The organism is Lawsonibacter sp. LCP25S3_E2, assembly GCF_052117285.1.
Classification (GTDB): Bacteria; Bacillota; Clostridia; order Oscillospirales; family Oscillospiraceae; genus Lawsonibacter.
Window position 1 is genome coordinate 1 of sequence record NZ_JBQKJL010000020.1, and the last position, 47,409, is coordinate 47,409.

46 protein-coding genes are annotated in these 47,409 nt (G+C 53.0%); 14 read left to right on the forward strand and 32 right to left on the reverse strand.

The window, feature by feature from the left end; all coding sequences use genetic code 11:
- Positions 1-350: 350 nt before the first annotated feature.
- The 4 genes from ACTQ3R_RS13825 (at position 351) to ACTQ3R_RS13840 (ending at position 2,538) form a co-directional block, all read left to right on the forward strand.
- Positions 351-635, forward strand: coding sequence for an ArsR/SmtB family transcription factor (locus ACTQ3R_RS13825; protein ID WP_441779883.1), 285 nt, complete (start codon positions 351-353; stop codon positions 633-635).
- A 121-nt stretch (positions 636-756) separates the two neighbouring features.
- A complete protein-coding gene (locus tag ACTQ3R_RS13830; RefSeq protein WP_441779882.1) occupies positions 757-1,758 on the forward strand; it encodes a permease in 1,002 nt (333 codons plus the stop codon).
- Between the two features lie 18 nt (positions 1,759-1,776).
- Positions 1,777-2,121 carry a thioredoxin family protein gene (locus ACTQ3R_RS13835; RefSeq protein ID WP_441779881.1) on the forward strand — a complete coding sequence of 115 codons (345 nt, stop codon included), beginning with the start codon at positions 1,777-1,779 and terminating at the stop codon, positions 2,119-2,121.
- Between the two features lie 3 nt (positions 2,122-2,124).
- On the forward strand, positions 2,125-2,538 hold the full coding sequence (locus ACTQ3R_RS13840; RefSeq protein WP_441779880.1) for an arsenate reductase ArsC: 414 nt from the start codon (positions 2,125-2,127) through the stop codon (positions 2,536-2,538).
- Positions 2,539-2,712: 174 nt separating this feature from the next.
- Here ACTQ3R_RS13840 and ACTQ3R_RS13845 read toward each other — a convergent pair whose 3' ends face one another.
- On the reverse strand, positions 2,713-3,747 hold the full coding sequence (locus ACTQ3R_RS13845; protein ID WP_441779879.1) for an NAD-dependent epimerase/dehydratase family protein: 1,035 nt from the start codon (positions 3,745-3,747) through the stop codon (positions 2,713-2,715).
- A 215-nt stretch (positions 3,748-3,962) separates the two neighbouring features.
- On the opposite strand from ACTQ3R_RS13845, the gene ACTQ3R_RS13850 reads away from it, so the two are divergent.
- Positions 3,963-4,787, forward strand: coding sequence for a sugar phosphate isomerase/epimerase family protein (locus tag ACTQ3R_RS13850; RefSeq protein WP_441779878.1), 825 nt, complete (start codon positions 3,963-3,965; stop codon positions 4,785-4,787).
- Positions 4,788-4,963: 176 nt separating this feature from the next.
- On the opposite strand, the gene ACTQ3R_RS13855 is transcribed toward ACTQ3R_RS13850, so the two are convergent.
- The 20 genes from ACTQ3R_RS13855 to ACTQ3R_RS13950 all read right to left on the reverse strand — a co-directional run bounded on the left by ACTQ3R_RS13855 (position 4,964) and on the right by ACTQ3R_RS13950 (position 24,302).
- Positions 4,964-6,544: an acyl CoA:acetate/3-ketoacid CoA transferase gene (locus tag ACTQ3R_RS13855; RefSeq protein ID WP_441779877.1), complete on the reverse strand. Its 1,581-nt coding sequence runs from the start codon at positions 6,542-6,544 to the stop codon at positions 4,964-4,966.
- Between the two features lie 84 nt (positions 6,545-6,628).
- Positions 6,629-7,012: a cupin domain-containing protein gene (locus ACTQ3R_RS13860; RefSeq protein ID WP_441779876.1), complete on the reverse strand. Its 384-nt coding sequence runs from the start codon at positions 7,010-7,012 to the stop codon at positions 6,629-6,631.
- A 26-nt stretch (positions 7,013-7,038) separates the two neighbouring features.
- Positions 7,039-7,479 carry a MaoC/PaaZ C-terminal domain-containing protein gene (locus ACTQ3R_RS13865; RefSeq protein WP_441779875.1) on the reverse strand — a complete coding sequence of 147 codons (441 nt, stop codon included), beginning with the start codon at positions 7,477-7,479 and terminating at the stop codon, positions 7,039-7,041.
- 6 nt (positions 7,480-7,485) lie between these two features.
- A complete protein-coding gene (locus ACTQ3R_RS13870) occupies positions 7,486-7,917 on the reverse strand; it encodes a MaoC family dehydratase (RefSeq protein ID WP_441779874.1) in 432 nt (143 codons plus the stop codon).
- Between the two features lie 13 nt (positions 7,918-7,930).
- A complete protein-coding gene (locus ACTQ3R_RS13875) occupies positions 7,931-8,371 on the reverse strand; it encodes a MaoC/PaaZ C-terminal domain-containing protein (protein ID WP_441779873.1) in 441 nt (146 codons plus the stop codon).
- 34 nt (positions 8,372-8,405) lie between these two features.
- The gene (locus tag ACTQ3R_RS13880; RefSeq protein WP_441779872.1) at positions 8,406-9,422 is read right to left on the reverse strand and encodes a ketopantoate reductase family protein; all 1,017 of its coding nucleotides are present in this window, start codon (positions 9,420-9,422) and stop codon (positions 8,406-8,408) included.
- 4 nt (positions 9,423-9,426) lie between these two features.
- Positions 9,427-10,194, reverse strand: coding sequence for a 3-ketoacyl-ACP reductase (locus tag ACTQ3R_RS13885; RefSeq protein WP_441779871.1), 768 nt, complete (start codon positions 10,192-10,194; stop codon positions 9,427-9,429).
- Between the two features lie 12 nt (positions 10,195-10,206).
- On the reverse strand, positions 10,207-11,271 hold the full coding sequence (locus ACTQ3R_RS13890; protein WP_441779870.1) for a LacI family DNA-binding transcriptional regulator: 1,065 nt from the start codon (positions 11,269-11,271) through the stop codon (positions 10,207-10,209).
- A gap of 135 nt (positions 11,272-11,406) precedes the next feature.
- Positions 11,407-13,383: an FAD-binding protein gene (locus tag ACTQ3R_RS13895; protein ID WP_441779869.1), complete on the reverse strand. Its 1,977-nt coding sequence runs from the start codon at positions 13,381-13,383 to the stop codon at positions 11,407-11,409.
- A gap of 100 nt (positions 13,384-13,483) precedes the next feature.
- Positions 13,484-14,365, reverse strand: coding sequence for a DMT family transporter (locus ACTQ3R_RS13900; protein WP_441779868.1), 882 nt, complete (start codon positions 14,363-14,365; stop codon positions 13,484-13,486).
- Positions 14,366-14,368: 3 nt separating this feature from the next.
- A complete protein-coding gene (locus ACTQ3R_RS13905; protein WP_441779867.1) occupies positions 14,369-15,148 on the reverse strand; it encodes a 3-ketoacyl-ACP reductase in 780 nt (259 codons plus the stop codon).
- A gap of 4 nt (positions 15,149-15,152) precedes the next feature.
- Positions 15,153-15,839 carry a ribulose-phosphate 3-epimerase gene (locus tag ACTQ3R_RS13910; protein WP_441779866.1) on the reverse strand — a complete coding sequence of 229 codons (687 nt, stop codon included), beginning with the start codon at positions 15,837-15,839 and terminating at the stop codon, positions 15,153-15,155.
- A gap of 226 nt (positions 15,840-16,065) precedes the next feature.
- The gene (locus tag ACTQ3R_RS13915) at positions 16,066-16,821 is read right to left on the reverse strand and encodes a 5-deoxy-glucuronate isomerase (protein WP_441779865.1); all 756 of its coding nucleotides are present in this window, start codon (positions 16,819-16,821) and stop codon (positions 16,066-16,068) included.
- A 16-nt stretch (positions 16,822-16,837) separates the two neighbouring features.
- Positions 16,838-17,911 (reverse strand): M24 family metallopeptidase, encoded by a 1,074-nt coding sequence (locus ACTQ3R_RS13920; protein WP_441779864.1) that lies wholly within the window; start codon positions 17,909-17,911, stop codon positions 16,838-16,840.
- A gap of 7 nt (positions 17,912-17,918) precedes the next feature.
- Positions 17,919-19,214 carry a TRAP transporter large permease gene (locus ACTQ3R_RS13925; RefSeq protein WP_441779863.1) on the reverse strand — a complete coding sequence of 432 codons (1,296 nt, stop codon included), beginning with the start codon at positions 19,212-19,214 and terminating at the stop codon, positions 17,919-17,921.
- 54 nt (positions 19,215-19,268) lie between these two features.
- Positions 19,269-19,814: a TRAP transporter small permease gene (locus ACTQ3R_RS13930; RefSeq protein WP_441779862.1), complete on the reverse strand. Its 546-nt coding sequence runs from the start codon at positions 19,812-19,814 to the stop codon at positions 19,269-19,271.
- Positions 19,811-20,680: a shikimate dehydrogenase family protein gene (locus tag ACTQ3R_RS13935; RefSeq protein ID WP_441779861.1), complete on the reverse strand. Its 870-nt coding sequence runs from the start codon at positions 20,678-20,680 to the stop codon at positions 19,811-19,813. Before ACTQ3R_RS13935 ends, ACTQ3R_RS13930 begins: the two co-directional genes overlap by 4 nt.
- A 142-nt stretch (positions 20,681-20,822) precedes the next feature.
- Positions 20,823-21,890, reverse strand: coding sequence for a TRAP transporter substrate-binding protein (locus ACTQ3R_RS13940; RefSeq protein ID WP_441779860.1), 1,068 nt, complete (start codon positions 21,888-21,890; stop codon positions 20,823-20,825).
- A gap of 67 nt (positions 21,891-21,957) precedes the next feature.
- The gene (locus ACTQ3R_RS13945; RefSeq protein ID WP_441779859.1) at positions 21,958-22,737 is read right to left on the reverse strand and encodes an enoyl-CoA hydratase/isomerase family protein; all 780 of its coding nucleotides are present in this window, start codon (positions 22,735-22,737) and stop codon (positions 21,958-21,960) included.
- A 32-nt stretch (positions 22,738-22,769) separates the two neighbouring features.
- Positions 22,770-24,302, reverse strand: a complete 1,533-nt coding sequence (locus ACTQ3R_RS13950; protein WP_441779858.1) for an acyl CoA:acetate/3-ketoacid CoA transferase — start codon at positions 24,300-24,302, stop codon at positions 22,770-22,772.
- Between the two features lie 815 nt (positions 24,303-25,117).
- On the opposite strand from ACTQ3R_RS13950, the gene uxaC reads away from it, so the two are divergent.
- Positions 25,118-26,560 (forward strand): glucuronate isomerase, encoded by a 1,443-nt coding sequence (gene uxaC, locus ACTQ3R_RS13955; protein ID WP_441779857.1) that lies wholly within the window; start codon positions 25,118-25,120, stop codon positions 26,558-26,560.
- Positions 26,561-26,703: 143 nt separating this feature from the next.
- Here uxaC and ACTQ3R_RS13960 read toward each other — a convergent pair whose 3' ends face one another.
- The 7 genes from ACTQ3R_RS13960 to ACTQ3R_RS13990 form a co-directional block, all read right to left on the reverse strand.
- Positions 26,704-28,185 (reverse strand): UxaA family hydrolase, encoded by a 1,482-nt coding sequence (locus tag ACTQ3R_RS13960; protein WP_441779856.1) that lies wholly within the window; start codon positions 28,183-28,185, stop codon positions 26,704-26,706.
- A 12-nt stretch (positions 28,186-28,197) separates the two neighbouring features.
- Positions 28,198-29,661: a tagaturonate reductase gene (locus tag ACTQ3R_RS13965; protein ID WP_441779855.1), complete on the reverse strand. Its 1,464-nt coding sequence runs from the start codon at positions 29,659-29,661 to the stop codon at positions 28,198-28,200.
- Between the two features lie 70 nt (positions 29,662-29,731).
- The gene (locus tag ACTQ3R_RS13970) at positions 29,732-30,439 is read right to left on the reverse strand and encodes a GntR family transcriptional regulator (RefSeq protein WP_441779854.1); all 708 of its coding nucleotides are present in this window, start codon (positions 30,437-30,439) and stop codon (positions 29,732-29,734) included.
- A gap of 120 nt (positions 30,440-30,559) precedes the next feature.
- Positions 30,560-31,198, reverse strand: coding sequence for a bifunctional 4-hydroxy-2-oxoglutarate aldolase/2-dehydro-3-deoxy-phosphogluconate aldolase (locus ACTQ3R_RS13975; protein WP_441779853.1), 639 nt, complete (start codon positions 31,196-31,198; stop codon positions 30,560-30,562).
- A 41-nt stretch (positions 31,199-31,239) separates the two neighbouring features.
- Complete coding sequence (locus tag ACTQ3R_RS13980; protein ID WP_441779852.1) at positions 31,240-32,337, reverse strand: sugar kinase; 1,098 nt, start codon at positions 32,335-32,337, stop codon at positions 31,240-31,242.
- A 72-nt stretch (positions 32,338-32,409) separates the two neighbouring features.
- A complete protein-coding gene (locus ACTQ3R_RS13985; protein ID WP_441779851.1) occupies positions 32,410-34,023 on the reverse strand; it encodes a mannitol dehydrogenase family protein in 1,614 nt (537 codons plus the stop codon).
- Positions 34,024-34,055: 32 nt separating this feature from the next.
- Positions 34,056-35,141, reverse strand: coding sequence for a mannonate dehydratase (locus ACTQ3R_RS13990; RefSeq protein ID WP_441779850.1), 1,086 nt, complete (start codon positions 35,139-35,141; stop codon positions 34,056-34,058).
- 406 nt (positions 35,142-35,547) lie between these two features.
- Between ACTQ3R_RS13990 and ACTQ3R_RS13995 the strand changes: the two genes are divergently transcribed.
- Positions 35,548-36,024 carry an RpiB/LacA/LacB family sugar-phosphate isomerase gene (locus tag ACTQ3R_RS13995; protein ID WP_441779849.1) on the forward strand — a complete coding sequence of 159 codons (477 nt, stop codon included), beginning with the start codon at positions 35,548-35,550 and terminating at the stop codon, positions 36,022-36,024.
- Positions 36,025-36,199: 175 nt separating this feature from the next.
- Here the strand turns inward: ACTQ3R_RS13995 and ACTQ3R_RS14000 are convergent, their stop codons facing one another.
- The 4 genes from ACTQ3R_RS14000 to asnA form a co-directional block, all read right to left on the reverse strand.
- On the reverse strand, positions 36,200-37,069 hold the full coding sequence (locus ACTQ3R_RS14000; RefSeq protein WP_441779848.1) for a glycoside hydrolase family 25 protein: 870 nt from the start codon (positions 37,067-37,069) through the stop codon (positions 36,200-36,202).
- Between the two features lie 134 nt (positions 37,070-37,203).
- Positions 37,204-39,594, reverse strand: a complete 2,391-nt coding sequence (locus ACTQ3R_RS14005; RefSeq protein ID WP_441779847.1) for a homocysteine S-methyltransferase family protein — start codon at positions 39,592-39,594, stop codon at positions 37,204-37,206.
- On the reverse strand, positions 39,584-40,264 hold the full coding sequence (locus ACTQ3R_RS14010) for a vitamin B12 dependent-methionine synthase activation domain-containing protein (protein WP_441779846.1): 681 nt from the start codon (positions 40,262-40,264) through the stop codon (positions 39,584-39,586). The genes ACTQ3R_RS14005 and ACTQ3R_RS14010 overlap by 11 nt, the downstream gene beginning before the upstream one ends.
- Positions 40,264-41,277: an aspartate--ammonia ligase gene (gene asnA / locus ACTQ3R_RS14015; protein ID WP_441779845.1), complete on the reverse strand. Its 1,014-nt coding sequence runs from the start codon at positions 41,275-41,277 to the stop codon at positions 40,264-40,266. Before asnA ends, ACTQ3R_RS14010 begins: the two co-directional genes overlap by 1 nt.
- A gap of 240 nt (positions 41,278-41,517) precedes the next feature.
- On the opposite strand from asnA, the gene ACTQ3R_RS14020 reads away from it, so the two are divergent.
- From ACTQ3R_RS14020 to ACTQ3R_RS14050, 7 genes are all read left to right on the forward strand, one after another.
- Entirely contained in the window at positions 41,518-42,276 is a 759-nt protein-coding gene (locus ACTQ3R_RS14020; protein WP_441779844.1) for an exodeoxyribonuclease III, read from the forward strand.
- 45 nt (positions 42,277-42,321) lie between these two features.
- Complete coding sequence (gene metF, locus ACTQ3R_RS14025) at positions 42,322-43,188, forward strand: methylenetetrahydrofolate reductase [NAD(P)H] (RefSeq protein WP_441779843.1); 867 nt, start codon at positions 42,322-42,324, stop codon at positions 43,186-43,188.
- 108 nt (positions 43,189-43,296) lie between these two features.
- Positions 43,297-43,983 carry a TVP38/TMEM64 family protein gene (locus tag ACTQ3R_RS14030; RefSeq protein ID WP_441779842.1) on the forward strand — a complete coding sequence of 229 codons (687 nt, stop codon included), beginning with the start codon at positions 43,297-43,299 and terminating at the stop codon, positions 43,981-43,983.
- A 135-nt stretch (positions 43,984-44,118) separates the two neighbouring features.
- Positions 44,119-44,535 (forward strand): Fur family transcriptional regulator, encoded by a 417-nt coding sequence (locus ACTQ3R_RS14035; RefSeq protein WP_441779841.1) that lies wholly within the window; start codon positions 44,119-44,121, stop codon positions 44,533-44,535.
- 14 nt (positions 44,536-44,549) lie between these two features.
- Positions 44,550-45,092, forward strand: coding sequence for an NADH peroxidase (locus ACTQ3R_RS14040; RefSeq protein WP_441779840.1), 543 nt, complete (start codon positions 44,550-44,552; stop codon positions 45,090-45,092).
- A 124-nt stretch (positions 45,093-45,216) separates the two neighbouring features.
- Positions 45,217-46,314 (forward strand): metallophosphoesterase, encoded by a 1,098-nt coding sequence (locus ACTQ3R_RS14045; protein WP_441779839.1) that lies wholly within the window; start codon positions 45,217-45,219, stop codon positions 46,312-46,314.
- A gap of 56 nt (positions 46,315-46,370) precedes the next feature.
- Positions 46,371-47,273 (forward strand): DUF2156 domain-containing protein, encoded by a 903-nt coding sequence (locus tag ACTQ3R_RS14050; RefSeq protein ID WP_441779838.1) that lies wholly within the window; start codon positions 46,371-46,373, stop codon positions 47,271-47,273.
- The last annotated feature ends 136 nt before the right edge of the window (positions 47,274-47,409 follow it).

Genomic DNA, 47,409 nt, shown 5'->3' on the forward strand with positions numbered 1-47,409 from the left:
GATACTAATAAACTTTACAGCCGAAAATAGCAGGTGGAATATTAACATATTTGCGAAAGTTTTTCCTGCGAAATCACCTCAAATACACCCTACTATATCTGAATTTGCCGAATGGGAATGACGTAAGAAAAACACCTGCCAGGCTCTCTATTGCAGAGTTTGGTGGGTGTTTTTTACCGTCCATAAACATATTGGAGCGCTATCGGAAGACCAGGCACAGTTTCGGAACTTGCCCAAAGGTACAGTGCAAATTATGTACTGATTCGTGACAAGCACCAGATAGATATTGACAAACAAATCTCTGTTGCATATACTAATCATATCAAAAGTTTTTGATGTGAGGTGAACCGATGGGTAACCACCAGGAAGACGCCAAGGTGTTTAAGGCGCTGTGTGATCCCAAGCGCCTTGCCATTTTGGAACAATTACGCAGCGGGGAGAAGTGTGCTTGTGTCTTGCAGGAACCCATGGATCTGACGCAATCCGGGCTGTCCTATCACATGAAAATCCTGTGTGATTCTGGTATCGTAGTCAGTCGGCAGGAAGGTAAATGGACCCATTACCGTTTGAGTGCATCGGGAGGGGCATGGGCAATGGAACGGCTGCGGGCCATTCTGACCCCCGATACACAGTAAGAAGATCACTGCCCTTTCTGCGGCAGATAAACGCCATCTCATACTGATGGCGTTTATTTCAGGATAAAACATCAAAATTTTTTGATTTGTTTTTGATTCTGAGCAAAGTGAGGTTTCGGGAATGAATATATGGAGATTTTTTCAAGACGAGATTTTAGGAATGAAGTGGTTGAACCGATTGATCGGCAACGGTCTGTCCGTATTGGGGCTGGACATAGATGGGCGGATAGGCGGCAGCGTTCAGTTTTTCCTCTACGATGTGATCAAGATCACCGTGCTGCTGTGCTGCCTGATTTTTGTCATTTCCTACATTCAAAGTTACTTCCCCCCGGAACGAAGCAAGAAAATTCTGGGCCGGTTTCATGGCATTGGGGCAAATATCATTTCGGCCCTGTTGGGGACGGTAACACCGTTTTGTTCCTGCTCCTCAATTCCCCTGTTTATTGGCTTTACCAGTGCGGGGCTTCCTTTGGGGGTGACCTTCTCTTTCCTGATTTCCTCCCCGATGGTGGATCTGGGCAGCTTGGTGCTGCTCATGAGCATCTTCGGAGCGAAAGTAGCTGTGATTTATGTGCTGGTGGGATTGGTGATTGCCGTGGTTGGCGGCACCATCATCGAAAAGCTGGGCATGGAAAAGTATGTGGAGAGCTTTATCTTTTCCGCCGGAAGCGTGGATATCGAATCTCCCACCCTTACCAAAACAGAACGTGTGCAGTACGCAAAAGAGCAGGTTGTTTCCACCTTCCAAAAAGTGTTCCCCTATATTTTGGTGGGGGTGGGGATCGGCGCAGTGATCCACAACTGGATACCGGAAAGCTGGATTACAGCTGTATTAGGCAGCAGCAATCCCTTTGGTGTCCTTCTGGCGACCTTGGTGGGCGTTCCCATGTACGCGGATATTTTCGGCACGATCCCAGTGGCGGAAGCCCTGCTGGCAAAAGGTGCACAGCTTGGTACCATTCTGTCCTTTATGATGGCGGTGACAACGCTGAGTTTGCCCTCCCTCATTATGCTGCGAAAGGCCGTGCAACCGAAACTGTTGGCCTTATTTATCGGCGTCTGCACCGTTGGCATTATCCTGGTAGGCTACTTGTTCAATGGATTTCAATTTCTTTTTATCTAATTTCAGGAGGTATGAACGATGGGACTGTTTCACAAAAACAAAAAAGAGAAAGAGGCTTCTTGCTGCTGTGGTAGTTGCACGCCCGAAGCCATATCTCAGGCAGAGGCGGTCAAAGCGTCCAGCGGTGTCAAAGTGCTTGGCTCCGGCTGTGCCAAATGCAACGCTCTGGAGCAAGCCGCCCGTGAGGCGCTGGCAGAACTGGGCATGGAAACAACCATTGACCATGTGACAGATTTTACCCAGATCGCCGCCTATGGTGTGATGTCCACCCCGGCGCTGGTAGTGGATGGCAAGGTTGTGTCCTATGGCAAAGTTCTCAAAAAGGACGAGGCCAAGGGGCTGATCCAGAAGGTGCGGGGGTAAGTCATGTCCCAAAAACCAAAGGTAGCCTTCGTATGCGTCCACAATTCTTGCCGCAGTCAGATTGCAGAAGCGCTGGGTAAGCTGCTGGCCTCTGATGCGTTTGACAGCTATTCCGCAGGGACGCAACTCAAGCCGCAGATCAACCAGGATGCCGTTCGGCTGATGAAACAGCTTTATGGTGTAGATATGGAGCAGACACAGCGCAGCAAACTGCTGTGGGAGCTGCCCCCGGTGGACATTGTGATCACCATGGGGTGCAATGTATCTTGTCCGTCGCTGCCCTGCCGATACCGGGAGGACTGGGGACTGGATGACCCCACCGGCAAGGATGATGGATGCTTTTTAGAAGTGATCCGCAGCATTGAGAAAAAGATTTTTGAACTGAAAGCCAGCGTAGCGGATGGACTGTTGTGGTAACGCAAACCATAACTGTGCAAGTACCCATCCCAGCCATGGCCGCCATTGATCACTCCACCCGGCCTTGCACTGTGGCAATAATAAGGCGGGCAAGCTCCAAAGGTGCTTGCCCGCCTTGTTTGCGTTTGGAGCCAGGCCAGCCGTCAATCGCTCACCGCTCCGGCGTCCTGGCGCTTATCCTTTTTTCCCTTTTCCCATAGCAGCAAGCACCGATTCCTCCGCTGCCAATTGGGCTGAAATCACCCGGTCAAACCAGTCATCCAACTCAGGTTCCTCGGGCATGCACTCAGGATGGGAGAAAATATACTCGATCGCCTCCCGTGCTCCGTCCGCAAAACGCACGGCAGTACGAAAATCGGGAACCAGCCGTTTTAGTTTACTGTTGTCAAACACAGTGCTGTTTGACTTATCTCCCCACATGCCGCCCTGATTATCAAAGGGTGTTGTATGTTCCAGAAAATCACACGGCACATGGACTGCCTTCAAGGGGACCCCAATGGCATCCGCTACCATTTGGTAGATCTGGTTCCAGGTATAGACCTCATCCCCGACAATATTGACCGCCTCACCAATGGCATGCGCGTTTCCCAACAGTCCCACAAACCCCACAGCAAAATCTCGGCTGTGGGTCACGGTCCACAACGAAGTCCCATCTCCTGGAATGATCACCGGCTTTCCTTCCCGCATCCGCTTAACTACAGGATAGGAACCCCGATTTCCCACCACAGCCAAGGGGAGTTTGGTTTGGTTATAGGTGTGGCTGGGGCGGACAATTGTGACGGGGAAGTGCTCCTCTCGGTAGAGCTTCATCATCATCTCCTCACAGGCAATTTTGTCTCTGGAATACTGCCAATAAGGATTGTAGAGCGGGGTACTTTCATCGATCAGATAGTTGGACAAGGGGGTCTGAAAGGCCGAAGCGCTGCTAATGCCGATATACTGCCGTGTACGGCCCTGGAACAGGCGAAAATCCCTCAGAATATCGTCCGCTTGAAACGTAAGGAAATCTGCCACCGCATCGAAGGTCAGCCCCTCCAGTTGACGGGCCAATTGTGCCTCGTCCTGGATGTCACCGACAATCCCATGGGCTCCCTCCGGCAAAGGACGGTTTCCCCGGTTTAAAAGCCAACATTCATGTCCCAGCCGGATGAGCAGTTCGGAAATCGCACTGCTGATAACCCCCGTACCGCCAATTAATAAAACTCTCATTTGGATGACCTCACTTATTTCTACACCTTTGTTTCATAAAACTACTTTGCCCAAAAACCAAACTTGACTTCTTCCCCCCTAAGCAAGGGGGAACGGAGGAAACATTCCTCCCAGGAAAATTTGATTTTTTGTCCCTTTGGTTACAGTTGCAATTCATCTATGAAACCAATATAATTTTAATCGTAGACCGATCAACTTACCAGAGGTGTTTCAAGATGGAAAAACTGAGCAAACAGTTCCCATTCCGTATCACACTGCAAACCACATACCGCGCAGCAGAAGAGCGCACTTCTTTCGAGGCTCTTCTGGCGCAGCTGCAGCAGTTGGGCTTCTATGGCATAGAGCTCAATCTTCCTGACCTGACACTGATCTCTCCGGATGATCTGACCGCTCTGCTGGCCAGATATCACCTGGTCCTCACCTATTTAGCTACCGGTGCTTATGCCAAAACCAACGGCTATTCCCTTTCCACTGCAGACAACGCACTGCGGGAACAATCCATACAGGGGTGCGTTGACAACATCGAATATGCGGCGAAAGCGGGGGCCGGCGTCATCTTAGGCTTCTTGAAAGGCGGACCTGGGGATATCCCGGAGGCCGCAGAAGCCCGACTTACGGATTCTATTGGCCAGATATGCCAGCGGACAAAAGCGGATGTTCCGGTTCTCCTGGAAGTAACCAACCGCAGTGAGAGCAGTTGTGCCTGCACGCTTCGGGAAGCAGAGCAGATCGTAACTGCCATCCGAGATCCCAGGCTCTATATTTTGCCGGACACCTACCACATGGCTGTTGGAAAAACGGACACCATGGAGGATGTCAACCGTCTGCACTCCTATGTGCGGAACATTCATCTGTCAGACGACACTCGTTTTCTCCCCGGTTTGGGAAATCTGGATTTTTCCAACATCGTGGGGGCCCTGAAAGACATGGGTTACCAAGGAACCTGCGGTTTGGAAGGCAATATTCGAGACAGCCTGTCTGCCGATTTGGCGGCCAGTGCCGCTTACCTATGCCGTGTGGGAACAGGGATTTCCGGGTAGCGCAACAGCATTTCAAAACAATTCTCTCTTTGTTAAGAAGCCCAGCCTGTGCATATAAAACACAGGCTGGGTTTTCATCTATGCGCTTTCGCGTCATTCCATCTTCCAAACGCGCGGATTTCTGAACGGATGGCCACGCCGTATCCGGCTTTCCTCGCTTCCATCGTCGTTTGGTTTTATGATAGGCGCGCCTTTTGCTGGTCTAACCGTGCCCAGACATGCTCAATGCCCATGCGTCCCTCTGCAAAGAGCTCGGCAGGCATTTGCCTTAACTGCTTCGATACTTTGGGAGCAAACTCCATCTGTTCCAAAATATCCCGCTGCAGATCAACCCCCGGTGCTATCTCAGTAAGTACCAGCTCGTCCTCTCCCAGATGAAATACGCCCCGTTCGGTAATAAATACCACATACTGGCCCTTTTTTATGGCGGAACGGCTGCTATAGGTGATCTGCTTCACTTGATTGACAAACTTCTTTACCGTACCTTGCTGCTGGATTCTCACAGTTCCGTTGTCCAGAGACACCACGCTGCCCACGCACATCGATCCGGCAAAAATAATCCGTTTGCTCTCCTGGGAGATATCAATAAAACCGCCGCAGCCTGTGACGTTCCGTCCCAGCTTACTTACGTTCACATTTCCAAAGCGGTCGATTTCCCCAGCGGATAAGCATGCTGCATCCAAAATTCCGCCGTGGTACATATCATGTTGGATGGGCTGCTCTACGATAATCCGCGGGCCGGACATGGTTCCCGCATCGGGACCCATAATGGGGACTCCGCCGGACTGTCCCTGTTCCAGAGAAAACACCACTTTGTCCCAGACTCCCTCCTCTGCCAAGATGGCAGGGACACCATTGGAGATTCCAAGACCGATGTTTACAACCATGCCAGGGCGCAGTTCCAACGCTTGCCGGCGGGCAATGAATTTTCGTATATCCAGTCCCGGATTGGGCCATGTGGGAAGTTCAGGCTCTTTGCTGGCCCCGCAGTAGGCCGGGCAATAAAAGGAATGCATACTCTGCCGCTGGTCCGGAACTTCAACCACATAATCTACCAGAAATCCGGGAACTTTCGCTTGGGCACAAGGGATCTCGCCCCGTTTTTTCAGGTATTTGACCTGTGCAATGACCAGACCGCCGTTATTTTTTGCTGCGGCAGCCATAGAGGCCACCTCATCATAATGCACTTCTTCCTCCATGCTGATATATCCGTCTTCATCCGCTGAAGTACCCCGAATCACAGCAATATCCACCGGAAGTGGCCGATAGCGAAGCCAGGTCTCCCCATCCAGAGTAATTCGCTCCACAAGCTCTTCTTTGGCCGACTTGTTCATCTTGCCGCCTTCTTGGGTTGGGTCCACAAAGGTGTCCAGGCCTATTTTCGTGATAACGCCCGGTCCTCTTGCGGACATATCCCGCAGCATTTGAGCCATAACTCCTTGGGGAAGATTGTATGCCTCTATCTGCTCTTCCTCTGCCAAGCGGCTCATGGCGGGGCTCAGCCCCCAATGGCCGCCAATGACACGTCTGCAAAGACCCGGATGTGCAAAATGGGCCACTCCGCCGTGCTCTTTGTCTCCAATTCCCTGTGGGTGGAATAACGTAAGTCCCCTGGGTCTCCCCGTACTTAGGAACCGTGCTTCTATTGCAGCCAAGATTTGCTCTGCAACCACATTGACGGCGCCCGATCCACTCAGTGCAACGGTGCTATTGTCAGTAATCAGCTGTGCAGCTTCTTCTGCTGTGATTACTTTCATGTCCTGCTTTCCTTTCCTTATGCAACATCTGTCCAGTGAGCAAAAAAAGCCACGACTTCTTCCGCGGCCTTTTTTGCAGGGGGATCACTTCAGCTCTCCGCTTGCCTCCTGGGCCCAGTGATCCACAACCATCTTCGGTGCATAAACAAAAATAGTGCGCATCTCGGTATCACCTGTGTTCTTCAGCTCGTGCGGCTGCCAGGGCTTCAGATGAATGACATCATCCGCCTTAACGGGAACCTCTTCCCCTTCAATGGTCATGATCCCGGTGCCCGACATGATCAAATAGGTCTCCTCGGTCTCGTGGGAATGCTCGGGCACGCCGCCGCCTGGATGCACCATGGCGGTGCCTACAACATAGTGTTCCGCCTGCAGCGGGCTGTCCACACCTACCAGCACCCGCGTACGGCGGCCGGCCGGATACTCAGTCCCTTCAATATCTTCATAAACATTTATCTTCTGTACCATAATCGTTCTCCTTCTTGAATCTCTGTTCAAAGCGCCAAACTCTGCTGGAACTCTCCAATGATAAATGGCCGGTCTTCTTCCTTCGAACCCACACGGCGGCATTCCACCTGAATGGTGACCAATTGCTGTTCCTCGTCCACCGCAGTCACAACGCCTTCCACATGGACTGTGTCATTTAACAGCACCACGCTTCGAAACCGGATGTTTTGAAAATGTGTCATGGAGGCTTCTCCACACAACTCGGTCAGCACGGGGCCAACCAGCCCCACCACCAGCATTCCATGGGCAATCCGGTTATGGAACATCGTGGTATCCCCAAAGGTCTTGCTCACATGCTGGGGAGCATAGTCACCGCTGATTTGAGCAAACATCATCACGTTGGCCTCAGTAACCGTCTTTTCATAGCAGGCTGTGTCGCCTACATGAATATCGTTGATGTGTTTGATCGTTACTGCTTCCATTTTCATCGTATCTCACTCCCGAATGTCCATCGTTTCGACGCTTGCTCCGTTCAGGACCAGTTCATTGGCGCTATTGAAAACCTCCAGACGCAGCGTCACCTGACACTTCTGCGCATCAATTTCCACGACTTCGGCCCGGCACGTTACGGTATCGCCTGCAAACACAGGCTTTACCACGTCAAATTTTCGCTGCAGCGGAAAAGCATCCGGGCTGAGCAGACGGTAGACTGCACCGCCAAGCATGGACGCCAACAGCATCGGAGGGACAACCTGACCCTGGAATTTGCTTTCCTGCCCAAATACGGCATTTACATAAACAGGACTCAAATCCCCTGTGTTGCCGGAGAACATCATAACGTCAGAAGCACTGACCGTTTTGGGGAACAGGGCAAAGTCGCCTACCTTCAAGTCCTCCGGTCTCTTCTTTGCATACACAGAATTCATCTTTTTCCCCCTCTTACGAATGAACCCGCATCAGTTCCAGCACAAAGCCATCGGCGACCATTTCATCATTCTGGTTATAGATCGTGGTCTGAACATAGACAAACTTTTTCTCCAGCACTTTCTTGGTCACTTCGCCGACCACCGTCACCGTATCGCCTACATAGACTGGTTTAAAGAAGGTCAGCTCCTGACCAATGGTCACCGCACCGGGGCTGGCAATCATGGTGGACACCGGCCAGGTAAAGCTGGCCAGCAGCTCACTTTGAATGGGGCAGCGTCCCAGCGGCGTCCGGGCCGCAAAAGAGGCATTGGTGCTTAAGGCATTTCCATCGCCAGTGATCCCCTGAAAAATGGCCACGTCCGCCTCGGTTACTGTTTTGGAGTAGTAGGCTTTCTGGCCCATGGGAATCGATTCCACCGTTTTCTCTACTTCTGTCAAGTTGTTAGTATTCATTCTCCTGCCATCTCCTGTTTGGCTTTATTTTCCGTTACGTAAACAGGGGGACGAATCTGGCCACATGCTCCTTGGAGAAGGTAATCTTCCCTTCGCTGATATCCTTTACGGTCCGAACTGCCATATCGCTAAAGGGTGTGGCGATTCCATGTTCCCGCCCCATCCGGCATATGACGCCCACCAGAGCATCGATCTCGCATGGTCTTCCCTTTTGCAGATCACCCAGCATGCTTGGCACCCCAGGATGATATTTGGAGAAACACTCCGGCGCCAATGCAAGGCTGCGCTGTTCCTCTTCCTCCGTCACAAAGTCCAGTTCCTTGGCAAAGTTGCAGCCTTGGATTTCTACAAATTCCACCCCAGCCGCATGGCCCACCGTCACGCACTCGTGGAGGATATGCATAGCCACACGGCGCCATTGGGGATCATCCAGTACATCGCCGCACTTTCCGCCCAAAATGGTGGCAGGACAGCTGAGACAGGCATTGATGATCAGTTTGCTCCAGCGCAGCCCCATCAGATTATCCACAATCTCGGTCATGCACATCTGGCTCAGCACTTCCTGAACCTTCAGCAGCTGGGGCGTCCTTGCCCCGGAAATGGTGCCCACACTAAACGACAGGGAGCTGGCCGGAGGCGACACAAACACGCGCCCCGCCTCGGTCCGCACTGCGTTCCAGGTCACAATTCCTCCGATCACCCGGTCTTCCCCTATACATTGGGCAAGTTCCGGCTCAGGGATCCCATTTTGCAGGACACAGATCACGCCATCCTCCGACAGATAATTCAGCAGAAATTCCGCATCCTTCCGGTTTTGCATCTGCTTGGTCATCAGGAAGATAATGTCATACCGTTCCTGCATCTCATCGGGCGTCATCGAATGCACTGGAATCGTTTCATTGATCAGTCCATAGATGACGGCGCCGTGTTCTTTCATCGCACGGGCATGTTCCGCATTGCGGGTGATCAGGTCGATGTCCACTCCCTTTTGGGTCAGCAAGGCTCCCATAACGGTGCCCAGAGCTCCCGCTCCATATATGGCCGTCTTCATTGTTTTACAGTCTGCGGATATGGAAGCCGCCGTCAACATCAATGTAGTTGCCAGTGGTGTAGACATAGCGGTCGTCACAAACAAGGCTTACCACGCTGGCCACATCCTCCGGGGTCCCCCACCGGGCAATGGGGAACTGGCCTTCTGCAATCAGCTTAGTGTATTTCTCATGAACGACCTTGGTCATATCAGTATCGATCACGCCAGGACGAATCTCATGGACCATAATGCCATCGCCGGCCAGACGCTCGGCAAACACATTGGTCAGCATCACCACGCCGGCCTTTGCCACGCAGTACTCACAGCGGTTGGAGGAGGACACCGTGGCAGAGGCGGAGCCGATATTCACAATCGTCCCGCGCTTGCTTCCCTTCATAGGCTGCTTGAGCATCTGTTTGGCTACCAGCTGAGACATAAACATCGTTCCCTTAAGGTTTGTGCCAACCACACGGTCAAAGCTCTCCTCCGTCATGTCCAGCAGGTCCATCCGGACTTTTGGCGCTACCCCGGCGTTATTGACCAGCACATCAATCCCGCCAAACCGCTCTACGAGCATGGCGACAAAGGCTTCCCGGTCTTTCTGCTCGCGGGTATCTCCCTGCATGTAGAAATATTCGGCCCCCATGGCATCCAGCTGATCCAGATTTTTGCGGTAGTCCTCCTCGGCATTGATATCCAAAATGCCGACTTTATAGCCTTCGCTGGCAAACTGCTTCACAATGCCAAATCCGATTCCGCGGCTTCCGCCGGTGACCGCTGCTACTTTACACATAAAAATTCCTCCCTAAACAGATTCACTAAAATTAATAGGATCGAGAGGTCCCGATTCTTTTTTGATTTTTTCAGGCGCAGGCCCAATTTGACAAACAGAATTCCGCTCAATCAAACGACCGTGGATGACGATCTTTCCGTCCCAGTCGGTTTCTCTTCCCTCAATGTGGTCGATTAGCTTTTTTACTGCAATCTGCGCTATGGTTTCAATGGGGTGGTGCCAGGTAGACAGCGGCGGGATCATATACGCGGAATCTTCCACATCGTCGAATCCCATGACAGAAATATCTTTGGGAATGGAATAGCCGCCCCGGATCACTCCGCTGTAAACCCCCATGGCCATCCAGTCACTGGCGACAAAGAACGCTGTCACGTCATGATTTTCTTCCAGCGCTCGGCAGGTTTTATCATAGACCTCCTTTGTGCTCTGGGCTTGGATAAACACCCCACCCTCGGAACCAATGCCATAATCCCGGAATGCCTGAAGACAGCCCGCATACCGCTCTCGGATATGCTGAACTGAGATATCGCTCATGATGCATACAATTTTCCGGTGACCGTGAAGAATCAAATGCTCTACCGCTTTATACGCACCGAAAAAATTGTCGTTTGTTACGCTGGGCAGCCCCAGGTCCCAGGATCGGTTCACTAAAATCATGGGAATCCCATAATTTTTCATTGCCGTAATATGGTCGCAGTCATCTGTACTGGCAACCAGAATGATGCCATCCGCCGAAAACTCACGCGCCCGCTGGACGCATTTCAATTCCTCGCTTTTGGATGACTTAGACACACTTAGGAATGTGGCATACCCATACTGGTCGATCTCTTTGCTGAAGCAGTCAATCAGCTTCGGGAAAAACGGGTTGGTAATGGTAGGGACTAACAGCTGGATCATTTTGCTTCTACGTTGTTTTAGACCTCTGGCCATCTGTGTGGGCACGTAGTGGAGTTTATTCGCAGCTTGTAGAACTCGTTTTTTGGTCTCATTGTCAACCACAGTACTTCCTGAAATAGCCCGTGAAACGGTGCTACAAGACACACCAGCAAGTTTAGCAACATCCCGGATCGTTGCCATTCTCCTCACCTTACCTTCCTTTCAATCGTTTTTTGTTACAAACATCATGTATAGGCAGATCCAATGCCATAAATCCTAAGTATATATTAGCACTTTATTGTCGTTTTGGTATTATATTTTTTATTTTGTGCACATTTAATGGAAGCCTACTCCATTACGCCAGTCACTCCATACTGTCTCAAACCACTCGTTCTCCTCCGGGATGGGACGGCGGTTGCGCCACATAAAATGACAGCCGGCCGGATCGTACTCCACTTCTTGAATCTGATCGGAAAGTGCTCCGTTTTCCAAGGAATAGCGGAACTCTTCCTCCAGCTCGTCCAGCGGTTTCACTCCTTCGGGATCATAGATAAGATAAGACCCTCGGCTCTTGCCGCCGTGGGCAATATAATCCGCTATGGCGGACAAATACGTTACTTGGCTCACCGCCAAATCCCGCAGCCGATACACCATGTGCAAATACTTCGGCTCTTTCACCAAGGCCTGGGTTTCAATACGGTGAATTTGTTCTTTCGCCTGTTGGATCGCCTCTTGTATCTCACAGGTATTGCGAATAACTGCCGCGCAGCGGCTCATCCGTTCCTGCAATGCATGGTACTCACCAACCAGGTCAAAGCTCTCCGCGTTCCGCTCCAGCACCATATGTCCAAATTCCATCGCCGCCTCGATGCTTTGTCCGGCCACACGCTCCAGTGCTTCTCGGTCATAAGGCTGCTCACGATAGTTATTGGCGATATATTGGCTGACGCGAATGCCGGCCACCTGGCCGGAATTCAAGGCGCTTCCACCCGGACGATAGACACCGTGTGTACCATTTACTTCCCCTACCGGGAAGAAATGCGCAATGTTGCTTTCCCACCAGCAGTTGCCCACAAGGCCTCCATTGTTGTGCTGGGCACAAATGGCAACCTCCAGCATCTCATGATAGAGGTCAATGTGGTGAGACCGGTACAATTCAATCGCAGCCGGGTTCATATGGGCCAGACGCTCAATGGGAGTCTCCTGCAGCGCATTTGACAGCGTCAGGTACTCCTTGCTCTCCTCGTTGAGACGGCTAAAGTCCATCTTTCCATCCTTCATGGCCCAGGAAGGATTGCGGCGATAGTCCAAAAATACACGGCGCTTTTTCTTTACCGTCTCAATATAGATCAGTACATCGATGAGGGAAGAGCCATAATGTTCAATTTTTCTGGGATCAAAGGGCCACTGATACCCCTTGAAGAAAATGGCCGCAAGGAGCTGCTCGGGTGTTTCAAAGTAATCCTGAAGAAATTCCCGCTCATCGTTGCCATCTTTATCCGTAGACACATAGCGTGGAAGAACCTGCTGATAGCTGCCAGACAGATTCCACCTAAATTTGATCGATGCAATTCCAAACTGTGATTCTGTCAGGTTTTTGCCCCGGACTCCCGCCCGCAGCGCCACACCGGTGCCGCCGGTCTGAACAGCCGGATACACGGAAGTCTGATACATCCCTGCTTCGCCGCCGGTCGCATAGACCACATTGTTGGACGAGATCACGAAAAACTCAGGCAGGTCTTGGTTTCGTTTCATCGCCAGAACACCCACCGCCCGTTTTCCTGCCTCCGTTTGCTCGGTTAACAGTTCGATGACCTGCCAGCCCTCAAACACGGGAATGTTCCTCTCTTGAATCTCCCGGATGAGACACTCCGTCATATATTTCGAAGTCAGGGGACCAGCTGAGATTCCCCGCTTGCAGGGATCATGGTCTGTCTTATAGCCTACATACTCCCCATAGGGGGTGCAGGGAAATGGGACACCAATCTCCACCAGATGGTAAAACGCCCTTGTGGAAGCTGCAGCCTCCGCAAGCGCCAGATCGCCGTCCATGCAGCCTCCTGAAAAAAGGGCCTCTGCCATACGACGGACACTGTCGGGCTCTGAACCAGATGTGGTCAACTTATAATAGGTCTGTTTATCAGAGCCGGTATTCCGGGAGGTACCATAGTTCAAGCCTTCCGAGAGGATCGCAATGTCCGTGATCCCCTGCTTCCAAAGCATCAATGCCGCATTCAGTCCAGCTGCACCGCTGCCCACCACAATGGTTTGGAAGGCTTTGAATTCCACTTTTTTGTTCCAATGAGCATCCATCTGTATCGTTTCCTTTTCTTACATTAATTGCTCTGTGCTGCATATTCCCATTTCTGTTCCGGGAGCGCTTTTGCTCCAACTTGTAGCACATAACGTGATCCTATTGTTTTACCTTTTTCGGCTCCATAATTGAAATCACAAACCCCACCACTACAATGATAGAACCCACCATAAAATTTCTTGTGACATCCTCGTGCAGAAACAGGATTCCCATCAAAGAAGCGACAAGGGGCTGCAAGGGATAAAATGCAGAGCAGAAATTGGCATCCTCGCGGGCAAGGCACCAGTTCCACAGCATGTGGGCTACCCCGGTACACACAACGCCCATGTAAATCAGCGCAAGCACAACCGTCCAGCTGAATTGAGGAGGACTGGCCACCCACTCCAGCGAAGCAGGCACCACATTCAGTACTGTGGCAATTGCCACACCATAGGCGGTGACTTGAATGGGGGAATAGCGCTGACTTAACTGCTTGTTTACAATGGAAATAATACTCCATGCCAATACAGAGCAAAGAGACATCACCACACCCGCCATCTGGCTTCCAGCCTGGACACCGCCCAGAATGATATAAACGCCTATCACAGCCAGCACAATGCCGCATGTTCTCCGCGCCGTCAGCTTTTCTTTCAGGAACACAGCCGAGATCATCAGAATTACCAGCGGGTTAAGTGAATTAACCAAGGCCGCCATAGCGGCACCGGTATATTTCGTTCCTAATGTCTGGAGTCCCACAGACAGGAAATACCCCACCACCCCGGCCAGCAGGTAATACTTGATATCTTCCTTCTTGACGGGCTTTGCCGTGCGGCTTATCTTCAGCAGTGCAAATAGGGCTATGGCCGCAATGGCACTGCGCAGGAAGATGACCGAAAAAGCCGGGATCTTGTCCATGGTATATTTGCTGATTACATAAAGACTTCCCCATATGGAAAACGTCACAATCAGGACAACTATGTTTCTTAAGCGAGAATTATTCACATCTCACAGCTCCCTGATATGAAAGCCACCATCCACATCAATATAATTTCCAGTGGTATAGGTGATTCTGTCACTGCACAATATGGAAACCATATCTGCAACATCCTGTGCTGTTCCCCACCTTGCAATGGGAAACACTCCGTTTTCGATCAGATGATCGTATTTCTCCGTTACCTTGCTGGTCATATCGGTTGCAATTACGCCAGGGCGGACCTCATGCACCATGACGAGATCTCCCGCCAAACGCTTTGCATAAAGCTTTGTCAGCATAGACACGCCAGCTTTGGAAACACAATACTCCCCTCGATTCAGAGAGACTACTTCCGCAGAACAGGACGATATATTTACGATGGTTCCCCGTTTTTTCCGTCCTTCCAGCGGCAGAGCGATCATGTGCTTGGCTACCATCTGCGTCAGGAACATCGTTCCTTTCGTGTTGATATCCACCACATAGTCATAGCTCTCTTCGGTCATTTCCAGCAGATCAGACCGCTGTTTGGGGGCTACTCCGGCGTTGTTTACCAGGACTCGAATCTCACCCAACGCCAGAATAGCTTCCTTCACGATTCTTTGCCGGTCTTCCGAATTCCCAATATTACCCGAAAGCCAGCAATAGTCTACCTTTGCTTCCCGCAGCATTTTTGTCGCTTCCGGATACCGTTCTTCCGGGCCGGTTCCAACAATGCCTACACGCATCCCTTCCAGACCCAGCTGCCGGGCGATCAGCAGGCCAATTCCCCGGCTGCCGCCCGTCACCAGAGCAGTCGTTTTCCTTTGCTCCATCGGCTCACTCCTCCAGGCCTTTCCGCATTTCCTCCTCAAAGCGCTTGCAGGCGGACACAATTCCGTCTTCCTGGTGATAAACGGTGTAAATTCCCGTAACAAACATATTCGCACCGTTTCGGACGCAGGGAATGACATTGGGATAGTTGATTCCGCCGTCAATGGAAATCAGAAAATCATTGCCCGAGGCCTTGCGCAAGGCAGATAGTTCGGCCACCCGCGGAATGGCTTCCGTCATAAACGTCTGTCCCGCATAGCCAGGTTCCACCGTCATCAGTACCACATAGTCTACCTTGTCAATGTAAGGAGTCAGCACATCAACGCGCTGGGAAGGATTCAGAACCACTCCCGCTTTCATTCCGGCTTCCTTAATGCTCCTTAGTAAACGTATGCTGAAGTTCGTACTGTCCACATGGAAGCTAACATAGTCCGCACCGGCTTGGCGTAATCTCTCCACATAGTCAGCGGGGTTTGATACCATCAGATGGACATCCGCAATGGCATCAGAATACTTTGCTTTTAGGTCGGAGATCAGGCGAATCGGATAGCAAAGATTCGGCACATAGTGTCCATCCATAATATCGATGTGGAAAAAGCGGGCGCCCCCTTCCCAAAGCTGAGCTACATCTCGTTCCAACTCCAAAAGGTTGCTGTTAGCCAGAGAGGGACAATTTATCAACTTATGTTCCATACTATGACAATTCCTTTCCGCTGCGAGCTAAAGCATATATGGACCATTGTGTCTCTAACGCAGCAGCATTCCGTGTGCAAAACATGTCCATGCCAGTCTGCATCCAAAATCTGTGGTTTTGAGGCAGCCGTTTCTCTGCCTGGCCCCAATCTGCTTTGGACACAGCCCTTAACTTGACCGGCTGCCGCCGCTGGGCATTCCGTTCCACCATCCGGTGCGGCAAGCCTTACTCAAGTCTGTCTCCGTAGATCTTCTGTGTCCGCAGATCCATAAAATTGCGGTCCTCTGCACTTGTCGAAACCATGACATAGGCATAGAAAATACCGCCGCAGGGGCTTCCCACACTTGGATGATAGCCCCGAGGTACACTTACTACATCGCCGTTTCGGACCAGAGCCACTACATCGGGGTTATCCATGTCATCATAAACAAACTGGGCACCAAAGGAATCTCCCATGTTAAAATAGACATAAACTTCCTCGCGCTCCTTGCCGTGCTCATGCGGAGGCCATGCCGTCCATCCGCCGTCTACTCCCCGGCAAATACCGGTGAGGAAGCGTGACGAATCAAACGTTTCGTCAATGAAGTTCCACACATCCCGGCGGGTCCCATTCTCTACCTTACCATAAACCTTATGGCGCTCATCTTTGTCCACATCCTCAAAACGGATATGGCCAAACTTTGTCTTCCGGGTACAGGGTGCGCCATACTTCATAATGACGCCGCCTGTTTCGGAAGAGAAGGTAATTCTGGACTGAATGGGCACATACAGCATGTCCAGCATAACCGCCTCACTTTGGAGCTCTTCCGTCTCATAATGTACAGCGCCCTCAATACACAGCAGGCACAGCTCCTCGTCACCGCTTTCCACGGTTACAGGCTCTTTGCCGATTTCCAGACGGCGCAGCGATGTGTACACCATGCCAATATCTTCCGGCTTCAATTGCTCCAGCAACTCTGGTGCTTTCCAATACTGTTTCATATCATATGGCTTCCTTTCAGCGAATCATAATCTGAGCGAGATTCCACGTCTTTCCCCCATACGAGTATGCACGATGCGGGAATTCCGGTGTGATCGTCAACAGACGATTTTCATGCTCCCCAACCAAAAGCATGTCTTCCGATTTAAAGCCAGTGCAGGATGGATTCCATGCATAGAGCTGGTTTGCCTGTACCTTGCCGTCAGAGCTGGGCATTAACCGCAGCTCCCGAACCTGGAAACCACCCAATCCACCTTGATGGTGGAGCTTGAATTCCTCTGCAATTCCCAAGTCCTCATAGGCACAGCCCAATTCCTTATAAAGTTCACTCCACGTTTTGCCCACAGTTGTTTCGGTATAGATCCGGGCAGCCACGCTGCAGGCCATCTCCTGTGCCCTCATGGTGACGGCATCCGGCTGACCAAAGCTGAGAAAACGTGTTATGCTGGCATAGAGTCCATTGTAATTTGCCCCCAGAGACAGCATAACCAGCTTTTCCATCTTCTTGCTTCCAGACAGTGCATGGCGATAAGCGCTGATATGACTGTCTGTGGGGGTGAACAAAACATTTGGAACCAGACCGCGGGATATGGCTTCTCGGGACAAAATTCCAGAGATCTCAAATTCCGTCATCCCAGGTTTGATCTGCATGGCCGTCTGCGTCACAGCTTCTCCACACAGACCTGCTACTTCCTCTGCCTCCCGGATCTGTTCCGGAAGCAGCACCGTGCGGATGTTCCGCAGAGAAGCTTCGCAAGCCGTATCCAGCAGCGGATTTTCACCGGATAATTCACGCTCTGCTGCAGCGCTTTCCACTTCATCCGCCCATGGAAAAGCAAGGATCTCAGGAACTTCTCCCACTTCTTCGTCTCTCAGACGTTGGGCCTCAATATTGTTGGTCAAGATCACCACGCGCTCATCATTGACCACAACACGGCAAATACCGTAATCCCCTGCAATTCCAACTTGAACCCGGCCGCCCAACAGCCAATACAGGTTGGCCGCCCGTGTTAAAATCAACGCGGTATGGCCGCTTTCCTGGTACAGCTTACGCAGGCGTTCCACTCGGATATCATTCTTCTGTATTTTCATACACTTATTATCCCATCAGCAGCGTCGGCAGAGCCATACTGACCGCCGGGCAGAATGTAACAATCAGCAGACCAACAACCATTACAACATAGAAAGGCAACAGCTCTTTGGTTACTTTTTCAATGGTTGACCCGCCCACCGCACAGGCTGCAAACAGGCAGGAGCCCACAGGAGGCGTCAGCAGACCGATCGCCAGATTGTAGATCAGCATAATGCCAAACTGAACCGGATCCATGCCGAACTTGGTCACCACGGGCAGCAGAATGGGAGTCATAATCAGAATCAGGGGCGCCATATCCATAACGCAGCCCAGCAGCAGCAAAATCACATTGATGAGAAGCAGCACAACAATCTTATTGTCGCTCACGGTCAGCAGCAGGTTGGTAAACTTCGCGGGGACGCGCAAATAGGCCAGCATCCAGCCAAACGCACCGGCCGCAGCAATCAGGCTGTATACCATGGACAGGGTCATAACCGTGTTCCACAGAACCTTCTTGATCGCCTTCAGCTTCAGCTCACGATAGATGAAGGCGGCTACGAGGAAGCTGTAGATACAGGCAATTGCAGCAGCCTCGGTAGCAGTGAACCAGCCCATAACCACGCCGCCTACCACGATGATGACGGTGCCAAGAGCAAAGAGGGCGTCTTTTGTAATGTACAGCGCCTGCTTAACACTGATCTTCTCTCCCTTGGGATAGTTGCGCTTAATGGAGAAATAAGCACACAGGCCCATCAGGCTCAGACCAAGGAGAACGCCCGGTACGTAACCGGCCAGGAACAGCTTTCCGACCGAAATTCCGCCGGCCGCCATAGCAAACACGACCATGTTGTGGCTGGGAGGAATCAACAATCCTTGACATGCACTGGAGGCAGTTACTGCAATGGAAAACTCTTTCCCATAGCCTGCACTCTCCATCATGGGGATCTCAATCTTGCCCAAAGAGGCCACATCGGCAACAGCCGAACCGGAAATGCCGCCAAAGAACATGGAAGCAAGAACATTGACGTGAGCCAGTCCGCCCCGGAGCCAGCCCACCAAAACGTTGGCAAACTTAAACAAACGATCGGATATTCCTCCGGCTCCCATGATCTCACCCATCAGGATGAAGAAGGGGATTGCCAGCAAAGAGAACGAATTCACCGACTTGGCCATTTGCTGCACCATGGTCATCATCGGGATATCCAGGAACAGCATAGTGACTGCGGTGGAAATAATCATTGCGAATGTGACCGGCAAATGGAAAATGGTCATCGTTGCAAACAAAGCCAACAGAATTATGATGGCAATCGTTTCAGGACTCATAAATAGCCTCCCTTTTCTAATCCTTAACTTCCCCGGTGTCTACTGGTATATCGCTCAGGGAAGTTCCTTCTTTTCTTCTTCCGACTCCTTATAATCCGGATCATATTTTTCCACGTGCTTGTACTTCCCCAGCCCCAGCAGATTCATCAGGGTGAACAGGGCAATACAGAATCCGCCTACAGGAATCATAAGATACAACACACCTGCGGGAAGTTTACTGGCCGGAAGCGTAGATGTCCAGGTGTTCATCACCAGCAGGCTTCCATAGTAGGTAAAGAAGATACCGACAAAGAAAAAGATAATCTGATTCAGAATATCCAGAAATTTCTGCATTTTCTTCGGGAACATCATATAAAACACTTCAATGCTGATATGGGTACGGCGTTCCACACCCACAGCCATGCTGACAAAACACATCCACACAATCAAAAGCAGCGAAATTTCCTGGGCCCACATCACGCTGCCGCCCAGCAGATTACGCCCGATTACATCACAGGTCACAACGCCCACAATAACCAGCAGAACGTATTCTGAATAACTCAAAAGAATACGATAGGCCGCGTGGAAAATTGCTAAAATCAGATTTCGAATTGCTTTCATGATTTACCAACCTCCAATCTTGTTTCTATGGCTCTTTTCATTACCGCAACCGGTGCATCCCGTTTGGTGAAAAGCCGGTAGGCAAGAACGCCCTGATACAGCATCATTCCGTCGCCCCCGGCCGTTCTAAGTCCTTTTGCCTGTGCCTTCTTAAGAAACGGCGTTTCCACAGGCTTGTGGACTACATCTGCACAGATCACGGTTGTCTTCAAGTCATCCCACGGAATCCATTCTACATATGGCGACGGGCTTCCGTTCATCCCCATAGGAGTGGCATTGATAATGAAATCAGACTCTCTGCATCCATGCGCCACCTCTGTGCTGCTCAGAGAGACAAACTCCATTTCTGTATCAAACTTCCGCCTCAATGTGTCAAACATTGCCCTTGCCATAGCTTCATCTTCATTGCAAACCGTCAGTTTCCGGATCCCGGCATCCAACAGCGAATAGCTCAGCCCCCTGGCTGCACCACCTGCGCCAAAAAGGAATACATCCTTTCCCGATGGCTGGCCGCCATGAACTCTCAAGTTCTGGATAAACCCGTCTCCATCGGTATTGTATCCTTTCAAGATTCCGTTCTCACAGGTCACGACGTTTACCGCTCCAAGAAAATCTATCTTTTCTTCACACTCATCCAAAAGCGGTATAATACAGGATTTCAGCGGCATAGTTACCACTAATCCTGCCATATTTACTGCCCGAACTCCTAGAATTGCTTCTTTCAGTGTCTCCGGTGTGACACGAAGTCCCACCATAACTGCATCTTCACCATCAAATTCAAATGCAGCATTGTGAACAAGCGGAGACAACGCCTGTACGATAGGGTCCCCTAGAATCGCATATAGCTTTGTTGATGCAGTTACCATAACAATATCATCCAGCCATCATAGTTTTGTTAAATGCGGGCATTGTTCCGGCATCCGGAACAATGCCCGCAAATAATTCCTATCGACACACTACCATATTGCGAAAGTTCAAAATTTCAGATCAAATTTCATCCAATTAGGATTAGGCCTCAGCCAGAGCGCGGACCTCCTGGATAATGTCCATGTACTTGCCGCCCTCATACTCTTCCCACATGGGCTCGCAGGCGTCCACAAAAGCCTGGAACTCATCAGGAGTCAGATCGACAAACTCAACGCCCTGCTCTTCCAGCTTGCCTCTGGCCTCAGCATCCACCTCGGCCCACAGCTCACGCTGCATCTCCCAGGACTCCAGAGCCGCATCGGCGATGATCTGAACGTCTTCCTCAGACAGGGTCTCACGCACCTTCTCGCTCATGATCAGCATGTCGGGAGCGCGGGTATGACCATCGAGGGTGATGTAAGGAGACACCTCATAGTGGGAAACCTCCAGGTACTGAACCACGGAGTTCTCGGCGCCGTCAATAACACCAGTCTGCAGGCCGGAATAAACATCGCCATAAGGCATGGCAGTGGGCTTGGCGCCCAGGGCCTCGATCATGCCCATCATCAGGCTGGACTCCTGCACACGGATATTCATGCCAGCCATGTCAGCGGGAGTGTGGATGGGCTTCTTGGAGTTGTAGAAGTTACGGGTGCCGCCGTCATACCAGGTCAGGCCATAGAAGCCGGCGTCCTTCATCTCCTGAGAGGTCATCAGCTCCATGCCGACGGTCTCCATAGCCTTCCAGAAATGCTCGTCATCATTGTACAGATAGGGCATGCTCAGAGCATTGAAGCCGTCCACAAACTCACACATGGGGCTGATGTTCACGCGTGCAAACTCAAGGCCGCCATACTGGCACTGCTCAATGGCAGACTTTTCGTCGCCCAGAACGGCGTCGTAATAGATCTCAATATTGATTCTGCCGTCAGTGCGCTCTCTGACCAGATCCGCCCAATGGCGAAGGGCAACGGAAACGTTAAAACCTTCGGCATGGTTTGTGCTGCAGCGCATAGTGATCGTTTCGCCGGAAGTGCCGGAACTAGAGGAGCTCGCAGCCTGGCTTCCGGAAGCGGCGCTGCCGCCGGACTGGCTGGAATTGTTGCCACCACAGGCAACCAGGGACAGAGACATTGCAATTGAAAGGGCCATAGCGATTAGTTTCTTCATTCTTCTTTCCTCCTATTGATTTGATTTTTTCGCAAAGGTATGTGCGTCAAGATCGCTCAGTGTTTCATCAGCAGCCGTGGAATTCAGGTGTTCTTTTCTCCAAAAAAGCCGCAATGCCCTCACGGGAATCCTGCGTTGTAAAGCAATAGGACAGAGCCAAAGAATCCGTCACATCGTTATGGGTAAAGGTGGAGCGGTTGATCAGCTCTTTATCCATCTGCATGGTAATGGGGGCCTTGGAAGCCAGCTCTACTGCCAACGCTTCCGCGCCGGCCCGCAGGGCGGGCACATCCTCATATACCTCGGTGACCAGGCCATACTGCAGCGCCGTCTCGGCGTGGATCCGTTTGGCCCGCAGGATCATATCCTTGGCCCGTCCTTCTCCGATGATACGCGGCAGACGAATGGTTCCGCCCCATCCAGGAATGATTCCCAGTGCAATTTCAGGCAGCGCAAACCGAGCATTTTTGCTGGCGATTCTGAAATCACAGCACATGGCCAGCTCCAGGCCGCCGCCCAAGCAGTACCCGTTGATGCAGGCAATGGTCGGAATCTTCAGCCACTCAATACGGTTGTAGACTTTGTACCCGCAGGTAATCAAATAGTGCGCGTCTTTCGGCTGATAACAAGGAGCTCCCATCATACCAATATCCGCGCCTGCAATGAAGGACTTTTCTCCCGCTCCTGTAAACATCAAGCAGCGGATCTCAGGATCGTCCTCCACCTGATCCAGCAGCCCATCGATCTTTTCCACAATGTCCGTATTCAGTGCGTTCATTTGCTTTGGCCGGTCAATGGTAATAACCGCCCAGCCGTTTTTCTTTTCCAAATATACTTCTGCACTCATTCTTTTTATCCTTCCTCTAGACTGTTTGTGGTTTAATCTTTACAATTCATCAACGATACTTCAAAAATCCGGGCATCCATCGTCTTTAAATTCTCAGAAATCTGGGGCTTGAAATCCATCTGTCCCAGGATATCCCGTTCCAGATCGATACCAGGGGCAATCTCAGTCAGGATCAATCCCTCTTCTCCCAGCACAAAGACACAACGTTCCGTCACATAGACGACCTTTTGTCCTTCCTCATGTGCAAAGCGGGAACTGAACGTGATTTGCTCCACATCCTGGATGAATTTGTGAATCCGTCCCTCCTGAAGAATCTTTACCTTTCCATCCGACACCTCTGTTTTCAGGCCGCCGGTGGTAAAGGTACCGCAGAATACCACTTGCTTTGCGGACTGAGAGATATCAATGAATCCGCCGCTGCCCGAGATCGTGGTGCCGAATTTACTCACGTTGACGTTACCCTTCGCATCCGCTTGGGCCAGTCCCAGGAACGTAGCATCCAGGCCCCGTCCAGAATAGAAGTCGAACTGAGCACACTCATCGATTACAGCCACAGGGTTGCTTGCCACGCCAAAAATGGCTCCCTGCGCCGGAACGCCGCCATAAATTCCCTGCTCGATGGTCATGGTAACCTGGTCCGAAAATCCCTCTTCGGCCGCGACTGCAGCTACGCCATCCGCCATGCCAAAGCCCAGGTTGATGACCGAGCCTTTTTTCAGCTCCATAAAGGCTCTCCGGGCTACCACTTTCCGCGCTGACAGCGGGAACGGTTTCAAATTTTTCAGAGGAATCTCCATATCGCCGGAGAAAGCCGGGTTATACTCGCCCTCGCCCGTTTGCATTTGCTCTGGGTCTACCACCACGGCATCAACATAAACACCGGGGATTGACACGCGCTTTGAGCCCAAGCTATTGGCCCGTGCAACATACTTGACCTGAGCAATCACAATTCCTCCGCTGTTGTGGGCTGCCTGAGCCGCCGCCAGCAAATCAAGCTTAGCAGGCTCCTGCTCCAGACTGATGTTCCCATCTTCATCGGCATACGTTCCGCGAATAATGGCCACGTCTACCGGGAAGGTCTTATAACGAAGGTACTCCTGTCCATCCAGCTCAATAAGCTCTACCAGGTCTTCCTTGGTAACTTCGTTCAGCTTGCCCCCGGACAAGCGGGGATCGACAAAAGTATATTTTCCGGTCTTTGTAATAAGACCGGGGCGGTGCGCTGCAATTTCACGATAAAGATGGCACAAAACTCCCTGAGAGAAGTTATAGGCCTCAATCTCGTTATTGACCGCCATGGCCTGCATTTCAGGTGACCAGCCCCAGTGTCCGCCCACCACACGGCGAACCATACCCTTATGGGCAAATCTGGTAATACCGGCACGCTGCTTATCTCCAATTCCAGAGGCATGTACTAACGTTATATTTTTGGGACTGCCAGTTTCCAAAAAGCGGTTTTCTATACCTTCCAGCAGAAAATGGGGCTCCATGACCCCACCACCGCTGCCAGTTAAAACCACGGTATCTTCGTCCTTGATCAGGGCAGCCGCCATTTCTCTTGTCATAACTTTCGACAAAACCTCTCGCACTCCCTTTCTATCAAACCATTTTGTCTATCACAAAAGAATTTTCCGTATCACTTTTTATTCAACAAGCCGCCTGCTATCACCAACGTTCCAAAGTTTTGTTTTAAGTACACGATTTCCTTCTTGTGATCTTGTCTATTTCTACCAAATGTCTCATTTATGAAATCGTTTGCATTTGTTGAGTTCATAATACTCTTTTTTGGCCCCTTGTCAAGACATATGGTATGTTTTCTCCTCTTTTTACAAAATCATCTTCCATTTTTTGTAGCAATTCCAAAAAACTTTTTTTCATACATCTCTCCTACGTTCTCAATCTCTTTTCCGGCTTGAAAACGGGGCTATTTTTCTCTCTGGAAAAATTCTACGTTTTATATAAATATTTGTTTTTTATCTATATTTATCGAAAAATTTCACAACTCATGATTGCATTTTCTCATCAATGTATTACAATATAAGTCAGACGTCCGTTTGGTTTATTTTGTGGCCATCGGCAGCTATTTTTCTACCCTTATGTCTCAATCAATACGTTTGCATTTATATTTATGGCTTTAATTGACACAAATTACCTCTTTTTCCAAATTTAACCAAAACTTTCTGGAAAACCCACGCCAATTGCCCATAATGATCGGCTCAAAAGCCCCTTGCAGGGCCAAATCGGCCTTTTGTCCGCATGGCAGCTTTTTGCAAATTGCCAGCAACCGCTAGTTCATTTCATTTTTTGCAATCATTTTCATTCTATTGCCATCCCCCCTAATTCGAATCAAAAGGAGGAACCTCGTCAGAGGGAAAATTTTATGAAGGCATTTATGGATCATGATTTTCTTTTGAATACCAAAACCGCTCAGCACTTATTCCATGACTACGCAGAAAACGCGCCTCTTGTTGATTATCATTGTCACATCAATCCCCGCGAGATTTATGAGGACCGCCGCTTTGAAAATCTCGCCCAAGTCTGGCTGGGCGGCAAACAGCCAGACGGTTCCTATGCAGGCGACCATTATAAGTGGCGCGTCATGCGCTCCAATGGGGTCAGTGAGGATTACATTACCGGCGATCAGCCCGATTATGAGCGTTATTTAAAGTTTGTCGAGTCTTTGCAGATGGCGATCGGAAATCCCATGTACCACTGGTGCCATTTGGAGCTGAAAAAATTCTTCGGCTATGACAAGCCTTTGACTCCGGAAACCGCAGAAGAGGTCTGGAGGCACTGCAACGACAAGCTGCAGAACGACCCCAACATGACCGTCCGCGGCCTCATCCGTCAGTCCAATGTGGCCTTCATCGGCACTACGGACGACCCGACGGATTCTCTGGAGTGGCACAAAAAAATTGCCGCTGACCCCACTTTCACCGTGAAGGTATGCCCGTCCTTCCGTCCGGATAAAGCCATCAACATCCAGAAACCCGGCTATCTGTCCTATATCGATCAGCTGGCCCACTGTGTGCAAAAAGAGAGTCTGGACTCTGTGCAAGAGATCTGCGACGCTCTGGAACAGCGGCTGGAATACTTTGTCAGCCTGGGATGCCGGGCCAGTGACCACGGCCTGGATTATATCCCCTTCCGCCCCTGTACCGCAGAGGAGGCCAACGCCGTTTATCAAAAGGTCCGCGCCGGCCAAGCCATCTCCGAAGTGGAATCTGAGCAGTATCAGACCTACCTTCTGATCTGCCTGGCCCACCTCTATCATAAAAACGATGTGGCTATGCAGCTGCACTACTCCTGCCTGCGCAACCCCAACGAGAGCATGTTCCCCATTCTCGGACCCGATACCGGCTTTGATGTGATTTCCCAAAACAGCTGCGGCGCCAATGTGGCTGCCCTGCTGTCCTGCCTGTACAAGACCCGCCAGTGTCCCAAAACCGTTCTCTACTCTTTGAACCCATCGGATAATGCTCAGTTGGGCTCTATTTTGGGAGCATTCCAAACCGATGAGCTGCCCGGAAAGATTCAGCACGGCTCTGCCTGGTGGTTCAACGACACGAAAGTCGGCATGATCGACCAGATGGTATCCCTGGCAAATCTGGGACTGCTGGGAAATTTCATCGGTATGCTCACCGACTCCCGTTCGTTCCTGTCCTATGCGCGCCATGATTATTTCCGCCGTATCCTCTGCAACCTCATCGGCGACTGGGTGGAAAATGGTGAGTACCCCGCTTTGGAAGAGAATTTGAAGCGCATTGTTGACGGCGTTTGCTACAAAAACGCCTTGCGGTACTTTTCCTTGGAGACGGACTGATTTTCCTGTACACTTTCGAATCAGCTGAGAATCTTCTAAAAAGAAACAGATGGGCCGAGAAATGAAATTCTCGGCCCATCTGTTTTTGTTCTGGCCATGTTCCTTTTCGTTTTCTGCCGGTTTATACTCCTGTACCGTGCTTTTTACAGGGTCACCCCGTCTTTGAAAATAGCAATATCCCGGAATCCATGCTGTTCTCCCAACGTCTGTCTCCCCGATGCCACTTCCAGAATATAGCGGAAAAAGTCCCGGCTCATGTTCTCCATGGAACCATTTTCAAGCAAGGCGCCCGCATTGAAATCAATCCAGTTTTTCTTCCTGTGATATAAGTCCGAATTGCTGGATATCTTCACGGTAGGGACAGGAGAATGGAAGGGAGTGCCTCTTCCCGTGGTAAACAGCACAATTTGTGCGCCTGACACAACCAGCGCTGTGGTAGCTACCAGATCGTTTCCCGGTGCCTGAAGCAGGTTAAGTCCCCGGATGCGGACCGGTTCCCCGTACTTCAGCACATCTACAACGCTCCCTCTTCCGCCTTTTTGAATACATCCCAACGATTTGTCTTCCAGCGTAGAGATCCCTCCCGCCTTGTTTCCGGGAGACGGATTCTCATATACCACCTGTCCGTGCCTTGTAAAATAGTCTTTGAAATCGTTGATCAGCGAGACCGTTTTTTCAAACACTTCCTGGCTCTGACAACGGTTCATCAAAATAGTCTCTGCGCCAAACATCTCCGGAACCTCGGTCAGGACAGCAGTTCCTCCCTGAGCCGTAAGAAGGTCGGCAGCCGCTCCCACCAGCGGGTTGGCAGTAATGCCGGAAAATCCATCGGAGCCGCCGCACTTCAAACCCAAAATAAGCTCCTGCGCAGGGCAGGGCTCCCGCTTGCATGTCCCCGCATAGGCGATCAGTTTACGAATGCATTCCACTCCCTGGTCCACTTCATCCGGGTAGTCCTGACAGTTGAGAAAGCGAATGCGCTCCGGATCATACTCACCCAGAACAGCACGAAATTCCTGAATGTTGTTGTTTTCACAGCCCAGGCCAAGTATCAGCACACCACCGGCATTGGGGTGCTTTGCCAATCCGGCCAGCGCTTCTTGGGTCATGGCGTGGTCCTCAGACAGTTGGGAACACCCATAGGGGTGCTGGAACGCACAGACATTCTCTACCGTACCCGTGATCAGCGGCCGGGATTTCTGCTCGATTTGCTGTGCGATGGAATTGACACATCCCACGGTAGGAATGATCCAGATCTCATTTCGAACGCCTACTTTTCCATCGTTTCGCCGGTATCCCAAAAAGTACTCGGTCTCTTCCCGCCGCTGCTCCGGCAGCACAGGGGCGTAGGTATAGTCCAATTTTTGGTTGAGATTGGTCTGTAAATTGTGGGTATGGACCCACGCTCCGGCCGGGATCATCTCCTTGGCACGGCCAATGGGATAACCGTACTTCAGGACATTGCTCCCTTTCTCAATGGAACAAAGAGCAATTTTGTGGCCTGGGGCAATGTCTTCCAGAATCACCAGTTCCTGATCTCTGACGGAAATGGTCTCTCCCTTATGAATAGGGCGCAGAGCAATGGCTACGCTGTCGTCTGGATGGATCACAATGATATCGCGCACAAAACCACCTCTTTACATCAACTCACGGGCCGCTGCCATCATTCCACTATCCAGAATCCTCTGCAAGTCGGCGGATACCTGCTCCACAAAGCCGGGCAAAGCACGCAGATCTTCTTCCCAGAAGGCACTGTGCGCCGCCGCAGCTTCCACATACTGGGGTACGGAGTCGGCGGCAGAATGGGCCGCAAAAAACTCCATCACTTCCCGGTCATCCCGAATCGGGTATTCTTCCCCGCCTCTTGTTCCCTTCAGACCGTCCTTGTCCCGCGCCCCACGGTAAAACGCCAGCAGAGCGGCAAAGGAAAACGTCAGAAGACGGGGCAGCCGCTCTTCCCTCTGGAAGAAATCCTTCAGCGAAGGCAGCACGCGCGTTTTCCATTTGGATACCGAATTGAGAGAGATATCCAGCAGGCTGTGGCGGAGAAAAGGATTTCCAAAGCGCTCAAAAACCGCGCTTGCATATGCGCTGGCCTCTGCCTGAGGCAGGGGCACTGTAGGAACAATTTCTTCATAAACCATTTTCTTAAGGTACGAGGAAAAAACAGGGTCGGCCATAAGCTCGCCCACCGTATCAAAACCCGCCAAATAGCCAGCCAGGGCTGTGGCTGTGTGGGCGCCGTTCAAAATACGAACCTTGCGTTCCCGGTAGGGGGTCAAATCCTGTACAAACAATACCGGAAGCCCCGCGCGATCCAGTGGGAACACCCCCTGCACATCCGTTCCCATCTGCTCAATCCCCCAAAAGGAAAAGGGCTCTGCAATGTCCAGCAGCGGGTCCTCATAGCCCAGACGCTGTGCAATGGCCTCCCCTTCGTCTTTCGGAGCACCTGTAACGATCCGGTCCACCAGGGTGTTGCAGAAGGTACAGCTTTTTTCCACCCAGCACCGAAAGCCGTCCCCCAGCTTCCACAAATCAATATATTGATTCACGCAGCGCTGAAGCCGCTGGCCATTTCGTTCATTCAGCTCACAGGGAAGCATGATAAGCCCACGGGTAGGGTCTCCGCGGAAATGCTCAAACCTCTGGTACAGCAGCTTCGTCAGCTTTCCCGGAAATGTGTCTGGAGGACACAGCTCAAAGCGGTCACTTTCCTCGAATACAATACCCGCCTCCGTGGTATTGGAGACCACCAGCTTCAAGGTCTCAAGCCGCGCCAGCGCCTCATATTCCTCATATTGGCCATAACATTCGATCGCCTTCTGAATGCTGGTAATCACCCGCGCTTCATCCACCACCGCTCCGTTCTGATACCCCCGAAGCAGGACGGTATACAGCTCATCCTGTTCACGGAAACGGCTGAGTGTCCCGTTCTTCCGCGGTTTCACCATCGCAATTCCAAAGTCGGTGATCCCCTGCTCATTGGCAACGTCAATCATATGGTCGGCAAATGCGCGCAAAAAATTTCCTTCTCCATATTGAAGGACCACAATGGGCCGTTCTTTCTTTTCAACCTGTGCTTGATTCAGCCTTTCCATAGTGATTCTTCCTTTCTTCGCAGTCCGCGCTCACGGCTGCTGCATCCAGTTTCTTGCCTCTTCTCAAACCTTAGTCCGTAAAATAATCCGGATAGGCAGAGATAATCGCTTGGGCGCATTCCAGCCACCGCCCCAAGTGCCGTTGGCAAAAAACACTGATATCCACGTCGGCCGGGATCCCCAATGACAAGTAGTAATAAAGTTTTTTGTGCTCCTCCAAAATCAAGTTTTGGTCCGGACGGCTGACCGCGCTGTCCAAATAGCGCACCCGGTCAAAGTGGGCACACATCTTATGGACGCAGTCGCCAATCCGTTCCCGCCCGCTAAATTTGTACAGAAACATATGCATAGCGTCATCCAGGAAGAAAAATTCCGGACTAATGCTGCCTGCACACTTATTCAAAACTTCCTCTTGGTTTGCCAAATTCTCCTTTAACAGGCTAATGCAGTCCGCGGACAATTTTCCTGCCAACTCCTGCACAATCACATTTTCCAGCACCAGGCGCATAAAGTAGCCCTCGCGTACACTGCTCAGGCTGATCCGGCTCACCTTACTGCCACGCTGGGGCATAATATCCACAAGTCCCTCATCTTTCAATAAAATCAGGGCTTCCCGGATGGGAGTGCGGCTCATTTCCAGGCACTCGATCAATTCCGATTCATTGAGGACAGTGTCGGGCGGCAAGCACATTGTAACAATGTTATGGCGCAGCACCCGGTAAGCATACTCCCGCCCCCGCTCGCCATCGCGGCGTTCATCCATACATTCCAGTTTCATCGTTTCTCACATCCTCCTCAGCCAGCCCCTTGGACCCGTGATCGCATTTTTTCTATCGGTCCGATATAAAAGCCGGGGAGCTTGCGATTCTTTCAGCTCCCCGGCCCATTTGCAGCTAATTTACCCTCTGCACTCTTTGACGATCTGGACCGCCTCAGCTGTCAAAGCACGTATCTTATCAAACTCTCCCGCTTTGATCATATCTCCCTTGACCATCCAGCTTCCGCCGCAGGCCCAGATCCGATTGTAGCCCAGGTATTTCCGAACATTATCCGCATTGATGCCGCCCGTGGGCATAAAGCTCATATCTACATAAGGCGCCGCAATCGCCTTAATGTAATCCAAACCGCCAGCCTGCTCCGCCGGGAAGAATTTCACCACATCCAGACCAAACTCCAACGCCTGCTCCACATCGCTGGGGTTCGCGCAGCCAGGGGTAATGGGAATATTCCGATCCACACAGTACTTGGTCACTTTGGGATTGAGACCGGGGCTGACAATAAACTTGGCCCCGGCAGCCACGGCCCGGTCCACCTGCTCTGTGGTCAGAACCGTTCCAGCTCCCACCAGCATCTCAGGGTATGCCTCTGAAATCAGCCGGATGCTCTCTTCGGCAGCGGCCGTGCGGAAGGTGACCTCTGCACAGGGCAGGCCGCCCTCCATCAGCGCCTTAGCCAGAGGCACGGCGTCTTTGGCATCATTGAGCACAACAACCGGTACGATCCCCAGTTCATGAATTTTCTCTAAAACTGCATTCATTTTATATGCCTCCTATTGCACAAGTAACTTTGCTTTCCTGCTCAGCGCTGGACACGGGCACCGGCGCCGCCCATAATGGCCTCTACCTCTTTCTTGCGGGCCATGGTCGTATCACCGGGCGTGGTCATGGCCAGGGCGCCGTGGGCCGCTCCGTAGTTCACAGCCAATTCGGCATCGCTAGTCGTCATCAGGCCGTAGATCAGACCAGAGGCAAAGGAATCTCCTCCGCCAACCCGGTCCATGATTTCCAGGCCCTTGTAATCCTTCGCCTTATAAATCTCACCATCGGCCCAGCACAAGGCGCTCCAGTCATTGACAGTTGCAGTCTTGACCTGACGCAGGGTGGTGGCCACGGCCTTGAAGTTGGGGTACTCCTCCACCGCCTTGTTGATCATCTTCTTGTATCCCTCAATATTCAGGGTCTTGAGGTTTTCGTCGTTGCCCTCGATCTGGAATCCCAGACAAGCGGTAAAGTCCTCCTCGTTGCCAATCATGACATCGACATACTTGGCAATCTCCTTGTTGACCTCCTGGGCTTTGGCCTGCCCGCCTATCGCACTCCACATAGAGGGCCGGTAATTGAGATCGTAGGACACAATCGTGCCATACTTCTTGGCGGTCTTAATGGCATCCAACACGGTCTGGCAGGACTGTTCAGACAACGCAGCATAGATGCCTCCTGTGTGCAGCCAGCGGACCCCCAGCTTTCCAAAAATATACTCGAAATCAAAGTCCTCACTGGTCGCTTTGGAAATAGCAGTGTTGGCGCGGTCAGAACATCCCACAGCCCCCCGAATACCAAAGCCACGCTCTGTAAAATTCAATCCGTTGCGGCAGATGCGGCCAATGCCGTCTGTCTTCATCCATTTGATGAGGGAAGTGTCCACTCCGCCCTGGAGGATCAGGTCCTCCATCAGCAATCCCACTTCATTGTCCGCAAACGCAGTGATCACACCGGTCTTTAAGCCAAAGCAGCGGCGCAAGCCTCTTACCACATTGTATTCGCCGCCGCCTTCCCACACTTTGAATTCCCGCGCCGTACGAATCCGGCCCTCGCCGGGATCCAGCCGCAGCATAACCTCACCCAGGGACACTGCATCATATGTACATTCATTTGCAGCCTTCAGATTGAGTTCCATCGTAACGATACTCCTTTCACATTTTACCATCTCAGCGGCTTCTGCTTTCGCCTCGGCACGCTGAATGTCGACTTACTCGTCCAGATATTTCTTCAAGGTAGCGCGAACCGCTCCAGGTCCGCTGATTTCCTCCAAGAACATGTGCTCAATGGTATCCCCCAGGCCAACCTTGTAGAGATCCACGCCAAAGATGTTTTCATTGGACAGGATGGGCTTCAGCTGCCCTGTGTAGGTCTCCGGTTTGCCCCACTGGATGCCAGACAACTGCTCGGTCAACTGGGGCAGCATGGGATCCGGCGAACGTTCAAAGCTCTCGCCTTCATCGTTCACCCCCAGCAGATAGCGGCACCATCCCGCCAGGGCCAGGGGGATTGCGTTCAGCTTTTTCGCATCGTGATACTGAGCGACGTAAGCTTTGATGGTCTCACCATATCGGATGCCCACTTTCTGCGAGGTATCCGTGGCAATCCGCTGAGGCGTATCCGGCATAAAAGGATTGGGGATACGAACGTTAATGACCTCATCCACGAAATCCATGGGAGACAGAATGCCGGGATCTGTGACGACGGGCATTCCCTCAACCGGTCCGATCTGATACACCAGCTTTTTAAGCTGTTCGTCCTTCATCTCATCCGCAATCAGCTGATACCCCAACACACAGCCATATACGGCCAGAGCCGTATGCAAGGGGTTGAGGCAGGTGGTGACCTTCATGCGCTCTACCTTATTCACCGTCTCCCGGTCGGTCATATAGACGCCGGCTTTCTCCAGCGCAGGCCGCCCATTGGGGAAGCGGTCCTCAATCACCAGATACTGGGGCCCCTCCGCATTTACAAAGGGAGCAATATAGGTGCGCTTGCCGGTCACCACAATATCCATGTCTTCTACGCCGAGCTTCTGCAGCTCCTCGCGCACGGATTCCGCCGGGCGGGGCGTAATTTTATCGATCATAGACCAGGGGAAGGAAACCTGCTCCTCATCGCTGAGGTAGGCCAGGAAGTCTTCGGGGACGAATCCCTTCTTCATCCACTCGCTGGCCATGGTAACCACAGCATTGCGCAGCTTTTCTCCGTTGTGGGAACAGTTATCCATAGAACAGACCGCCAACTTGGCTTTTCCGGCATTGTAGCGCTCCAACAGCAGGGCACAGACCACCGCTATGGCAGAATTTGCCTTGTCAGGGCCCGCGTCAATGTCCGCCTGAATAAAGGGCATATACTGGCCGTCCGGGCCGGTAAGCGCATATCCCTTCTCTGTGATGGTGAAGGAGACCATCTGCAGCTCAGGATTGCGGAAAATCGTTTTGAGCCGCTCCCATTCTTCTGCCACACTGCTGCGGGCCTTGATGGCCTCTGTAAGGGAGCCGATCACAACCTTGTCGGTAGAGCCGTCTGTTTTCAGCGTGACGCCAAGAACCAGATTGTCATACGGGCGATAGATCTGGTCTACAACGTCAAAATCAAAGGCTTCCACACAGGTAATTCCCTTATTCGCCTCGCCCGCAGCCAGCAGTGCATCGGCCAGGCCGCCAATAAAAATCCGAAAAATATTTCCAATTCCAAAATGGACCCACACAGGAGATTCCTTTGTGCGCTCCACCACAGACTGAATGTCATAGGCAGGAACTCTGATCCCTGCTTGTTCCCATGCCTGCTTGTCCTGCAGCCCTGCCAACGTCAGCTTCATGCTCAATTTCCTCCCATCCGTTCCAGTACAAATCACTGTTTGCCCTTGTCACTTTTTTCAATGGCCTCCCAAAGGCCCTGAAGATATGTGGCGCCCAGCGCTCGGTCGTACAAACCATAGCCCGGTCTTCCAACCTCTCCCCAGATCATACGGCCATGGTCCGGACGGATATAGGTATCGGGGCAAGTGTCATAGATCGCTTTCATAATCTCATACAGGTCCAAATCGCCGGTGGAAGACAAATGAGCCGCCTCACGGAATTTGTGATGACCCAGGTATTTGATGTTGCGGACGTGCAGGCACCCAATCCGGTTCATCTCACCAAAATGGCGGATAATGGCCGGCAGATCATTATTCGGATCCGAGCCCAAAGATCCCGTGCACAAGCACAGCGTATTGCAGGGAGAATCGTACAGCTTCACAATCTTATCGTAGTCTTCCTGGCTGTGGGCAATGCGCGGCAGCCCAAAAATAGGCCATGCAGGATCATCGGGATGGCAGGCCATAACGACACCGCACTCCTCGCAGGTGGGAATAATCCCCTCGAGGAAATACTTGTAGTTAGCCCGCAAATCATCCGGGGTGATGGTCTCATAACGCTTTAAGGTCGTCTCCAGCTCAGCCAGGCGCTCGGGCTCCCAGCCAGGCAGAGAAAAACCGTTGCAATTTTCAATGGTATTGCGGACGATCTCCAGAGGTCCCATATTCCCCAGCTCAGCCTCGTCAAAATACAGGCTGTTAGAGCCGTCTTCCGGAATCTCACGGGCCAAATCAGTCCGCAGCCAGTCAAATACGGGCATGAAATTATAGACAATAACCTTTACGCCATACTTGGCCAGATTCCGGATCGTTGTGCAGTAGTTTGCGATGTACTGGTCCCGAGTGGGTAAGCCCATCTTGATGTCTTCATGAACATTGACCGATTCAATCACTTCACACTCCAGGCCGGCAGCATGAACCTCATCAATGTAACTCTTGATTTCCTCCTCAGTCCAAACCTCTCCCGCCTCTTTGTAATCCAGGAATCCCATCAGGCCTGTCATGCCGGGAATCTGTTTGATTTGGGACAAGGTGATGCTGTCACTGTTGGAACCATACCAGCGAAATGTCATTTTCATGCAGCAGTCCTCCATATGAATTCAAATTTTCAACTGACGTTTGATCAAAATGGCCTTCCGTCTTGCTTTTATTCTTCGCATCGCTATACTAATATATTTTATTTTTCGTTTCAATATTTAAATCTTATAAATTTACTGCCTATTTTTTGTTTATTTTTACATGTTTTTTTAAGAAAATTATGGTTTTTATATTTTTGCTGCGTTTAAATACAGTTTTAATTTCCAAACTAATATATTACACGCAGAAAAATTATCCGTTTCTTTCTCTTTCTCATTTCTCATGATTCGCTAAATTGACCTTTTTTTGCACAGACACTTGACATTTCTCCTGTTATTTGGTAGTACAAGTTTAGTCAGGCTTTACATTCCTTCATATTTCAGTTACACATATGGGAGGTATATTACTATGAAAAAAGTTGTGCTGGCATCCGACAATTCCGGTTTTCGGCTGAAGGAGGCCGTGAAAAAGCATTTGCTGGAACTTGGCTATGTTTTAGATGATGTGGGCATGGTCCAGGAAGATACCCCCGTGGCATACTACGATGCCGCTGTCAACTTGGCAAAAGCCATGCAGACCGGAAACTATGACCGCGGCATTGTCATCTGCGGCACAGGCGCTGGAGTCAGCATGATCGTCAATAAGTTCAAGCACATCTACTGTGTGGCCTGTGAGAGTGTTTACACCGCTGAGCGTTGCTCCCTGATCAACAATGCAAATGTGTTGGCCATGGGAGAAAATGTGGTAAGCTACGCTATGGGCAGCGAGATGGCCGAGAAGTGGCTGGCCGCCAACTGGTGTGAAGGCTTCAGCGACGAGCGCCGCAAGCGCAACGAGACTGGTTTTTCCATTCTTTCTCAAGTTGAGAACGAAAACTTCCGCTGATTTTCTTCGGCGCCCCGCCTGTCTGTCCGCTTCCCCATTCCCAGAACAAAGGCTCCAGCTGGTCGGGCAAGCAGAGAGCCTATGATCCAAGGGGTACTGTTTCAAGCAGAAAAACAACGAGACGGCCAAAGGCAAACTGCCTTTGGCCGTCTCGTTTATGTTCGATTCCCCTATATTACCCGAACATCAAGTTCAGGTCCACATTTCCTTCAATTCCGGCCACTGTGCCGGTGTGGGTGTACTGCCACAGGTCAAAGTGGTAGTAGAAATCCGGCTTATGGTCATACTCAGCCAGCCATAGGGTGTAGTCCGTGAGCTCCCGCAGATCATAGTGGAGATATCCCAGGTCCTGGTTAAAATAGACCGCAGGTTCATATCCTGCCTGAGCCACTTTCGCACAGAAAGCACCGGCACACTGGGTGAGCATCTCACCGGTCAGTCCATCGGTACGTGCGTTCTGACCGGAGGTAATGGGCTCCCAGTCAAATGCGATGGGGCCGGTCACCTGGTAGTCCTCAATGGCATTTAGGACAAAGGCCGCTTCCGCCTCCGCCTCCTGTGGGGTAATGGCCTGGGAGAAGAAATAGATTCCCACCTCAAGTCCCGCGTCCAGAGCCCCCTGGATGTTGGTCTCAAACCGCTCGTCCATCATAAGCCCACCCTCGGTGTAGCCCCGGTAACCCAGACGGATGATGGCAAAGTCGATTCCGTCCGCTGCCACCGCCTGCCAGTCAATCTCCTGCTGGTAAAAGGATACATCCACCCCGGTTTTGGCTCGAACGCCGTCCTTTTCATAGTTCACCCGGCCCTTTTCATCCAGAGAGAACGCCTCCCGGTCATAGGGGTTGCGGGGCATGTCTTCCATGGCCAGCAGAGTCTGGTCTCCATATTGGAAGGTCTCCGGTTCTGGGGCCAATTCCTCTCTTAACACCAGATACAAGGCCGAGCCCGCCATCACAATGGCCAGAACGGCCAGGACCATCGCAGCAATTCCCAGCCAGTTTTTGGTTTGCTTCCGGTCTGCGCCGGGCAGATTGTCGTTCATAGGAATTCCTCCTTCCGAGCTTCGACAATTTTCCCCATTATAACAGAGGCAGACAGAAATAGCAACGCGCGAAAAATCCCTCTCCAATTTCCGGTGAAATCAGAGAGGGATTTTATTCTAATCGATAGAAGCCGTTACCCGATGACCTGCCGGGCCACGTCCACACTTTGCTTGGCATCCTTCGCATAGAAATCGGCGCCGATCTGTTTTGCATAGTCCGCCGTGAGCACCGCTCCGCCCACCACCACTTTACAGGGGAGGTTTGCCTTACGCAGCAGGGTGATGGTCTGCTCCATACTGCGCAGCGTGGTGGTCATCAGCGCAGACAGTCCCACCAAGGGGGCACGGTACTGCTCCGCCGCCCGGACCACGGCCTCCGGGTCCACATCCTTGCCCAGGTCAACCACCGGATAGCCGTAATTTTCCAGCAGAACCTTGACAATATTCTTGCCGATGTCGTGGATATCCCCCTTTACGGTGGCCAGTACAATGGGGGCTTTCTCCGTCCCTTCCGGCTGGGCGGGCATAGTCTGACGAATCACCTCAAAGGCGGCCTGCGCAGCCCCGGCGGATTGGATGAGCTGAGGCAGGAACACCCGTCCCGCTTCAAAATTAGCCCCCACCCTGTCCAGCGCCGGAATCAGGATGTCGTCCACAATGGCCATGGGGTCGGTGGACTCCAGCAATTTGCGGGTACATTCCCCCGCCTCCCCCCGAAGGCCGGCCTCCACGATCTGCCCCAGGCTCCGCTCACCCCCCATGGGGACGGACGTCTGCTTTCCGCCTGTGGCAGTGATCGAGGTGGAAATGGTGGCCCCGCCATAGGCGGCGATAAACTCCCGCGCCTCCTGATCCAGGTTCATGAGCAAATGATAGCTGCGCACTGCAGCCATCATCTCCTCCATATTGGGATTTATGATGGGCAAATCCAGGCCGCAGGTCATGGCCATGGTCAGGAAATTCTGGTTGATGAGGGGCCGGGCAGGCAGGCCGAAGGAGATGTTCGATACCCCCAGCACAGTTTTGAGCCCCAGCTCACTGTGAACCAGTCTCAGAGCTTCCAAAGTCTGGGCGGCGCCCTCCTGCTCCGCGGAGACCGTGAGGGTAAGACAGTCAATGTATACGTCCTCCCGCCGGATGCCATAGGACAGAGCGGTGTCTAAAATCCGCCGGGCAATATCCATGCGGGCCTTCGTGCTCTTGGGGATTCCCTCCTTGTCCAGGGTCAGGCCTACCACCGCGGCGCCGTATTTCTTCACCAGCGGGAAGATGGCCTCCATGGTCTCTCTGTCCCCGTTGACCGAATTGACAATGGCCTTGCCGCAGTAGATGCGAAGGGCCTTTTCCAGCACCTCGGGCCGGGTGGAATCCATCTGGAGGGGAGCATCGGTGACCCCCTGGAGGGCCTTGACCACCCGGACCATCATCTCCCCCTCGTCAATTTCGGGCAGGCCCACATTCACATCCAGAATGTCCGCTCCCGCCTCCATCTGCTCCAGGGCCTGGCCCAGCATGAAGTCCACATCGCCCCGGCGCAGGGCCTCCTTCATCAGCTTCTTCCCGGTGGGGTTAATGCGCTCACCGATGACCCGCACCCGGTCAATAGGCACCACAGTATTCGGACTGCACACGGCGGCAGGAATGGTTTTTCTCTCATAGGGCTGGATCGTTCGGCCATCCAGCGCCTTTTTCAGCAGAGCAATGTACTCCGGGGTAGTGCCGCAGCATCCCCCGTAGCACTTCACCCCCAGCTCGGTAAGCTCCGCCATGGCGCAGGCAAACTCCTGGGGGGTAATGTCATAGCCCGCCCCTGCCGGGTCAGGGAGCCCGGCGTTGGGCTTGATGGAGATGGGCAAGGTGGTCCAGCGGCGCAGCTCTTCCACCAGCGGAGGCATCTCTCGGGGGCCCAGGGAACAGTTCACCCCAATTACATCCGCCCCCATTCCCTCCAGGGTCAGGGCGGCAGCAGCGGGAGAATGACCCAGGAAGGTCCGGCCCCGCTCTTCATAGGTGAGGGAAACCATAACCGGCAGATCGCTGTTTTCCTTCACGGCCAGCAGGGCGGCCCGGCACTCCTGAAGATCCGTCATGGTCTCGATCATCACCAGGTCCGCGCCGGCCTTCACCGCGGCGCGCACCTCCTGGGCAAAGATATCCACTGCCGTCTCAAACTCCAGCGAGCCCGTGGGCTCCAACAGCTGGCCTGTAGGGCCTATATCCAAAGCGACCAAGGCCCGGCCCGCGGCGGCCTCTTTGGCCAGAGCGATCGAAGCAGGAATGACCTCCTCCACCGTTTTCCCGGTACGGCGCAGCTTTTCCCGGTTGGCTCCAAAGGTATTGGCGCACAAGATCTGTGCCCCCGCCTCCACATAGGAGCGGTGGATGTCCTTCACCCAGTCCGGGTGTTCCAGGGCCGCCACCTCGGGGTATTCCCCCAGCTTCAGCCCCTTGGCCTGAAGCATGGTGCCCATGCCTCCGTCCAGAATTACGGGAGCCTCCCCCCGCAGCAGCGCTTCAAAGTCCACAGTGTCCTCCCGCCTTTCGATACTGGCAGCCCTCCCGTGCCGGACAGCCCAGGCAGCTGCGGTGTGTTGGTTCCAATTGGTTCTCTGAGATTCCTAGGATGGCGGTCACCGACTTGCGCGGGGTAAGCAGGAAACTCTCATTGGTGCACAACCCCACCCGGCGGGGCGCGTCCAGCAAATTGAGCAGCTCTTCCTGGATCTCCAACGGCAGGTCCCCGTAGCCGGGGCTATAGCGGTACGGGAAGAAGCAGCCGGGAAACTTGCTTTGAAGCTCCAGCTCGATCTGGTCGCACAGCTCCTCCACCGCCGCCGATGCGCAGCAGTCCAGGGCCAGCGCACAGGTCATATCCCGCCGCTCCGCCCGGCGAATGAGGGTATCAACCTCTGCACCAAGGGTCGCACAAAAGACCGCGGCCCTGGAGCAGCCGGACAAGTGGCCCTTTAGATCTACCCCAGGCAAAAGAAGCCCGCTCTCCAGCCGCACACCCTCCGCTTCATGGGTCAGAGACGCTCCCCGCCAGGCCCAGCGGGGATGCACCGCAGCCAGCAGCTCTCTGCTGCAGTCCTCTACCAGTGCCCGAAGCCCCTCCCCTGCCTTTTCCGGCGGACAACCCATGTACCGCAGGACCTCGTCGATGTCCACACGGGAAATGGAAATGGTCGCGGCCATTACAGCAGAATGATCCCCGCGTCCTCGCAGGCCTTTATGTTGGCCTCATCCCACAAGGAGGACTGTACCTCGCCGATGTGGGCCTTACCCAGCAGCAGCATGGACACCCGTGACTGGCCGATGCCCCCGCCCATGGTCAGAGGAAGCTCCCCGTTCAAAAGCAGCTTATGGAAGGGCAGCTCCCGGCGGTTTTCACAGCCGGCCAGCTTCAGCTGCCGTGCCAGACTCTCCTCGTCCACCCGGATTCCCATGGAGGACAGCTCAAAGGACCGCTTTCCCACGCTGTCCCATACCAGCAGGTCACCGTTCAGGTCCCAGTCGTCATAGTCGGGGGCCCGGCCGTCGTGGGGCTTGCCGGAACGGAGCTTGCCGCCGATGCCCATCAGGAAGGTGGTGGGGTGCTCCTTGACATAGGCATGCTCCCGCTCCTTGGGGGTAAGGTCGGGGTACAGGTCCTCCAGCTCTTGAGTGGTAACAAAGGACACGTCGGTAGACATCTGGGGCAGCACGCACAGCTGGGGGAACACGGTGCGCAGGAAGTTCTGGGTGTCGGCCAGCGCGCCTACGATGGAGCGGACCGTAGCCTTCAAATATTCAGGGTTACGCTCCTCCCGTGCGATGATCTTCTCCCAGTCCCACTGATCCACATAGGCGGAGTGGAGGATATCCAGCTCCTCATCCCGGCGGATGGCGTTCATATCCGTGTAGAGGCCTTCGCCCACCTGGAACTGATAGCGCTTCAGGGCCAGGCGCTTCCACTTGGCCAGGGAGTGGACAATGACTGCATCTCCCTCCACACCGTTAATGTCAAAGGACACCGGCCGCTCCACACCGTTCAGATCGTCGTTCAGGCCAGAGGAAGCCGCCACAAACAGAGGGGCGGATACCCGGTGCAGCCGCAAGGCACCGGAGAGCTTGTCGGCAAACAGCCGCTTAAGAAGGTCGATGGCCTTCTGGGTCTCGTAAATGGACAACAGGGGGGTATACCCCTGGGGCAAAACGATTTCTCTCATATTGGACACTCCTTGTCATCTGGATTCCCTGACCCTCCCATCGGGGCCAGGAGATCTGTCCGCCCCGGCCGCAGGCACACGGGCAGGCAATTCAATAGATAGTATTATACAAAATCCCGGCGAGAAACGCAACGGCGGCAGCCGGATTTTGCGCTCCATTCCGGGTTTTTCTTGCCAAAAATCCCTCCCGTGAGTATAATGGGACAAAACCAGTCACATTAAAATGCAGAGGAGCGGCGTATGAAATTCATTTCCTGGAATGTAAATGGCCTGCGGGCCTGTATGAAAAAGGGATTTCTGGACTTTTACCAGGCCCAATCCCCGGACTTTATGTGTCTGCAGGAGACGAAGATGGAGCAGGGCCAGGCAGACGTCCCCCTGGGGGAGGGGATTTTGGAGTACTGGAACTCGGCAGAGAAAAAGGGCTACTCCGGTACTGCCATTTTTACCCCCCACACCCCTCTCGCTGTAGCCTACGGCATGGACAAGGACATCCACGATCACGAGGGGCGGCTCATCACCCTGGAGTATGAACACTTCTATCTGGTGTGCTGCTACACCCCCAACGCCCAGGATGGACTCAAACGGCTGGACTACCGCATGCAGTGGGAAGAGGATCTGCGGGATTACCTCATGTCCCTGGACAAGGTCAAGCCGGTCATTTACTGTGGGGACCTGAATGTGGCCCATGAAGAGATCGACTTGAAAAATCCCAAGACCAACCGCATGAACGCCGGGTTCTCCGACCAGGAACGGGAAAAAATGACCGTCCTGCTCTCCTCCGGCTTCACCGATTCCTTCCGCTATCTCTACCCCGACGTGACCGGGGCCTACTCCTGGTGGTCCTACCGCTTCAACGCCAGAAAGAACAACGCTGGATGGCGTATTGATTATTTTATTGTATCCGACCGGCTCCGGGACAAGATCCGGCGCGCCGAAATTTTGAACACCATCGAGGGCAGCGACCACTGCCCGGTGCTGCTGGAGCTGGAACTCTAAGCGGCATACCCGTTCCATTTTCGATTGAGAAAGGAGGCCCCAACCATGAAACTGGCGGAGCTATTTGGCAAAGGAAAAACCGTATTTTCCTGTGAGGTGTTTCCTCCAAAACGGGACACCCCTGTGGACAGCATATATACCACGCTGGATGGACTGAGGGACATCCGCCCCGATTTTATCTCCGTCACCTACGGGGCCGGGGGCACCAAAGTCAACCAGACCACCCGTGCGATCGCCTCCATTATTGAAAACCGCTACCACGTCCCCGCCATGGCCCACCTCACCTGCGTGGCCGCCGGGAAGGAAGACGTGGACCAGCTCCTGGCCGACCTAAAGGCGGACGGTGTGGAAAATATCCTGGCCCTTCGGGGGGACATCAACCCCGACTATCCTCCGAAAACGGATTTTACCCACGCCAGCGACCTGGTGACTTACATCCACTCTCGGGGCGATTTCGGCGTCTCCGCCGCCTGCTACCCGGAGGGGCACCTGGAAAGTCCTGACCTGGTCAGCGACATCCGGCATCTGAAGCAGAAAGTGGACGCCGGCGCCCAGCACCTGGTCAGCCAGCTTTTCTTTGATAATGAAGATTTCTTCCGCTTTTTGGAGCGCTGCCGCATCGCCGGCATCAACGTCCCCATTGAGGCGGGCATTATGCCCGTGCTGTCCCAGGCCTCCATCCAGCGGATGGTATCCATGTGCGGCGCCAGTATGCCTCGAAAGCTGACCCGCATTTTAGCCCGGTATGGGGATCATCCCGACGCCCTGCGGGAGGCGGGCATCGCCTATGCCATCGACCAGATCTCCGACCTGATCGCCGGCGGCGTGGATGGCATCCACCTTTATACTATGAACAACCCCGATGTGGCCCGGCAAATTGCCGGCAGCATCTCCTCCATCCGCCGGGTGTAAGAAGGTTTTGAAAGTTTCATAAATTTTTAAGGAGTCTTTTGTCGTTTTTTTCCGTCCGATGTGATAGAATACCACCGACATCTGGAAAAGGAGGCGTAATTTGCGCCTATGAAACGACGGATCGCTCTGCTTACGGCCGCCGTCCTGCTCTGTCTGGGGGGCGGCTTTTTCTTGTACCACACTGGTTTTTTTGCCGCCGCCGCCTCTGCAGAGGGGCTGCGCAGCTATATTGACCGCTTCGCCCCCTACTCCCACCTGTGCTTTTTCCTGGTACAGTTCCTCTCTGTAGTGCTGGCTCCCATTCCCAGCAATATTACCTCCCTGGCCGGAGGAGTTCTCTTTGGTACCTGGATTTCCTTTTTCCTGACCTACGCCGCGGTGATCTCCGGTTCTCTGCTGGTCTTTTCTCTAACGCGGGGACTGGGGCGGGAGTTTGCCGACCGTCTGGTCAGCCGGAAGCTGTCGGAGAAATATCAGTCTATTTTAGAGGCAAAAGCCCCCATCTTTTTGGCCCTGGCGTTTCTGTTTCCCTTCTTCCCGGATGATGTCCTGTGTATTCTGGCCGGTTTGACCTCTATCTCGCTGCGCCGCTTTCTTGTCATCATGCTTCTCACCCGTCCCTGGGGGCTGCTGTTCTCCTGCGCCCTGGGCGGCTCCACCATTTCCCTGCCTTTGTGGGCCATGATCCCCATTGCCCTGGCCGGGCTGGCGCTCTTCCTGCTGGGAATGCGCTACGGAAACCAAGTGGAAGAGGCTTTGCTGCGCCGGTTTAAGGCATGGCAGAATCGGAAATAATACGGTTTGGAGCGGGCTGCCAGCTCGCTCCAAACTTTTTTACTTTTTTTGAATTTTCCTCTTTACAAATGTCTTTCCATATGGTAGTATATGCCCGTAATAAGAATTACTACTGTTAAGGAAAGGAGGCCGGCCATGGAGCGTGCCACACGATACAGTAAAAAGCGGGCGGATATGCTCACCTTGCTTCAGTCTACCGACTGTCACCCCTCCGCCGAATGGGTCTATCAAAAGCTTAAGCCGACCCACCCCGACCTCAGCTTAGGTACGGTCTACCGCAACCTGATTTTTTTCCAAAACCACGGACTCATCCAAAGCGTGGGCGTGGTTCAGGGGCAGGAGCGGTTTGACGCAGTGACTGAGCCCCACAGCCATTTTGTTTGCGAATGCTGCGGATCTGTTATCGATCTTCCCAAGATTGCTCTGGGAAGCGACCTGGACCAGTCCGTTAGCCGGCAATATGGGCTTGCAGTTTCCAGGCATGAGCTCACCTTCCATGGGCTGTGCCCCACCTGCACCCAATCCAATCAACAAGAACTTGTATTAAATTGAGGAGGAATTCGATTATGAAGAAGTTTGTTTGTACTGTTTGCGGTTATGTCCATGAGGGCGACAGCGCTCCTGAGTTCTGCCCCCTGTGCAAGGCCCCCGCTGAGAAGTTCAAGGAGCAGGCCGGTGAGAAGACCTGGGCTGCTGAGCACGTGGTGGGCGTGGCCCAGGGCGTGGATGAGGAGATCATCAAGGGCCTGCGCATGAACTTCGAGGGCGAGTGCTCCGAGGTGGGTATGTACCTGGCCATGGCCCGTGTGGCTCACCGTGAGGGTTACCCCGAGATCGGCCTGTACTGGGAGAAGGCCGCCTATGAGGAGGCTGAGCACGCCGCCAAGTTTGCCGAGCTGCTGGGCGAGGTAGTCACCGACTCCACCAAGAAGAACCTGGAGCTGCGCGTGGACGCCGAGAACGGCGCTACCGCCGGCAAGTTCGAGCTGGCCAAGAAGGCCAAGGAGCTGGGTCTGGACGCCATCCACGACACCGTCCATGAGATGGCCCGCGACGAGGCCCGCCACGGCAAGGCTTTCGAGGGCCTGCTGAAGCGTTACTTCGGCTAATTTTAACTGTTGCCGCCCCCTTGGCCCTGCCAAGGGGGCGTTTTTCTCCCTTGATTTTCTCCCTATCTCTATGGTATGATTGCCTGTACCCATCCAATTCTCCGCTTGAAAGGGGGGCGATGCCATGGACGAACCGATTATCATTCACCCCCAGCTCTCCCCGAAGGGGCGGGTCATTGCCGTCAGCGATATTCACGGGAACCTCCCCTTCTTTTCTGCTCTGATGGACAAGATCGCCCTAACCTCTGACGACAGCCTCATTCTGGTGGGCGACATGATCGAGAAGGGCAAGGATAGCCTAGCTCTGCTGCGTCGGCTGATGGAGCTGTCCCACACCCACACGCTCTATCCCCTGTGCGGCAACTGCGACGGACTGGTCCTGAACTTTTTTGAGACGGATGCATTGGACCAGCGCTTCTTCTCCTCCTACCTCCCCCAACACCCGGAATCTGCCATCCGGCAGCTGGCGCGGGAGGGCGGCTTTGAGCAGCTGGAGGATCTGCCCCGGCTGCGCCGGGACCTGCGCTCAGCCTACCCGGAGGAATGGGCATGGCTGAAGTCTCTGCCCACCATTCTGGAGACCGATCGTCTGGTTTTTGTCCACGGAGGGGTCCCTTCCTTGGAACATATGGAGCGTCTCAACCGTTGGCGCTGCATGAAAAACGACGATTTTCTCTCCCAGGGCCACCGCTTTGACAAGTGGGTGGTGGTGGGCCACTGGCCCGTTACCTTGTATAACCCCCAAATTCCCTCCGCCGCCCCCATTCTCCTCCCAGACCGGAAGATCGCTTCCATTGACGGAGGCTGCGTGCTGAAAGCGGATGGCCAGCTCAATGCTTTGATTCTCCCTTCTCCCGATTCTCTGGAATTTTCCTGGACCGCCTGGGACGGCCTTCCCACCGGTACGGCTCTGGATGCTCAGGCTCCCAGTGAGGACAGCCTCAATATCCGCTGGGGCCGCTCCGCTCTGGAGCTCCTGGAGCAGGGAGAGGAGCTGTCCTGGTGCCGCCATGTGGAGACGGGCCGGGAGCTCTGGGTGCTCAACGCCTATCTCCGCCAGGGGCCAGAGGGCCTGTGGTGCGAGGACTCCACCGATTACCGTCTCCCCGTTACCCCTGGCGACCGCCTCACTGTGGTTTGGCAGACAAAAAACGCCTCCTTATGTAAAAAGGACGGGGTAACCGGTTGGTACTTTGGCCGTATTACCGATATACAACGATAAAAGGATCTGGCAGGGGAAAAACCTCTGCTCAGAACCGGAAATAAGGATTTGAATTTATGTTAGACTTCCAACCCCTGCAATTAGAAGATCTTCCCAAGCTGCGGCCGTTTTTTGGATACAGCGGCAGCCGTATCTGCGACACCACCCCCGGCACTGTGTTCATCTGGCGGGATATGTACAAAACGGAGTGGGCCATTTACGACGGCTCCCTCTATTTTAAAGTGCTCTATCCCGGCCTGGGAGAGACCTTTACCCTTCCTCTGGGGGGCGGACGTTGGGAACACTACACCCAGATTGCCGCCTACTGCTGCCGCCGGAATATGCCCATTGCCTTCTACCCCGTTCCCAAGGATGAGCTGGAGCGGCTTCAGGAGTTCTTCCCCAACAGCACTGCCGCTGCCGAACGGGACAACTTCGACTACCTGTACCGGGCAGAGGATTTGAAATACTTCCGGGGCAAAAAGTTGAGCGGCCAGCGCAACCACGTAAACAAGTTCCTGAAAACCTATGGAAACTGGCTCTTCCGCCCCATTGAACCAGCAGATATTCCTCAGGTGAAGGCATTTCTGGACCGTTATGCCAGCCGGTGGGACAAGTCCGCCGCCACCTTCCACGAGGACATCACCAAAACCCACGAGGTGCTGGACAACTACCAGTCCTACGATCTGTTGGGCGGTATGCTCCTGGTAGACGGAGAAATCGTGGGCTTCTCTCTAGGGGAGATCATTGGCGACACCCTGTTCACCCACATTGAGAAGGCTGACCGGGATTATGAGGGCTGTTATCAGATGCTGGTGGCCCAGTTTGCCCAGCAGTTTGCCCACGAGGGGGTCGCCTTCATTAATCGTGAGGACGACACCGGAGATCCGGGCCTGCGCACCAGCAAGCTGTCCTATCATCCCGTTGCCCTGTTGGAAAAATATACGGTCACGGTGGAGGAGCCCTGCGCCTTCTGCTGATATAAAAAATGGTCCCGGCCAATTTGGCCAATGTCACTTAGTTAGCAAGTAAGGAACCTCACAAAGGCAGCACACAGCAAAGCGAAAGCAAGCTGTGTGCTGTCTTTTGCGACATTAGGGCATGACAACAAAGCGG

Bases quoted from the DNA above. Each gene is read 5' to 3' on its own strand.
- ACTQ3R_RS13825 (WP_441779883.1), top strand. From the start codon at position 351: ATGGGTAACCACCAGGAAGACGCCAAGGTGTTTAAGGCGCTGTGTGAT.
- ACTQ3R_RS13830 (WP_441779882.1), top strand. From the start codon at position 757: ATGAATATATGGAGATTTTTTCAAGACGAGATTTTAGGAATGAAGTGG.
- ACTQ3R_RS13835 (WP_441779881.1), top strand. From the start codon at position 1,777: ATGGGACTGTTTCACAAAAACAAAAAAGAGAAAGAGGCTTCTTGCTGC.
- ACTQ3R_RS13840 (WP_441779880.1), top strand. From the start codon at position 2,125: ATGTCCCAAAAACCAAAGGTAGCCTTCGTATGCGTCCACAATTCTTGC.
- ACTQ3R_RS13845 (WP_441779879.1), bottom strand. From the start codon at position 3,747: ATGAGAGTTTTATTAATTGGCGGTACGGGGGTTATCAGCAGTGCGATT.
- ACTQ3R_RS13850 (WP_441779878.1), top strand. From the start codon at position 3,963: ATGGAAAAACTGAGCAAACAGTTCCCATTCCGTATCACACTGCAAACC.
- ACTQ3R_RS13855 (WP_441779877.1), bottom strand. From the start codon at position 6,544: ATGAAAGTAATCACAGCAGAAGAAGCTGCACAGCTGATTACTGACAAT.
- ACTQ3R_RS13860 (WP_441779876.1), bottom strand. From the start codon at position 7,012: ATGGTACAGAAGATAAATGTTTATGAAGATATTGAAGGGACTGAGTAT.
- ACTQ3R_RS13865 (WP_441779875.1), bottom strand. From the start codon at position 7,479: ATGAAAATGGAAGCAGTAACGATCAAACACATCAACGATATTCATGTA.
- ACTQ3R_RS13870 (WP_441779874.1), bottom strand. From the start codon at position 7,917: ATGAATTCTGTGTATGCAAAGAAGAGACCGGAGGACTTGAAGGTAGGC.
- ACTQ3R_RS13875 (WP_441779873.1), bottom strand. From the start codon at position 8,371: ATGAATACTAACAACTTGACAGAAGTAGAGAAAACGGTGGAATCGATT.
- ACTQ3R_RS13880 (WP_441779872.1), bottom strand. From the start codon at position 9,422: ATGAAGACGGCCATATATGGAGCGGGAGCTCTGGGCACCGTTATGGGA.
- ACTQ3R_RS13885 (WP_441779871.1), bottom strand. From the start codon at position 10,194: ATGTGTAAAGTAGCAGCGGTCACCGGCGGAAGCCGCGGAATCGGATTT.
- ACTQ3R_RS13890 (WP_441779870.1), bottom strand. From the start codon at position 11,271: ATGGCAACGATCCGGGATGTTGCTAAACTTGCTGGTGTGTCTTGTAGC.
- ACTQ3R_RS13895 (WP_441779869.1), bottom strand. From the start codon at position 13,383: ATGGATGCTCATTGGAACAAAAAAGTGGAATTCAAAGCCTTCCAAACC.
- ACTQ3R_RS13905 (WP_441779867.1), bottom strand. From the start codon at position 15,148: ATGGAGCAAAGGAAAACGACTGCTCTGGTGACGGGCGGCAGCCGGGGA.
- ACTQ3R_RS13910 (WP_441779866.1), bottom strand. From the start codon at position 15,839: ATGGAACATAAGTTGATAAATTGTCCCTCTCTGGCTAACAGCAACCTT.
- ACTQ3R_RS13915 (WP_441779865.1), bottom strand. From the start codon at position 16,821: ATGAAACAGTATTGGAAAGCACCAGAGTTGCTGGAGCAATTGAAGCCG.
- ACTQ3R_RS13920 (WP_441779864.1), bottom strand. From the start codon at position 17,911: ATGAAAATACAGAAGAATGATATCCGAGTGGAACGCCTGCGTAAGCTG.
- ACTQ3R_RS13925 (WP_441779863.1), bottom strand. From the start codon at position 19,214: ATGAGTCCTGAAACGATTGCCATCATAATTCTGTTGGCTTTGTTTGCA.
- ACTQ3R_RS13930 (WP_441779862.1), bottom strand. From the start codon at position 19,814: ATGAAAGCAATTCGAAATCTGATTTTAGCAATTTTCCACGCGGCCTAT.
- ACTQ3R_RS13935 (WP_441779861.1), bottom strand. From the start codon at position 20,680: ATGGTAACTGCATCAACAAAGCTATATGCGATTCTAGGGGACCCTATC.
- ACTQ3R_RS13940 (WP_441779860.1), bottom strand. From the start codon at position 21,890: ATGAAGAAACTAATCGCTATGGCCCTTTCAATTGCAATGTCTCTGTCC.
- ACTQ3R_RS13945 (WP_441779859.1), bottom strand. From the start codon at position 22,737: ATGAGTGCAGAAGTATATTTGGAAAAGAAAAACGGCTGGGCGGTTATT.
- ACTQ3R_RS13950 (WP_441779858.1), bottom strand. From the start codon at position 24,302: ATGACAAGAGAAATGGCGGCTGCCCTGATCAAGGACGAAGATACCGTG.
- uxaC (WP_441779857.1), top strand. From the start codon at position 25,118: ATGAAGGCATTTATGGATCATGATTTTCTTTTGAATACCAAAACCGCT.
- ACTQ3R_RS13965 (WP_441779855.1), bottom strand. From the start codon at position 29,661: ATGGAAAGGCTGAATCAAGCACAGGTTGAAAAGAAAGAACGGCCCATT.
- ACTQ3R_RS13970 (WP_441779854.1), bottom strand. From the start codon at position 30,439: ATGAAACTGGAATGTATGGATGAACGCCGCGATGGCGAGCGGGGGCGG.
- ACTQ3R_RS13975 (WP_441779853.1), bottom strand. From the start codon at position 31,198: ATGAATGCAGTTTTAGAGAAAATTCATGAACTGGGGATCGTACCGGTT.
- ACTQ3R_RS13980 (WP_441779852.1), bottom strand. From the start codon at position 32,337: ATGGAACTCAATCTGAAGGCTGCAAATGAATGTACATATGATGCAGTG.
- ACTQ3R_RS13985 (WP_441779851.1), bottom strand. From the start codon at position 34,023: ATGAAGCTGACGTTGGCAGGGCTGCAGGACAAGCAGGCATGGGAACAA.
- ACTQ3R_RS13990 (WP_441779850.1), bottom strand. From the start codon at position 35,141: ATGAAAATGACATTTCGCTGGTATGGTTCCAACAGTGACAGCATCACC.
- ACTQ3R_RS13995 (WP_441779849.1), top strand. From the start codon at position 35,548: ATGAAAAAAGTTGTGCTGGCATCCGACAATTCCGGTTTTCGGCTGAAG.
- ACTQ3R_RS14000 (WP_441779848.1), bottom strand. From the start codon at position 37,069: ATGAACGACAATCTGCCCGGCGCAGACCGGAAGCAAACCAAAAACTGG.
- ACTQ3R_RS14010 (WP_441779846.1), bottom strand. From the start codon at position 40,264: ATGGCCGCGACCATTTCCATTTCCCGTGTGGACATCGACGAGGTCCTG.
- asnA (WP_441779845.1), bottom strand. From the start codon at position 41,277: ATGAGAGAAATCGTTTTGCCCCAGGGGTATACCCCCCTGTTGTCCATT.
- ACTQ3R_RS14020 (WP_441779844.1), top strand. From the start codon at position 41,518: ATGAAATTCATTTCCTGGAATGTAAATGGCCTGCGGGCCTGTATGAAA.
- metF (WP_441779843.1), top strand. From the start codon at position 42,322: ATGAAACTGGCGGAGCTATTTGGCAAAGGAAAAACCGTATTTTCCTGT.
- ACTQ3R_RS14030 (WP_441779842.1), top strand. From the start codon at position 43,297: ATGAAACGACGGATCGCTCTGCTTACGGCCGCCGTCCTGCTCTGTCTG.
- ACTQ3R_RS14035 (WP_441779841.1), top strand. From the start codon at position 44,119: ATGGAGCGTGCCACACGATACAGTAAAAAGCGGGCGGATATGCTCACC.
- ACTQ3R_RS14040 (WP_441779840.1), top strand. From the start codon at position 44,550: ATGAAGAAGTTTGTTTGTACTGTTTGCGGTTATGTCCATGAGGGCGAC.
- ACTQ3R_RS14045 (WP_441779839.1), top strand. From the start codon at position 45,217: ATGGACGAACCGATTATCATTCACCCCCAGCTCTCCCCGAAGGGGCGG.
- ACTQ3R_RS14050 (WP_441779838.1), top strand. From the start codon at position 46,371: ATGTTAGACTTCCAACCCCTGCAATTAGAAGATCTTCCCAAGCTGCGG.